This window comes from Nocardiopsis sp. CC223A (genome assembly GCF_030766825.1).
GTDB lineage: Bacteria > Actinomycetota > Actinomycetes > Streptosporangiales > Streptosporangiaceae > Nocardiopsis.
Map to the genome: position 1 here is coordinate 1 of NZ_JASFDV010000012.1, position 56,746 is coordinate 56,746.

The following is a 56,746-nucleotide window of genomic DNA, read 5'->3' on the forward strand; positions in this document are numbered from 1 at the left end:
GCGCCCGGCCAGCGAGGCGAGCAGCCCCGCCTTGCCGCCGGGGCCCGCGCACATGTCCAGCCACAGTTCGTCGCGGCCCTGGACGTCGACCCGGGTCAGGGCGAGCGCCACCAGCTGGCTGGCCTCGTCCTGGACGGCGGCGCGGCCCTGGCGGACCTCGCGGATCGCCGCCGGGTCGCCCTCGGGCAGCCGCGCGCCGAACGGCGAGTACGGGGTGGGCTCGGCCCCGGCCGCGACCAGGTCGTCGACGGTGGCGCGGCCCGGCTTGGCCACCAGGGTCACCTTGGGGCGCTCGTTGTGGGCGACGAGCAGGCGCTCGGTCTCCACCAGGCCGGTCTTGGACCGCTCCCCCAGGGCGCGGGCCAGCTCCTTGACGATCCAGCGCGGGTGGCTGTGCACCACCGACAGGTACCCGCTGGGGTCGACGGCGCGGTCCGGGGCGATGACGGCGGTCCACTCGTCCAGGTCGCGGGCCGAGACCTTGCGCAGGATCGCGTTGGCGAACCGGGCCCGGTGCTGGCCGACCACCCGGCGGGCCAGGTCCACGGTGGCGCTGACGGCGGCGTGCGGCGGGATCTTGGTGGACAGCAGCTGGTGGGCGCCCAGCCGCAGCAGCGGCAGCACCTCGGCGTCCACGGAGGCCAGCGTGCGGTCCACGCACGTCTCCATGATCGCGTCATAGGTGCCCTGGCGGCGCAGGGTGCCGTAGGTCAGCTCGGTGGCCAGGGCCGCGTCGCGCCCGGCGATGCCGCGTTCGCCGAGCAGGGAGGGCAGCAGCAGGTTGGCGTAGGCCTCGCGGTCCTGGACCGCGCGCAGGACGTCGTAGGCGACCCGGCGGGCCGGGTCGCGGGGCGCGCCGGACTTCGCGGCAGCGCCCTGGGTCCCGCCGGACCGTGCCCCGCCGGAGTGGGGCCCGCGGCGCGGACGGCGGTACGGGGATCGGGACTGCTCGCTCAACGTGTGCTGCTCCTGGACCTGAAAGCCGGATCTGGAAGGACGTGACCGGGCGGGGCGCGGCCCCACCCGGTCACGAGCCTACGGCAGCTCAGTCGCCCAGGCGGTCATCCGCGGTGGGACGCACGCCACGGGCCCAGTCCACGGCGTTCATCGCGCGCTTGCCCTGGGGCTGCACCTCGCCCAGCCGGACCGGGTGGGTGGCGGTGCCGACCAGCACCCGCTTCTTGTCGGCGTGCAGGCGGCCCGGGTCCAGCACCGGGGTGTCGGCGTCGGTGACGGGGACGAGGGGTCCGAGCTTGAGCCGGGCGCCGCGGAAGGTCGTCCAGGCTCCGGGGGCGGGCGTGCAGGCGCGCACCAGCCGGTCGACGCGCTGGGCCGGGGCGGTGAAGTCGACCTCGGCGTCGGCGGGCTCCAGCTTGGAGGCGTAGGAGACCTCGGCGTCGGGCTGCGGGACCGGGGACAGCTCGCCCGAGGCGATGCCGTCGAGGGTGCGGACCAGCAGCCCCGCGCCCGCGTCGGCCAGCCGGTCCAGGAGTTCGCCGCTGGTGTCGGTGGGGCGGACGGCCTCGGTGAGGGTGCCGTAGACGGGGCCGGCGTCCAGTTCCTTGACGATCCGGAACGTGGAGGCCCCGGTGACGTCGTCGCCGTGCAGGACGGCGTGCTGGACGGGGGCGGCGCCGCGCCAGGCGGGCAGCAGGGAGAAGTGCAGGTTGACCCAGCCGTGGCGGGGGATGTCCAGGGCGGCCTGGGGCAGCAGCGCGCCGTAGGCGACCACCGGGCAGCAGTCGGGGGCGATCTCGGCCAGGCGGGCCAGGAAGGCCGGGTCGCCCGCCTTGAGGGGCTTGAGGACCTCGATGCCCGCCTTCTCGGCGAGTTCGGCGACCGGGCTGGGGGCCACCTTGCGCCCGCGCCCGGAGCGGGCGTCGGGTCGGGTGACGACGGCGGCGACCTCGTGGTCGGAGTCGATCAGGGCCTGTAGGGACGCGACCGCGACCTGCGGTGTTCCGGCGAAGACGAGTTTCATGCGGGTCCCCCCTGGCTGTGCGGTCCGCGGCCCACCGCCGCGGTTCCCAGTTCTACCAGCCGTCCAGGGCGTCCCACGGCCGGTGTCGCCGGCTTCTGGTACACCAGAGGGTGATGACATCCCAGCCCACCGGACCCGACGGGGTCCTCTTCGAGCTTGCCGCCGCCCCGGTGGAGAAGAAACAGGGGAGGAAGCCGGAGAAGAAGCGGTCCGGCCGCCCGGCCCCGCGCACGCCCGCCGAGCGGCTGCCGGTCGCGCGCGTGGTGGTGGACACCCCGCTGCCGCACCTGGACCGGTACTTCGACTACCGGGTGCCCGCCGACATGGACGAGGCGGCGGTGCCGGGCTGCCGGGTGCGGGTGCGGTTCAACAACCGGAAGCTGGCCGGGTTCCTGGCCGAGCGGGTGGAGGCGTCGGAGTTCGCCGGGCGGCTGGCCTACCTGGACTCGGTGGTCTCCCCCGAGCCGGTGCTCACCCCCGAGGTCCTGGGGCTGTCCCGCGCGGTCGCGGACCGGTACGCGGGCACCCTGAGCGACGTGCTGCGGCTGGCGGTGCCGCCCCGGCACGCCCGGGCCGAGAAGGAGGAGTCGGCCGGGTGCGCCGAGGGGGACCTCGCCGCGCCGGAGGCGGGGCCGTGGCGGGACTACCCCGACGGCCCGGCGTTCCTGGCGGAGCTGGCCGCGGGGAGGGCGCCCCGGGCGGTGTGGAACGCGCTGCCGGGCCCGGACTGGCCCGAGGCGATCGCCGTGGCGGCGGGCACCGCGCTGGCCGCCGGGCGGGGCACCGTGGTCGTGGTGCCCGACGGCCGGGACGTGGAGCGGGTGGACGCGGCGCTGACCGCGGTGCTGGGCCCGGACCGGCACGTGGCACTGACCGCCGGACTGGGCCCGGCCGAGCGGTACCGGCGGTGGCTGGCGGTGCTGCGCGACCGGGTGCGGGTGGTGGTCGGCACCCGGGCGGCGGCGTTCGCCCCGGTGCGCGACGTGGGCCTGGTGGTGCTGTGGGACGACGGGGACGACGTGCACGCCGACCCGCACGCCCCCTACCCGCACGCGCGCACGGTGCTGTCGATGCGCGCCCACCGGGCGCAGGCCGGGGCGCTGATCGGCGGGCACACCCGGACCACCGACGCCCAGATGCTGGTGGACTCGGGCTGGGCGGGGCAGCTGGTCGCCGACCGGGCGGTGCTGCGGCGGCGCGCCCCGGTGGTGCGGGCCGCCGGTGACGACCGGGAGCTGGAGCGGGACGGGGCCGCGCGCTCGGCGCGGCTGCCCGGTCTGGCCCTGCGGGTGGCCAGGCAGGCCTCGCGGGAGGGCGCGGTGCTGTTCCAGGTGCCGCGGCGCGGCTACCTGGCGACGCTGGCCTGTGCGGGCTGCCGGGAGCCCGCGCGCTGCGACGCCTGCCATGGTCCGCTGGCGGTGCGCGGTTCGCACGCCCTGCCCTCCTGCGGGTGGTGCGGGCGGGTGGCGGGCGCGTGGGCGTGCCCCGAGTGCGGGGTGACCCGGATGCGCGCGGTGGTGGTGGGCGACCGGCGCACCGCGGAGGAGCTGGGGCGGGCCTTCCCGTCGGTGACGGTGCGCACCTCGGGCCGCGACGAGGTGCTGGCCGCGGTACCGGGGTCGCCGTCGCTGGTGGTGGCCACCCCGGGCGCCGAACCGGTGGCCGAGGGCGGTTACGCGGCGGCGGTGCTGCTGGACGGCTGGGCGCTGCTCAACCGGCTGGACCTGCGGGCGACCGAGGAGACGCTGCGGCGCTGGCTGAGTGCGGCGGCCCTGGTGCGCCCGGGCGGCACGGTGGTGGTGTGCGCCGACGCGTCCTCGCCGGTGGTGCAGTCGCTGGTGCGCTGGGACCCGGCGGGGTTCGCCGAACGCGAGCTGGCCGACCGCCGCGAGCTGGCCTTCCCCCCGGCGGTGTCGATGGCGTCGGTGACCGGCGGCCCCGAGCACGTGCGCGAACTCCTGGACCAGGTGGAGCTGCCCGAGGGGGTGGAGCTCCTGGGCCCGGTGCCCGTCGGGCCCGACCGCGAGGGCCCGACCGGCCCGGGCGGGACGAACACGACCGAGCGCGCCCTGCTCCGGGTGCCCCGCGCCGGTGTGGGCGCCCTGGCCCGCGCCCTCAAGGTCGCGGCGGCCGCCCGCAGCGCCCGCCGCGAGGAGCACCTGGCCCAGATCCGCGTCGACCCCCTCCAGGTCGTCTAGCGCACGAGGTCACCGGGAGCCCGCGCGGTAGAGGTCGCGGAGCAGGGCGACCTCGGCGTTGTGGTGGATGACCTCGCGCTGGACGTGCAGGACGAGGGCGACCATGGGGAAGTCGGCCCACTCGGGTGACTCGGTGCCGCCGACCGGGGCGGCCAGGCCCTCCTCGTCCAGGGAGCGGACGTGGTCGGACCAGGAGAGGTACGCCAGGCGCAGGCGTTCGCGGGCGCCGTCGGCGGTGCCGGGCCATTCGACGCCGTGCAGGGCGCCGTGGCCGAAGTGGCGGTCGTCGCGCAGTTCCAGGACCTCGACGACGATGTGGCCCAGCCGCCAGGCGATGGTGGTGACCGGCGGCGGGTCGGGCTCGGGGGTGACACGGTCGGGGCGGAAGCGGCCGTCGGGGCCGGGGCGCACGCCCCAGGCGCCGGGGGCGGGCTCCCAGTGGAACTCGGCGTCGGTGAGCCCCTCCAGCCGGGGCCACAGCGAGAAGTCCCAGTAGAACTGGAGCTGCGCCAGGATCTCCCCGGTCCAGTTCAGCGCCGCCATCGTCCCGTGCCCCCGCCTCGTGCGGGCGCGCGGCCGAGCGCGCCCAGGATTCCGCTGCCGCGGTCCGCCACGTCCTCGTCCGGGTAGGGCCACCACGTCAGGTCGGCGGCCCCGGGTTCGACGGGGTGGAAGGGGGCCAGGGCGCGCAGCAGCACCTGGTGGGGCGCGGTGGAGGCCAGGGCGAGGTGGCCGCCGCCGCGCAGCAGGCCGTACAGGTCGGCGACGCCCTCGGGAGGGGTGTCCGCGGTGAAGGGCCGGGTCATGAGAACGGCGACGGGCTCGTCGAGGTCGACGAGCCCGGAGGTGGTGAGGCGGTGCAGGGCGGCGGAGGGGCCGCCGTCGCCGGAGACGACGGCTCCGTCCGAGGAGGCGAGGGTCCCGGCGACCCCGGACGGGGCGATGTGGACGACGCGGGCCCCGGGCCGGTGGGCGCGGACCACGTCGGCCAGGCCGGGCACCGGACAGCCCCAGTCGACGAACTGGGTGGTCCGGGCGTCGGCGCACAGGTAGGCGGTCACCCGGTTCAGGAACGCGGTGTGGCGGCGGACGGCCTCGTCGGGTTCCGGGCTCGGGCGCGGGGGCCGGCCGCGCAGGTCGACGACGCCGGAGCCGCGGCCGCGGCGGCGCACCGGTTCCCGATGGGCGCCCGTGAGCGGTCCCGCCCCGTTGCCTCGGACGTCCGTCACGATCACGCTCCCCCAGCCGGTCCGCTCGTGGGAGGCAGGGTGCGCCGTCGACAGGACCGATCGGGTCCGCGGCACCGCGCCATGCCATCAGGGCCTGATGCTACCCCCTGGAAAAGTGATTCCCGGCACATCCTCCTGTGTTATGTGCCCTATTTCGTCGTTTGTCGTGCCTTGTGCCCTCAAGGTTTCCGAGGCGTAGGTCCCGAAACGCACATCGGGGGCGCCGCCCGCAGGCGACGCCCCCGATCGGGGACCCCCGTCCCGGGGGACGGCGGGGGCCGCCCCGCCGCAGGGGCCCGGCGGGGTGACCGTCAACGGGGGTCGGGCACCGGGACCAGGCGCCCGTCGGCGTCCGCGTACTCCCAGCGCGGGCCGCGCTCGACCAGGTCGGCGACCGCGCCGACGAGCCGGTCCACGTGCTCCCAGGTGGTGCCGATGCCCAGGCTGGCCCGGACCGCCTGGCCGTGCCCCCGCGGCAGCAGGTGGCGGGTGAGCGGGTGGGCGCAGAACAGGCCGTCGCGGACGCCGATCCCGTACTCGGCCGACAGCGCCGCCGCCAGCAGGTCGGCGGGGATCCCGTCCACGACGAACGACACGATGCCCACCCGCGGATGGTCCTCGCCCCACAGGGACAGCTCGTGCACGCCCCCGATCTCGGCCAGCCCCGCGCGCAACCGCTCCACCAGCGCGGTCTCGCGGATGTGCAGCAGTTCCTGCACCCGCGGGGTCAGGGTGTCGCAGGCCGCGGCCAGGGCGACCGCGCCCAGCACGTTGGGGCTGCCCGCCTCGTGCCGGGCGGGCAGGTCGTTCCACACCACGTCGTGCTCGGTGACCAGCCGTGTGGCACCACCGCCGGCCAGGTAGGGCGCGGCCTCCTGCAACCAGTCGGCGCGCCCGGCCAGCACGCCCGACCCGAACGGGGCGTAGAGCTTGTGGGCGGACAGGGCGACGTAGTCGGCGCCGGTGTCCCTCAGGCTGAACGGCAGGTGCGGGGCGTACTGGGCGGCGTCCACCACCACGCGGGCGCCCTCGGCGTGGGCGACCGCCACCAGCTCCTCGACCGGCCAGATCTCGCCGGTGACGTTGGAGGCGGCGGTGACGCAGAGCAGGCGCGGCCCCCGCGGGGCGGCGGCCAGGGCGGCGCGGGCCGCGTCGATCGCCGCCCGCGGGGACTCCGGCAGCGGCAGGCGCACGACCGACCCGGCTCGGGAGGCCGGGTGCTCCCAGGGCAGCAGGCTCGCGTGGTGCTCGGACTCGAACACGACCACCGTGCAGCCCTGTGGCACCGCGCGGGCCAGCAGGTTGAGGGCGTCGGTGGTGCCGCGCACGAACACCACGGCGTCGGCGGGCTCGGTGCGCGCCCCCAGGAAGCGGGACACCGAGCGGCGGGCCCGCTCGTAGGCGTCGGTGCTGACCTGGGAGTGGTGCCCGGCGCCGCGGTGCACGCTGGCGTAGTGGGGAAGGGCCGCCGACAGGGCCTCGGCGACCGGGGTCAGACAGGGGGCGCTGGCCGCGTAGTCCAGGTTGGCGTACTCGACCCGCCCGCCGAAGACCAGGGGGACGCCCTCCTCGGCGGTGACGATCGTGCACCGGCCCAGGTCGGGCTGGGCGGACCGGGCGGAGCCGATGGGAGTGACGACGGTCATGGCACACCTCTTCAGTGGGTCGTGGGACCCACGGGTGCCGATCAGGCAGCGCCAAGGGTCCGCGCTTGTCCGACACGGTCGTGTCGGGACCTGGTCCTCACCCGGGGCACCCCACCGCGGATGGAGGGTTGCCGACCAGCAAGCCGGGGCTTCGCGCTGGTACTCGTGACCTGCGACGCAGATTAACACAGCGCTCGCGGGGCGCAACAGGGCGATTCGGGTGTGGTCCGGGACACGCTTCGTGCCGCCCCCGCTCGACAGCCGGGGAACGGGCGCGCCATACTGGCCCTTGCCTGCCCTCACGTCGCGGGTGTCCGGTTCCCCCCGGACGCCTCCCAGGCGCGAGACTCCAGAGCGTTGGAGTTCTCGCATGCCCGCGATCGAAGAGGTGACGTACGTGCACGACCGTATGCGGCAGGTCTTCCGCAATCCCCGGGTCGTCCTGATCTCCGGCTACGCCCGGCTGCCCGACTCCGTGGCCAGCCATTCCCAGTACCAGCGCCTGGGCGTCGTCCTGGCCGTGGACACCGCCGACGGCCGGATCGTCGCAGCCGACACCACGCTCCTCACCGACCTGGCCAAGGACTTCTTCCGGGCCCTGGTCGAGGGCGAGTCGGTCACCGAGGACATCGCCGAACTGGTGCGCCGGGTGCAGACCCGTTACGCGGGCCAGTCCGGGGCCGCCCTCACCACCGCGCTGCGCCGCTGCCTGGAGAGCTACCACCAGCTCAGGGACGACCACCAGTTGCCCAGCGGCGAGGAGTGAATCCGTGTCCGAACCCCTACCCCTGGCCGGGGTGCGCGTCGCCGACCTGTCCCGGGTCCTGGCCGGCCCCTACGCCACCATGCTCCTGGCGGACATGGGAGCCGAAGTGATCAAGGTCGAACAGCCCGGCCGGGGCGACGACACCCGCGCCTGGGGCCCGCCCTGGGCGGGCGGGGAGGCCGCCTACTTCCTGTCGGTGAACCGCAACAAGCGCAGCCTGGCCGTCGACCTGAAGGACCCCGACGGGCGGGCCGCCGTGCAGGAGCTGTGCGCGGGCTCCGACGTGGTGGTGCAGAACTTCCGGCCCGGCGTCATCGACCGCCTGGGCCTGGGCTACGCCGACGTCAGCGCCCGCAATCCGGCGGTCGTGTACTGCTCGGTGAGCGGGTTCGGGCCCGAGCACGAACCCGCGGGCCGACCCGGGTTCGACATCGTGGTGCAGGCCGAGAGCGGCCTGATGGGCACCACCGGCCCCGCCGAGGGCCCGGCCAGCAAGGTGGGGGTGGCCCTCACCGACGTGCTCACCGGGCTCAACGCCGCGGTGGGCATCCTGGGCGCCCTGCTGCGGGCCCGCGCCACCGGCCGGGGCGAGGAGATCAGCGCGTCCCTGATCAACTCCACCCTGTCCGGCCTGGTCAACCTCACCCAGCAGGCGCTGGTCACCGGGGTCGAGCCCGCCCGGGTCGGCAACGCCCACACCACGATCGTCCCCTACCAGGCGTTCCCCACCGCCGACGCCGACCTCGTCATCGCCGCCGGCAACGACGCGCTGTACCGGCGCATGTGCGAGGCCCTGGACCGCCCCGACCTGGCGAAGGACCCCCGCTACGCCACCAACCCGGACCGGGTGGCGCACCGCGGGGAGCTGGTCGGGGAGATCAGCGCGACCCTGCGCTCCCGGCCCGCCGACCACTGGGCCGAACGCCTGCTGGCGGCGGGCGTGCCCGTGGGCCGGGTCCGCGGGGTGCTGGACGCGCTGCGCACCGCCGACGCCCACGGCGACGACGTGCTGCGCACCGTCGACCACCCCACCGCCGGTCTCCTGGAGCAGGTCCGCGCCGGGTTCCGGCTGGAGAACACGCCTCCCCCGCTGACCGCGCCGCCCCTGCTGGGGCAGCACTCCCGGGAGATCCTCACCGAACTGGGCCTGGCCGCCGACCGGATCGACGCGATGGTCGAACGCGGCGCCGTCCAGCAGCACCCGAAAGGAAACACATGAGCGACCGCAAGGCACCCGCCCCGGACCCCCGCGACTTCCTGGCCGTGGACGCCGGCCTGGACGACACCGAGCGCGACGTGCGCGACGCGGTCCGGGCGTTCGCCACCCGCGAACTGCTGCCGAACGTGGCGGACTGGTTCGAGGCGGGCACCCTGCCCGACCCGCGCGGGCTGGCCAAGGCGTTCGGCGACCTGGGCGTGCTGGGCATGCACCTGGAGGGGTACGGCTGCGGCGGCTCCAGCGCCGTCGCCTACGGCGTGGCCTGCCGCGAGCTGGAGGCGGTGGACTCGGGGCTGCGCAGCTTCGTGTCCGTGCAGGGCTCCCTCGCCATGGCCGCGATCCACAAGTACGGCTCCGAGGAGCAGAAGGAGCACTGGCTGCCCCGCATGGCCGCGGGCGAGGCCATCGGCTGCTTCGGCCTGACCGAGCCCGACTCCGGCTCCGACCCGGGCTCGATGCGCACGCGCGCCCGCCGGGACGGCTCCGACTGGGTGCTCGACGGCACCAAGATGTGGATCACCAACGGGTCCGTCGCCGACGTCGCCGTGGTGTGGGCCGCCACCGACGACGGCATCCGCGGGTTCGCGGTGCCCACCGACACCCCCGGGTTCACCGCCAACGTCATCCACAGGAAGCTGTCGCTGCGCGCCTCCATCACCTCCGAGCTGGTGCTGGAGGGGGTCCGGCTGCCCGCCGACGCGGTCCTGCCGGGCTCGCGCGGGCTGGGTTCCCCGCTGTCCTGCCTCAACGAGGCCCGCTACGGGATCGTGTGGGGCGCGGCCGGCGCGGCCCGCGCCTGCTACGAGGCGGCGCTGGAGTACGCGGGCACCCGCGAGCAGTTCGGCAGGCCGATCGCCGGGTTCCAGCTGACCCAGCGCAAGCTCGCCGACATGGTCGTGGACGTCAACCACGCCGGCCTGACCGCCCTTCAGATCGGGCGGCTCAAGGACCGGGGGCTGGCCCACCACAACCACGTCAGCTTCGGCAAGTTCGCCAACGTCGCCGCGGCCCAGCGGGTGGCCGCCGCGGCCCGGTCGGTGCACGGGGCCAACGGGATCACCCTGGAGTACCCGGTGATGCGGCACATGGTGAACCTGGAGACGGTGGCCACCTACGAGGGCACCGAGGAGATCCACGCGCTGAGCATCGGACAGGCGGTGACCGGCGTCTCCGCGTTCCGGTGACCTCCGGCCTGCCGTTCCCCGCCCGCAACCACCACAATGGGGGACAAGCGATCGAGGGAGTTGTCAGATGGTGGACGAACCGGCGAAGCGGTTCGAGATGACGCGTGGCCGACGGGTGCTCAACGCGGCGCTCGGCGGCTTCGTCAAATACGGGGTGTGCCCGCCCGACACGTACCTGCTCACGACGCGGGGGCGTAAGACGGGCTTCCTGCGCACCGTCCCGATCAACCTCGTGGACAGCAACGAGGGCCGGTTCCTGGTCGCCCCCTACGGGGAGGTCGACTGGGTGCGCAACATCCGCGCGGACGGGTTCGCGACGCTGCGCAAGGGCGGCTGGATCGAACTGGTCAGCGTGCGCGAACTGGGCGCCGCGGAGGCGGCCCCGGTGCTGCGCGAGTACGTGGACCACCCGCGCGCGCTGGTGGTGGCACCGTACTTCGAGGCCCCGCCGGACGCCCCGGCCGAGGCATTCGAGCCGGAGGCGCACCGGCACCCGGTGTTCGAGATCGTGCGGTCCACGACGATCCGTATCTGAGTGAGCGGCCCCGGCCCCCGGCCGGGGCCGCCCGCCGTCCTGGTCCCGCTCGCCCGGGGCGAGGGGGGCGGGGCCGTCCGACTCCAGGAGTACGGGACGGCGCGCCTGCTCTCCTCCGGGGCGGTGCCGGTACGGATCGCCGCCTTCCGGCCTCCTGTGGATCCCGTCCCGAGCGATCCGGCGTTTGACAGGGGCCGGTCATGAGTGTGTACTCACTTACATGAGTGTCACCGAAGCGGGCCGTTCCACGGCCGAGGCGCGCAGGGCGGCGATCCTGCGGCACGCGGTGCCCGTCTTCGCCCGGAGCGGCTACCACGCCACCCCGGTGACGGAGATCGCCGACGCGGCCGGGATCTCACAGGCCTACGTCTTCCGGCTGTTCGGCAGCAAGCTGGGCCTGTTCACGGCCACACTGGACCGCTGCTTCGGGCTCATCGAGCAGGCGCTGCGCGAGGGCGCCGAGCAGGCGCTCGACGCCCCCGCACCCCAGGTGCTGGCCGCGATGGGCGACTCCTACGCGGAGCTGATCGCCGACCGCGACCTGCTCATGCTCCAGGTGCACGCCCAGAGCGCGGCCGACGTCCCCGAGATCCGGGAGGCGATGCGGCGCGGGTACGCCTCGACGGTCACCCTGGTGCACGAGCTGTCCGGGGGCACCCGGGACCAGGTCCGGTACTTCATGGCCATGGGCCTGATGTGCCACCTGATCACCGCCCTGGACCTGGACGAGGTCGACGCCCCCTGGGCGCTGACCCTGATGAACGGCATGACCGTCCACGGGCGGCGCGCCGACGGGTGAGGGCGGACGTGCGCGACCACCCGCGGGCGGTCAGTTGCGAACGCGGTACACGTCGTACACACCGTCCACGTTGCGCACCGCACGCAGCACACTGCCCAGATGGGCGGGATCGGCCATCTCGAACGTGAACCGGCCCTGGGCGACCCGGTCCCGGCCGGTCCGCACCGTCACCGGCCAGTGAGGGCGGACATCCGCGACCACCCCCGGGCGGTCAATTGCGAACGCGGTACACGTCGTACACACCGTCCACGTTGCGCACCGCACGCAGCACACTGCCCAGATGGGCGGGATCGGCCATCTCGAACGTGAACCGGCTCTGGGCGACCCGGTCCCGGCTGGTCTGCACCGTCGCCGACAGGATGTTGACGTGCTGGTCCGAGAGCACCCGGGTGATGTCCGACAGCAGCCGGGACCGGTCCAGCGCCTCCACCTGCAAGGCCACCAGGAACAGCGAGTCCTCCGTCGGCGACCAGTCCACCCGCACCTTGCGCTCGGGGTCCAGGGTGGCGATGTTCACGCAGTCGGCGCGGTGCACCGACACCCCGTTGCCGCGGGTCACGAAGCCGACGATGTCGTCCCCGGGCACCGGCGTACAGCACTTGGACAGGCGCGCCCACACGTCGGCGTCGCCCTCCACGACCACGCCCGGATTGCCGGGCTGGCGCTGGCGGGGCGCCTTGGCGGGCAGCGCCGGCTCGGCGATGTCCTCGGTGTGGTCGTCGGCCCCGCCCATGGCGTCGACCAGTTTGGCGACCACGTTCTGGGCGCTGACCTGCCGCTCCCCCACCGCCGCGTACAGGGCGTCCACGTCGGGATAGCGCAGCTCGTCGGCCAGGGCCATGATGGCCTCTCCGCTGAACATGCGCTTGACAGGGAGTTCCTGCTTGCGCATGACCTTCGCGATCTCCTCCTTGCCCTGCTCGATCGCGGCCTCGCGGCGCTCCTTCGTGAACCAGTGCCGGATCTTGTTGCGGGCGCGGGCGCTCTTGACGAAGTCGAGCCAGTCGCGGTTGGGCCCGGCGTCGGGGTCCTTGGAGGTGATGATCTCGACGGTCTCGCCGTTGTGCAGCTCGGTCTCCAGCGACACCAGGCGGCCGTTGACCCGGGCGCCGACCGTGCGGTGGCCGACCTCGGTGTGCACGGCGTAGGCGAAGTCGACGGCGGTGGCGCCCTGCGGCAGCGAGATGACGTCGCCCTGCGGGGTGAAGACGAACACCTCCTGCACCGACAGGTCGAAGCGCAGCGACTCCAGGAACTCGCCCGGGTCCTTGGTCTCCTGCTGCCAGTCGATGAGTTGGCGCAGCCACGCCATGTCGGAGCCGCCCTTGGGCGTGGCCGCGGCGCCGCCGCTGTTGCGGTCCTCCTTGTACTTCCAGTGGGCGGCGATGCCGTACTCGGCGCGCCGGTGCATGGCGCGGGTGCGGATCTGGAGTTCCACCGGGTTGCCCGAGGGCCCGATGACCGTCGTGTGCAGCGACTGGTACATGTTGAACTTGGGCATGGCGATGTAGTCCTTGAACCGCCCGGGCACGGGGTTCCATCTGGCGTGGATGGTCCCCAGGGCCGCGTAGCAGTCACGGACGCTGTCCACCAGGACCCGCACGGCGATGAGGTCGTAGATCTCGTCGAAGCCGACGTTGCGGGCGATCATCTTCTGGTAGATCGAGTAGTAGTGCTTGGGGCGGCCCTTGACGGTGGCCTTGATCTTGGACTCGCGCAGGTCGCCGGAGACCGCCTCGATGACCTCCTGGAGGTACACGTCGCGGCGGGGGGCCCGTTCGGACACCAGGCGGGCGATCTCGTCGAACCGCTTGGGGTAGAGGGTGGCGAAGGCCAGGTCCTCCAGCTCCCACTTGATGGTGTTCATGCCCAGGCGGTGGGCGAGCGGGGCGAAGATCTCCAGGGTCTCGCGGGCCTTCTTCTCCCGTTTGGCCACCGAGGGCAGGTAGCGCAGGGTGCGCATGTTGTGCAGCCGGTCGCAGAGCTTGATGACCAGGACGCGGATGTCGCGGGCCATGGCCACGACCATCTTGCGGACGGTCTCGGCCTGGGTGGCCTCGCCGTACTTGACCTTGTCGAGCTTGGTGACGCCGTCGACGAGCTCGGCGATCTCGTCACCGAAGTCCGCGCGCAGCTCGCCCAGCGTGTACTCGGTGTCCTCGACGGTGTCGTGCAGCAGGGCGGCGGCCAGGGTGGCCTCCTGCATGCCGAGCTCGGCGAGGATGGTGGCGACGGCGAGCGGGTGGGTGATGTAGGGGTCGCCGCTCTTGCGTTTCTGGTCCCGGTGGTGATGGGCGGCCACTTCGTAGGCGCGCTCGATGAGCCGCACGTCCACCTTGGGGTGGGTGGCGCGCACGGTCTTGATCAGTGGTTCCAGCACCGGGTTCATCGTTACTCCCCGCTGGGCGCCGAGTCGGGCGAGTCTCCTGCGGACTCGCACGGTGGAGGGCGTGGATGCGGTGGAGGGCGCCGCCGTGGCGGCGCCCTCCTGGCGGTCTTCGGTCGTGGGGCGGTCGCGATCGGCCGGCGAGCGCTCGTCTGCCGGGGGGGTGCTCCCGTCGGCCCCGGGGCGGGCGGCGTCCCGTCGCGTCCCGTTCCCGGGTACCGTCCCGGTCGAGACCACTTCGCCTGGCATGCCTACCTCCCGCGGTTCCGCCCGGATCGTACGGGCGGTCGGCGTCGCCCGGATGCTCCGGTGCACGTGCGTATCTTCAAGGCCGGTCGCCGATCACGGCCGCGGTGCCGCTCCCCGTCCAGTCTAGTGGCCCCCGCCCGCCTCCCACCGGCACTGACGTGCGATCGCGCGGTCGACGGCCCCGGTCCCCTCGGGGGGTTCCCGGTACGCCGAACGTCGGGTCGGTGAAGGGCGTGAGCGGATTTCTCAGACCGAGAGGAGGGCGTGCGGCTCCACGTCGGACAGCTTCTCCCGTCCGTGGAGAGCCGTGAGCTCCATCAGGACGGAGAATCCCACGACCGTACCACCCGCCTTGCGGACCAGGTCCACCGCGGCCCGCCCGGTGCCCCCGGTGGCCAGCACGTCGTCGACGATGAGCACACGGGAGCCCTCGGTGATGGCGTCGGCGTGGATCTCCACGGTCGCGGTGCCGTACTCCAGATCATAGGGCTGGTCGATCACGGAAGCGGGCAGTTTCCCGGCTTTGCGCGCGGGGACGAACCCGGCTCCGAGCTCCAGGGCCACCGGGGCGCCGAAGATGAAGCCGCGGGCCTCCAGCCCGACCACGTGGTCCACACCGGCGTCCCGGAAGGGCGCGGCGAGTCCGGCGACGGTCGCGGCCAGCGCCGTGCGGTCGTTGAGCAGCGGCGTGATGTCCTTGAACAGGATGCCGGGCCGGGGGAAGTCCGGGATGTCGCGGATACGGCCCAGGAGGAGGTCCGGGGCGGCGGTGTCCGCGTGGGTGTCGTCGTGGGCCATGGTGCGGTGTGGACCTTACTGGTGTTCCGATGCGGTCGGTGTTCCGGTGCGGCCGTGCCGCGGCGGCCGGACACGACGGTACCGGCCCCGGTGGGGGCCGGTACCGGAGGATCCGCGTGTCGGCGCGCCGGACTGCCCGCCCCGGGGCGGTGTCGCCACGGGGCCGGGGCGGCGGCCGTCAGTTGTTGGGCTTGGGGTCGTCGTCGCCGAAGTCGGGGCGGTCCTCGACCGGCGTGTCGTCGGCCTGGGGCGTGAGGATCTCGCCGATGCCCGGCTTGAGCATGCGGATCCGGGTGCCCGGCGAGATCTCAAGGATCACGTCGTTGTCCTGGACCTCGACGACGGTGCCGTAGATACCCGCCTTGGTCATGACCTCGACCCCGGGGACGAGGGCGCTCTGCATCTGCGTCTCCTGCTGGCGCCGCTTCTGGTTGGGCCGCCAGATGAGCAGCCAGAACACCAGGAGGATGAGGGCGATCATGGGGAGCGAGGAGAGGAGTCCTCCGCCCGCGGGCGCTGCTCCGTCGGCGAGTTGGTAAAGGCCCTGCACGGGGCGTCCTTCCTGAAGTCTTCGTCGTGTGGCCGGCGGCGCGGTCAACGCGACGACCACCTTGTTCGTGCCGGTCCGGACGTGTTCGGCCCGCTCGGCACCCGGTGACTACAACGCTCCGGGCGGTCGATGCGTTCCTTCGGTGTCGGACGACACTCCCGGGTCGGGGTGTCACCCCGCTCTCGGTCGGTTCGTCACAGCTTACGTGGCGCCGGTCACCGTTCCCCCTCCGGTGCGGATCAGAGTGTTAACGGTTGTGCCTCGGGTCCGGGGCGGCCGCGGCCGGTGCCGGGACGGTTCAGGGGGCGCCCGAGGACCCGTTGCCGTTGGCTCCGCCGGAGCTCGTGGTGCCGCCGGCACCGCCGGGGCTCGCGGTGCCGTTGCCCTGGGCCGCGGCGGCCGCCCCGAAGGCGGCGTCCGGCGGGGGCGTGAGCCCCAGGTGGGCCCAGGCGAGCGGGGTGGCGACCCGGCCGCGCGGGGTGCGGGCCAGGAACCCGGAGCGGACCAGGAACGGCTCGGCGACCACCTCCACGGTCTCGGCCTCCTCCCCCACCGATACGGCCAGGGTGGACAGGCCCACCGGGCCGCCGCGGAAGCGGCGGAGCAGCACGTCCAGGATGGCGCGGTCGAGGCGGTCCAGGCCCAGGGCGTCCACCTCGTACAGTTCCAGGGTGGCGCGGGCGGTGTCCAGGGACATGACCCCGTCGCCGCGCACCTCGGCGTAGTCGCGGACCCGGCGCAGCAGCCGGTTGGCGATGCGGGGCGTGCCGCGCGAGCGCCCGGCGATCTCGCGGGCGGCGTCCCCGGCCAGCGGAACGCCGAGCAGCCCGGCCGAGCGGTGCAGGATGCGCTCCAGTTCCTCGGCCGAGTAGAAGTCCATGTGGGCGGTGAACCCGAACCGGTCGCGCAGCGGGGCGGGCAGCATCCCGGCCCGGGTGGTGGCGCCGACCAGGGTGAACGGGGCGATGTCCAGGGGGATGGCGGTGGCGCCGGGGCCCTTGCCCACGACCACGTCGACCCGGAAGTCCTCCATGGCGACGTAGAGCATCTCCTCGGCGGGGCGGGCCATCCGGTGGATCTCGTCCAGGAACAGCACCTCGCCCTCCTGGAGGGTGGACAGCACCGCGGCCAGGTCGCCGGAGCGTTCGATGGCGGGGCCGGAGGTGATGCGCAGGGGCGCGCCGAGTTCGGCGGCGATGATCATGGCCAGGGTGGTCTTGCCCAGCCCCGGGCCGCCGGACATGAGGACGTGGTCGGGGGCGCGGTTGCGTTTGCGGGCGCTGTCCAGGACCAGGGAGAGCTGTTCGCGCACCCGTTCCTGGCCGACGAACTCGTCGAGCGCGCGCGGGCGCAGGGCGCCTTCCAACCGTTGCTCGTCGGCCCCGGCCTCGGGCGACACGGCGTCGCGGGTGTAGGGGTCAGCCGGGCCTGTCGGCCGGTCGTGGTCGTCGTACACGGTGAGCCCTCCTAGGCTGTGTCTTTTTGAACCTCCGCTCCGCTTCGGTTCGTGCGATGCGCCCTTCAAGGGCGGGAACGGGTTTCAGGAAGGCACGGTGCCCCTTCCGTCGACATCCCCGCCCGCCCGTCGCCCACCACCGCCCTCAACGGATGGCCTTCGGCCACGGGCTTCTCCTCGAAGACGCCTCCTCCGAGCCTCCAGAACCCCGCCGGCGCATCGCGAACACCCTCCGTGAACAGGCCCTAGGCGCGGCTGAGGGTGCGCAGGGCGCTGCGCAGCAGGACGGCGACGTCGGTGGTCTCCTCGGCCTGGGGCGCGACGGCGGCGGCCGCGGCCTCGGCGTCCTTGGCGGACCAGCCCAGGTTGACCAGGCCGGACACCACCTGGGTACGCCAGGCACCGTTGGGTCCGGCCGCGGCGTTGCCCGGGACCGGCGGCAGCGTGCCGTCGGTGAAGACCGGCGGGTCGATCTTGCCGCGCAGTTCCAGGACGATGCGCTGGGCGCCCTTCTTGCCGATGCCGGGGACCCGGGTCAGGGCGTTGGTGTCCTCGGTGGCCACGGCGTGGCGCAGGGCGTCGGGGCTGAGCACCGAGAGCATGGCCAGGGCCAGCCGGGGTCCGACCCCGGAGGCGGTCTGGAGCTGCTCGAACAGGTGCTTCTCGTCGTCGTCGGCGAACCCGAAGAGGGTGAGGGAGTCCTCGCGCACGACGAGGCTGGTGGCGACGGTGCCGGTCTCCCCCACGTGCAGGCGGGACAGGGCGCTCGGGGTGCACTGCACGGACATGCCGACCCCGCCGACGTCGATGACGGCGCTGCCGGCGCCACGTGCGGCCACCCGGCCGGTGAGGAACGCGATCATGTCATGGGGGCACCGGGTGCCCTTCTCCTTCCCTAGGGGCGGGCGCCGCGGGCGCGGCGGGCCAGTTCGACCTTGCGGGCGAAGTCCTGCTGTGCCTGGGCCACCCGGGCCTGGGCGCCGCCGCGCCAGATGTGGCAGATGGCCAGGGCGACCGCGTCGGCCGCGTCGGCGGGGCGGGGCGGGCCGTCGAGTCCGAGGATACGCGCGACCATGGTGCCGACCTGCGCCTTGTCGGCGCGGCCGCTGCCGGTGATGGCGGCCTTGGCCTCGCTGGGGGTGTGCAGTGCCACGGGCAGCCCGCGGCGGGCGGCGCAGACCAGGGCGATGCCGCTGGCCTGGGCGGTGCCCATGACGGTGCTGAGGTTGTGCTGGGCGAAGACCCGCTCGACGGCGACGGCGTCGGGGCGTACCTCGTCGAGCCACTTCTCGATGCCGCGCTCGACGTCCAGCAGGCGCTGGGCCAGCTCCTCGTCGGGGCCGGTGCGGATGGCGTCGGCGCCGATGAGGCTCAGGGGACGGCCGATGGCGCCCTCGACGGCACCGATGCCGCACCGGGTGAGCCCCGGGTCGATTCCCAGCACGCGCACGCGCCCCACACCTTTCTCGAACGTCCGTTCGCACCATGCTAGTACCGCGGGGCGACAGGAGCCCCGTGCCCGGTCCGGCGTGTCGCCGGGGCCCGCCGGTCGAGCGTATCGGTGCGCGGGGACGGTGCGGGGCGTTCAGGGGCGCCCGGTGCCCCACAGGTCGGCCAGGGCGGCGCGGCGCTCGGCGCGGGAGAGTCCGCGCAGGTCGGCGACGCCGCGTTCGGTGACCACGACCTCCACGTCCTGGGAGGGGGTGGTCACCGGCCGGGAGAGGCGTTCGACCAGGGTGGGGCGGCCGCGGTGGCGGGTGGGGATGGCGATGACGCTGAGCCCGCCGATGGAGCGGGTGGCGGCCGCGGCGTAGTCGGAGTGGCCGCCGATGCCGCCGAGCACGCCCTGGGCGGTGCCCTCGACGTTGACCTGGCCGTCGTGGTCGATCTCCACCGCGGTGTTGACGGCGACGAAGGGGTCGGCGGACAGGCGGCCGGGGTCCAGGACGTGTTCGACCGGGTGCAGCAGGGGACGGCCGTCGGCCCAGGCGTGCAGGCGGGGGCCGCCGACGAGGTACATGCCGACGGGGTCGCCCAGCAGCAGGCCGCGCTCGTCGAGGTCGACGACGGCCTCGGGCAGCGGGCCGGAGTCGATGCGCACGGGGACCCGCAGTTCGGCGGCCAGGGCGGCGGGCACGGGGCCGAAGCCGAGCTGGAGGCGGGCCCCCTCGGGGATGAGGGGCGCCAGGTGGCGGGCGATGGCGGCCTGGTCGGGGCCGGTGGGCGAGGGGCGCAGGGTCCCGGCGGTGCGGTCGTTCGAGCCGATGACGACGACGCGGTCGGCGGGCAGCGGCGGCCCTGCGTCGGCACGGGGCAGATTCGGGGAGACCACCCCCGCGACCAGGGCGCCGGCCTCGACGGCGGTGCGCAGCCAGCCCACCTCGCTGCCGAAGGCGTACCCGCCGGGCACCGGGACCACGGAGGCGACGAGCAGGTCGGGGCGCCAGAGGCCGTGCAGCAGGGCGGGGACGGCGGACATGCGCACCGGCGGGTGGGCGACGAGACCGCGGTCGACGTGGTCGCGCAGGCCCCAGCCGGGCATGACGGTGCGGGCGTCGGCGAACGCGGTGGGGTCGAGTCCGGGGTCGGCCTCGGGGACCCAGCCCAGGACGAGGCGGACACCGCCGGCGCGCGCGGCGGCCGCGCACAGGTCGGCGGTGACGCTCCGCGGCGCGCCGAATCCGTCGCCCAGGGCGACGGTCGCACCCGGCCCCACCAGGTCGGTCAGACTCTCCACACGCTCCCCTTCCGCCGGACCGACCGTACCGGACGGCGCGGTCCGGCCGGGCACCGGCCGGGGCCGGCGGAGAAACGGGTGGACTCGGGATCGAGGCCGTGTTAAGTTCTTCTCGAACAGAGAAAAACTCACTCCGAGAAGAACTGGACCGACCATGGTGGACGACGGGATGCGGCGGGACGCGGCCGAGCGGGAGTTCCTGGCCGCCTACGACCCGCACGCCTACGCCCCCGTCGCGGTGACCGTCGACGTCGTGGCGATGACCATCCGCGCCGGGGAGCCGCTCGTGCTGCTGGTCCGCCGGGGCGCCAGCCCGCAGCAGGGCCGGTGGGCGCTGCCCGGCGGCTTCGTCCGGGCCGAGGACGGCCCCGCCGGACCCGCCGACCCCGACCTGCCCGACGCGGCGCTGCGCGTCCTGGCCGAGAAGACCGCCCTGCCCACCACCCTGCACCTGGAGCAGCTGGGCACCTACGGCGCCCGCGACCGCGACCCCCGCATGCGGGTCTTCTCGGTGGCGTACATGCTGCTCGCCCCCGACCTGCCCGACCCCGAGCAGGGCCGCGACACCGCGGAGGCGGCCTGGGTGCCCTGGCGCGACCTCGGCCACGGCGGCACCGCGCGGTACGAGCCCGCCTTCGACCACACGCGCATCATCGCCGACGCCGTCGAACGGGCCCGCGCCAAGCTGGAGTACACCTCCCTGGCCACCGCGTTCCTGCCACCGGTGTTCACCATCACCGACCTGCGCGAGGTGTACGAGGCGGTGTGGGGCCGGCCCCTGCACGCCGCCAACTTCCACCGCAAGATCCTCGCCGCCCCCGGGTTCGTCCGGGACACCGGAGAACTCGCCGACCGCGGCGGCGCCGGCGGCGGCCGCCGCCCCCGCCTGTACCGGGCGGGCGGCACCGCCGCCCTGCACCCGCCGCTGCTCAGGAGCGCCCCATGACCCCCGTGGAGGTCCCGATGACCGTCGAGGAGGCCACCCGCGCCGTCCTCACCGCCCATGACCCCTCCGACCTGTTCGGGCCGCTCCCCGCCGACGACGCCGTGCCCGCGGCGGCCGCGGCCGCGCACCGGCGGCTCGCCCGGCTGCTGCACCCCGACACCCCCGCCGGCGACGCCGCGCTCTTCACCCGGCTGACCGAGATGTGGACGCGCTACCGGGAGGCCGTCCGGGGGCGGATCGGGTTCGACGACCACGTGGTCGTCACCGCCTCCCGGAGCTACCACGTGGGGTCCTCCCCGCTGGCCTCGGGCGACATCGCCGACCTGTACCCCGTCCGCTACCGGGACGGCCACTGGCGCGGCGCCGTGCTCAAGGTGCCCCGGGCCCCGCGCGACAACGACCTGCTGGAGGCCGAGGCCACCGCCCTGGAGCGGATCCGCGGGCACGGTCCGCGCGAGGCCCGGGCGTTCTTCCCCCGGCTGCTGGAGTCGATCCGCCACCGCGACGCCACGACCGGCGTCGAGCGCAGGGCCAACGTGCTGGCCCGGCTGGACGGCTTCCACAGCCTGGCCGACGTGCGCCGCGCGTACCCCGACGGCATCGACCCGCGCGACGCCGCGTGGATGTGGCGCCGCCTGCTGGTCGCGATCGACGCCGCCTCCCGGGCCGGGGTGGTGCACGGGGCGGTGGTGCCCGAACACGTGCTGATCCACCCCGGGGAGCACGGCCTGGTCCTGGTCGACTGGTGCTACTCGGTCACCGCGCACGCCGCGCGCACCGCCCCGCACATCCCCGCGATGGTCCCCCACCGCAAGGACCTCTACCCGCCCGAGGTGGCCGAGCGCCGCCCCGCCTCGGTGCGGACCGACATCTACATGGCGACCCGGTGCATCGAGTACGTCACCGCGGGCCGCCTGCCCCGGGAGCTGCGCTCGTTCGCCCGCGGCTGCGCCATGCCCGCGGCCGGGCAGCGCCCCTCCGACGGGTTCGCCCTGCTGGTCGAACTCGACGAGGTCCTGGAGCGGCTCTACGGGCCGCGCCGGTTCCGCCCCTTCACCATGCCGGCCTGACACCCCCGTCAGGCCGGCCCGACACCCCATCGACACGAGGAGAACCACCATGGGAAGCAGCAGCTGGTCCACCGACGCCTACCACGCCCGCAAGGCCTACAACGCCTCCGCCGGACGCAGCGACTTCGGCTACACCGACGACGTGCTGTCGTCCGTCCCCCGCAACAAGTGGAAGGTCCACGAGAAGCTCGACCCCAAGGGCGTCACGGTCCGCGAGAGCCGCGACTCCGACGAGCACCCCGAATCCCTGGCCATCTCGGTGCTGTTCGACGTCACCGGTTCGATGGGGCGCGTCCCCCGCGTGCTCCAGACCAAGCTGCCCGCCCTGTTCGGCCTGCTGCTGCGCAAGGGCTACGTGGAGCACCCGCAGATCCTGTTCGGCGGGATCGGCGACGCCACCTGCGACCGGGCCCCGCTCCAGGTCGGCCAGTTCGAGTCCGGCAACGAACTGGAGGAGGACCTGAACAACATCCTGCTGGAGGGCGGTGGCGGCGGGCAGGTCACCGAGTCCTACGAGCTGGCCATGTACTTCATGGCCCGGCACACCGCCATGGACTGCCTGGACGAGCGCGGACGCAAGGGCTACCTGTTCCTCATCGGCGACGAGAAGGCCTACGGCAAGGTCAAGGCCCGCGAGGTGCGCGAGGTCATCGGCGACGACCTGGCGGAGGACATCCCGTTCCCGCAGATCCTCGCCGAGCTGCGGCGCAGGTTCGAGGTGTACTTCATCATGCCGAGCGGCAGCAGCCACTTCACCAACAACGACGTCCGGTCCTTCTGGGACACCCACCTGGGCCAGAACGTCATCCACCTGGAGGACCTGGGCGCGGTGTCGGAGACCATCGCGGTGACGATCGGCCTGTCCGAGGAGGCCATCGACCTGGAGGAGGGCCTGTCCGACCTCGCCGACGCCGGGTCCGACGCCGGCGACGTCGTGGGCCGGGCGCTGGCGCCGCTGGCCGGGCCGCGCGGCTCCATCGTGCGCTCGACCGGCCTGCCCGGCGGCGACACCCCGGCCCCGGGGACGGACCGGCTGTGAACACCCCTGAGTGGGCCGACACCTCGGCCGTCGTCGTCGACCTGGGGTTCGGCGACGCGGGCAAGGGTGCGACGGTCGACCTGCTGTGCGCGCGGCGGCGCTACGGCGCCGTCGTGCGCGCCAACGGGGGCGCCCAGGCCGCCCACAACGTCGTGGCCCCGGACGGACGCCACCACACGTTCTCCCAGTTCGGCGCGGGAACCCTGGTGGGCGTGCCCACGCACCTGTCCCGGCTGATGGTGGTGGACCCCTTCGCGCTGGCCGCCGAGGGCGTCCACCTGGCGTCCCTCGGTGTTCCGGACCCGTTCGCCCTGGTCACGGTGGACGCCCGGGCGCTGGTCGCCACCCCCTGGCACCAGGAGGCCAACCGCGTCCGCGAACGCGCCCGGGGCGGCGGCCGCCACGGGTCGTGCGGGATGGGCGTGGGCGAGGCGATGGCCTACGCCCTGGCCCGCCCCGAGGACGCCCCCACGGTCGGCGACTGCCGCGAACCCGCCCGGCTGCGCCGCAAGCTGCACCGGCTGGCCGACCACCTGGACGGGCTCCGCCGCGAACTCGGCGCCACCGGCGACAGCCCGGACATCGAGGACTGCGTCGCCGCCTACCGCGACTTCGCCCACCGCATCCGCATCGTGGACGATGCCCACCTGCCCGGGCTGCTCTCCCGCGCCCCGGTCGTGTTCGAGGGCGCCCAGGGGGTGCTGCTGGACGAGTGGCACGGCTTCCACCCGCACACCACCTGGTCCACGACCACCACCGCCAACCCGCTGGCGCTGCTGGCCGAAGCGAACGCCGATGCCCGCCGCATCGGTGTCGTGCGCTCCTACACCACCCGGCACGGCGCGGGACCGTTCCCCACCGAGGCCCCCGAACTCGCCGCGCTGCTGCCCGAGGCGCACAACGGGACCCACCCCTGGCAGGGAGCGTTCCGGGTGGGCCACCTGGACCTGGTCGCCCACCGCTACGCGCTGGCCGCCACCGGCGGGGTGGACTCCCTGGTGGTCACGCACGCCGACCGGGCCGACCGGGTCCGCCGCTGCACGGGCTACACCGACCCGGCGGGACGCCCCCTCCGGATCACCCCGGGCGACGCCCCGGCGCCCAGCCACCCGCTGCACCCGGCCCCCGGCCGCCTCGACGCCCGCGCCGACGCCCACCTGCGCCGCCAGGCGGCCCTGGCGGACGCCCTCGCCACGGCCCGCCCCGTCCTGGCCGACGGCCCCACCACGCCCGAGGCGATCGCCGACGCCCTGGAGACCCCGCTGGAGGCGGTCTTCTCCGGCCCCACCCGCGCCGACGCCCGCCTCACCGCCCCGGCCTGATCGTCGCCCTGATACAGGAAGGCCCCCTCCGCAGGGGCTCAAGGCCGCACGAGGCCTCCCGCCCCGACCCCGGGGGAGTCCCCGGTCTGGAACCCTCACCACAGCCGGCGGGCACCGCGCACCCCCCACCGCAAGAGGTGGGGACGGCATGAGGCCTCCCGCCCCGACCCCAGGGGGTTGCCCACCTGCCCGGGAACCTGGCCGCAACCCGTCCCCTCCCGGAGCCCTGGCCCCGGCCGGAGGGCATCGTGTCCCCCCGCCGCCGGGGTGTGGCCGGGCTGGGACCGGTACCCCGGTCGGGTGGACGCCCCCGCGGCGAAGATCGAGAAGCGCCCTGCCCGAAGCCGCTGCGCCGACGCCTCCGCGCGGAGGCGTTCTCAGACGGCGGTGAGGTGGTAGGTGGTGTCCACCCAGAAGTCGTTACCGGTGTCGGCCTTGATCTCCAGGACGTAGCCGCCCGGGCTGAGCCCGGCGATCCCGCCCCACAGGCCCCACGTGCACCACCGGGTCCACAGCGGGGCACGGAACGTCCCCTGGAACTCCTGGAGGGGCAGCGGCACACCGTTGAGGTGCGCCGACGCCCGCTCCACCGGCATCGACCGGGGCCGTCGGGAGTACTCGGTGTCGTGGTACATGTTCAGCACCGGGAAGAACACCGGGCGCCCGGCGGGCACCTCGCAGCGGCGCGCCACCCGGCCGCCGTAGGTGCCGGCGAGGAACCACAGGTCATCGGGCTGGTTGACCGCCGCGTGGGCGCCGGTGTGGTCCTGCACGGGGTCGCGCCCCTCGGGGGCCGACCACACCCACTTCCACCAGCGGCCCGAGAGCGCGACGCCCTCGCGTTCGCCGATCCGCCACGTCCCGTCGGGCACGACCTCGCCCATGACACCTCGTTCCTCACGTCCGGCCGCCCGGGGGTGGACGGCACGGGGATGGTACCGATGGACCTTTTACCACGATCGCCCCGGGTCGACCGACAGCGCCCCGTCCCGGTGACCCCGACGAATCATCGCTCCGGCGGGTCGGGGGCACCGGTGGGGGCGGCGGCCCGGGGGCGGCAACGGGACCGTGGCGTTCCCGGCCGGGGCCGGGGCCTGCGCCTAGGCTCGCCGCATGACGACTTCACTCAGCGATCCCCGGGTCCGCGACTTCCTGGGCACCGGCACCCGTACCGGCAAGCTGGCCTACACCGCCTCCGACGGCAGGCCGCTCGTGGTGCCGGTGTGGTTCATCGTCGAGGGCGAGGAGGTCGTGTTCAACACCGGCGCGGCCTCGGCCAAGGGCCGGGCCGTCGGCCGCGACCCCCGGGTGTCGCTGTGCGTGGACCTGGAGGAGCCCCCGTACGGGTTCGTGCAGGTCCAGGGCGAGGCGCAGGTCTCACAGGACCCCGGCGAACTGCTGCGCACCGCCACCGCGATCGCCGCCCGGTACATGGGAGCGGACAAGGCGGAGGAGTACGGCCGCCGCAACGGCGTGCCCGGGGAGCTGGTCGTGCGCGTCCGCCCGACCAAGGTCATCGCCGGGTTCGACATGACCGGCTGAAGCACCCCGAACGCCGGTGGCCGCACTCCCGGGCGGGGGTGCGGCCACCGGCGTCGTGACGGGTCGGGTCAGCCGAGCTCGGCCATGACCTCGTCGGGGATGTCGGCGTTGGTGAAGACGTTCTGCACGTCGTCGGAGTCCTCCAGGACGTCCACCACGCGCAGGACCTTCTTGGCGGTCTCGGCGTCCACCGGGACCTCCATGGTCGGCAGGAAGCTGGACTCCGCCGACTCGTAGTCGATGCCCGCCTCCTGGAGCGCGGTGCGCACCGGGACCAGGTCGGTGGCCTCGCAGACGATCTCGAAGGCCTCGCCGATGTCCTCGACCTCCTCCGCGCCGGCGTCCAGGACCGCGAGGGTGACGTCGTCCTCGGTGGTGCCCTCCTTGGGCACGATCACGACGCCCTTGCGGTTGAACAGGTACGACACCGAACCGGCGTCGGCCATGTTGCCGCCGTTGCGGGTGACCGCCACGCGCACCTCGGAGGCGGCGCGGTTGCGGTTGTCGGTGAGGCACTCCACGAGCAGGGCGACACCGCCGGGGGCGTAGCCCTCGTACATGATGGTCTGCCACTCGGCGCCGCCGGCCTCCTCGCCGGAGCCGCGCTTGCGGGCGCGCTCGATGTTGTCCAGGGGGACCGAGTTCTTGCGGGCCTTCTGGATCGCGTCGTAGAGCGTGGGGTTCCCGTCGGGGTCACCGCCACCGGTGCGCGCCGCCACCTCGATGTTCTTGATCAGCTTGGCGAAGAGCTTGCCCCGCTTGGCATCGATGACGGCTTTCTTGTGCTTGGTGGTGGCCCACTTGGAGTGGCCGCTCATGCGTGTCCTTTCACGATGTCGACGAAGAGGCGGTGGATCCGCGCATCGCCGGTCAGTTCGGGATGGAAGGACGTGGCCATCAGGCCGCCCTGTCGTACGGCGACGATCCTACCGGCCTCGTCGGGGCCGGGTACGGTGCCGAGCACGGTGACGTCGGGGCCGACGGCCTCCACCCACGGCGCCCGGATGAACACCGCGTCGAACGGTCCGCCGTCCAGCGCGTCGATGCGGACGCCCGTCTCGAAGGACTCGGTCTGGCGGCCGAACGCGTTGCGGCGCACCGTCATGTCGATCCCGCCGATCGTCTCCTGGTCGGCGGTGCCCCCCAGGATACGGTCGGCGAGCATGATCATCCCGGCGCACGTCCCGTAGGCGGGCATCCCGGCGCGGACGCGCTTGCGCAGCGGTTCCAGCAGCCCGTACCGGACGGCCAGCTTGGACATCGTGGTGGATTCCCCGCCGGGGATCACCAGGCCGTCCACGGTGTCGAGGTGCTCGGGTGACAGGACCTTGGCGGTGTGCACGCCGAGGGTGTCGAGAACGCGCTGGTGTTCGGCGACGTCCCCTTGGAGGGCCAGGACGCCGATGGTGGGTCTGTGGGTCACGTACGTCCTCACTCTGTACCGTCTGAACGTGGAGGGGCGGACCGGGGCGGCGCGGGCCGCCCCGGTCCGGGGCCGTTACCAGCCGCGCCCGGCGTAGCGCTGGGAGTCGGACAGCTCGTCCAGGTTGATGCCGACCATGGCCTCGCCCAGGCCGCGCGAGACGCGCGCGATGACGGCGGGGTCCTCGTAGTGGAGGGTGGCCTGCACGATGGCGTCGGCGCGCTTGGCCGGGTCGCCGGACTTGAAGATGCCCGAGCCGACGAACACGCTCTCCGCGCCGAGCTGGCGCATGAGGGCGGCGTCGGCGGGGGTGGCCACACCGCCCGCGGAGAACAGCGGAACGGGGAGCTTGCCCAGCTCGGCCACCTCCTTGACGATGTCGTAGGGGGCGCGCAGCTCCTTGGCGGCGCCGAACAGCTCGGCCTCGTCCAGGGTGCCCAGGCGCTTGATCGCCGCGCGGATGGACCGCATGTGGCGGGTGGCCTCGACGACGTTGCCGGTGCCGGCCTCGCCCTTGGAGCGGATCATGGCCGCGCCCTCGGCGATGCGGCGCAGGGCCTCGCCCAGCTCGGTGGCGCCGCAGACGAACGGCACGGTGAACGCCCACTTGTCGATGTGGTGGGCCTCGTCGGCGGGGGTCAGGACCTCGGACTCGTCGATGAAGTCGACGCCCAGGCTCTGGAGGACCTGCGCCTCGACGAAGTGGCCGATGCGGACCTTGGCCATGACCGGGATCGAGACGGCCTCGATGATCCCGTCGATCATGTCGGGGTCGGACATGCGGGCCACCCCGCCGTCCTTGCGGATGTCGGCGGGGACGCGCTCCAGGGCCATGACCGCGACGGCACCGGCGTCTTCGGCGATCTTGGCCTGGTCCGGCGTGACGACGTCCATGATGACGCCGTTCTTGAGCTGCTCGGCCATGCCTCGCTTGACGCGCTGGGTACCGACGGCGTTGTCGGAGGTGGTCGCTGCGTTGTCAGCCACGGTGGTGGACTCCCGTCCCATCAAGTGTTTCCAGGGGAATGGGCGCGCCCGGACGGCGGCCGGCGTTCGCGCGTTGGGGGCGCGCCGACGCCTCGGCGCCGCGCACCCCGGGTCTCCCGGACCACCATGGTAGTTCCTCCCCCTCCGGGAGGCTTTGGCCAGATCGGTGTTTTCCCGGGCCCGGGCCTTACAGGGTGTCGGGTGCGGGCACCGGGGCCGGCCGTTCCGGCTGCCGGTCGTCGATCTCGAAGAAATCGGGCAGCGGTGCCCCACCGGCCAGGCGGAACAGTCGGACGACCCGGGAGCGGCGCGCCCGGCGGGTGTCGGTGACGGCGGCGTTGTAGAACACCCGGGCCAGCTGGACGCCCCTGGCGGCGACGGCCGCGTCGGGCAGCAGCCCCGAGGTGTCGGCGGCGCGCAGTACGGCGGGGTCGGCCAGGGTCCGGCGCAGGGAACGGGACAGGGCGCTCTCGGCGGGTTCGTCGCCGTCGGCCGCGGCGGCGGCCGCGGCCAGGTCGGCGCCGTGTTCGGGGCCGAGCGCGCGGGCCAGTCGGGCCGCGGTCTCCCGGCGCCGGTCCAGTGCGGTGCGCAGCCCGGTCCGGGCCCGGTCCACGCGCTGGTGGAGCCGGTGCAGCCGGGTGGCCCGCCAGGACAGGTAGAGGCCGCAGGCGATCACGGCGGCGAGCGCGCCGACCACCACGAGAACCGCCAGGGCCTGCTCGTTCACGGTGCGCACCCCCTCGTTCCCAGGTTACGGACCGGGGCGGCGTCAGTGGGCGCGGACACGCGACCGGTCCCCCACCAGGACGGTCTCGTAGACGTACACGATGTCGGCGGCGACGGTGTCCCAGTCGTAGGCCCGCACGGCCTCGCGGGCGGCCCGGGACAGGGCGGTCCGGCGGGCGGGGTCGTCGAGCAGGGCGTCGGCCCGGCGGGCCAGGTCCGCGGCGTCGCCGACGGCGAACAGCTCCCCGGCGCTGCCGCCGCCCAGGACGGCGGAGAACGCGGGGATGTCGCTGGCCAGGATCGCGGCACCGGCGGCCATGGCCTCGGTCAGGACGATGCCGAAGCTCTCCCCGCCCAGGTTGGGGGCGCAGAACAGGTCGGCGGAATGGTAGGCGCGGACCTTGTCCGTGTCGTCGAGGCGGCCGGTGAGGACGATGCGTTCGCGCAGCCGGTCGGGGACGGCGGCCAGCGCCGGGCCGGGGTCGCCGGGGCCGGCGACCAGCAGGCGCAGTCCGGGCCGGTGCGGGGCGAGCCGGGCGAACGCCGCCAGCAGCACGGCCAGCCCCTTGCGGGGTTCGTCCAGGCGGCCCAGGAAACCGATGGAGCCGCCCTCGCCGGGGAACCCGGGCAGCGGCGGGGCGTCGGCGAACCGGTGGACGGCCACCCCGTTGGGGATGAGCACGGCGTCGCCGCCGACGTGTTCGACCAGGGTCCGGCGGGCGGCCTCGGAGACCGCGATGCGGGCGTGGACCTTCTCCAGGGCCGAGCGCAGCGCGTGGGATCCGGCGGCCATCGCCCGTGAGCGCGGGTTGGCGGTGTGGAAGGTCCCCACCAGGGGTCCCTCGGCGGCCCAGCAGGCCAGCAGGGAGACGCTGGGCGCGGCGGGCTCGTGGATGTGCAGGACGTCGAAGTCGCCCCGGGTGATCCACCGGCGGACCCTGGCGGCCGTGCGCGGCCCGAAGCTCAGGCGGGCCACGGAACCGTTGTAGGGCACGGGCACGGGACGCCCGGCCGGGACGAGGTGGTCGGGCAGGGCTGCGGCGGCCCCGCCGACCGGGGCCAGGACCGAGACCTCGTGGCCGCGGGCGATGAGGGTGTCGGCGAGGTCGCCGACGTGCTGCTGCACCCCGCCGGGGACGTCCCAGGCGTAGGGGCAGACCAGACCGATCCGCATACCCATGGTCTACCCGGCCCGTCCGCCCGTACGGTCCAGGGCCTCCAGCAGGGCCGCCTCCTCCCGCCGGGAGCGGCGGGCGCGGTCCTCCTCCACGTCGCTCAGGAAGATCGGCTGGAGCATGTGCCAGTCCTCGGGGTGCTCGGCGATGGCGCCCTCGAACACCCGGATCAGGTCCTGGCTGGTGCCCCGGATCCGCTCGGAGCGGGTGGCGCCCCCGGCGACGGGGACCTCGTCGTGGATGCGGATGCACCAGTGCGGGCCGTCGTACCACAGGGAGACGGGCAGCAGGGCGGCGCCGGTGTTCATCGCCAGGGCGGCCGGTCCGGTGGGGACTCGGACGGCCTCCCCGAACAGCTCGACCTCCACACCGGTGCCGTTGATGTCGCGGTCGGCGAGCAGGCACACCAGGCCGCCGTCGCGCAGTCGGCGGGCGAGGGTGCCGACGGTGCTGGCGGCCCCGCCGGTCAGCGGCAGCACCTCCATGCCCAGGGACTCGCGGTGGGCGGTGAAGCGCCGGTACAGGCTCTCCGGGCGCACCCGCTGGGCGACGGTGGTGAGGGGGATGCCGCGCAGGGTGATCCAGGCGCCGGCGTGGTCCCAGTTGCCCATGTGGGGCAGGGCGACGACGGCACCGCGGCCGTCCGCGATGGCCTTCTCCAGGGTCTCGACGCCGGTGGCGCGCGTGTCGCCGAGGATGCGCTCGGGCGGCATCGCCGACAGCCGGAACATCTCGTAGAAGTAGCGCATGTAGGAGCGCATCCCCGCCCGGGACAGGGCGCGCAGCTGGGCGTCGGTGGCGTTCGGCCCGACCAGTCGGCGCAGGTTGCGCTCCAGGCCGCGGGTGCCCTCGTCGTGGGTCCGCCAGGAGCGGTCGGCGAGGCGGCGGAACACCGCCCGCCCCGCGTTCTCGGGGGCGCGGCCCACGGCCGCCCATGCCGCGGCGTAGGCCGCGGCGGCCACCCGTTCGTCCACGTCGTGCCCTCTTCCGGTGTCTAGCGCTGGTTGCCGGGTGCCGGTTCGGCGCCCTCGTCGGTGTCGTCGAGCAGGTCCGGGACGGTCCCCTGCGCGGTCTCCCCCGCGGTGCCGGCCCCGTCCTCCTGCCCGTCCGCCCGGTCCCGGGCGTCGATCTCGTTGAGCCGCGCCCGGGTCTCCAGCAGGCGCTGGAGGATGGTCAGCAGGCTCATCCCGGCCAGCACCCACAGGCCGCCCGCCAGGACGTAGGGGACGCCGAACTCGCTCAGGGCCACCGACACCAGGATGACGATGAGGCGCTCGGTGCGCTCGGCCACGCCGACGTCGCAGTTGACGCCCAGGCCTTCGGCGCGGGCCTTGATGTAGGACACCATGAACCCGCTGATCAGGCAGAACAGGGTGAGTCCGGCGAGCAGCGGGTCGTCCCCGCCGGCGATGAACCACCACAGCAGGCCCGCCAGGATGGCCGCGTCCGCGATGCGGTCGAGGCTGGAGTCGAGGAACGCGCCGAAGGCGCTCTCGGAGTCCTTGGCCCGGGCGACGGCACCGTCGAGCATGTCGAAGAGCACGAACACGGTGATGACCACGGAGCCCGCGTACAGCTCGCCGCGCGGGTAGAAGTAGAGGGCGCCGGCCACGACGCCGGCGGCACCGATGATGGTGACGATGTTGGGGGTCAGGCCGATCCGGGCCAGGCTGCGGCCGAGCGGAGCGGTGACCCTGGAGACCATGGGGCGAAGGATTCTCAGCATGTCGTCTAGTGCACCTCCCTCGGCGGAAGCCGGGGGATTTCCTGACGCACGCGACGCCCCGCCGGCCGACGGGCCTGCGGTCCGTGCGCGATCGACGCCAGCCGGGTCGGCACCGGCCCGGATGTCTGGGGTTCTGGGAGGTACCGCACGTGCGCGCACCGGGCGCGCACGGCGACGATCCTAACAGTCGGGTGCGGCGACGCGCCGCGAGCGGCGCGTCCTCGCACCGAACGAACGAATCCCGTCACCCCCGGGTTCCCCGGTCCCCTACCCGTACCCGTACCCGGGTCGGCCGGGATCAGTCGGAGGGCCAGTGCCCGGCGAGTGCGGCCCGGGTCTGCTCCAGGAGTTCGGGGAGCACCTTGGTGTGTCCGATGACCGGCATGAAGTTGGTGTCGCCGCCCCAGCGGGGGACGACGTGCTGGTGCAGGTGGGCGGCGATGCCCGCCCCGGCCGCCGCCCCCAGGTTCATGCCCACGTTGAACGCCTGGGGGCGGTAGGCGGCGGTGAGGGCCCGGATGCCCGCCTGGGTGAGGGTGGCGACCTCGGCGGTCTCCTGCTCGTTGAGGGCGGTGTACTCCGATACGTGGCGGTAGGGGCACACCAGCAGGTGGCCGCTGTTGTAGGGGTACAGGTTGAGGACGACGTAGGCGCTCTTGCCGCGGTGCACCACCAGGCCCTCGGGGTCGCCCAGGCCGGGGGCGCGGCAGAAGGGGCAGCCGTCCTCGGGGCGCGGGCCGACGGGCTTGTTCTCGCCCTTGATGTAGGCCATCCGGTGCGGGGTCCACAGCCGGTCCCAGCCGTCGGGTTCCCCGGTGCCCGCACCGGGGGCGCCGCCCCGCTCCTCGTAGCCGCTGCCGTCCGTCATCGCCGACCTCTCCGCGCCGTCGTGCCCTGTCGCGGACCCAGCATAGAAGCGCGGGGAGGGTGGCCGCGGCCGCAGGCCGGCCGGGGCGCTCAGAGGCCGAGCAGGGTGCGCAGGTGCCGGGGCGGCGGGGAGCCGTGCGCCAGCATCATGTCGTGCCGCTCGCGGTCGGACCGGCCGGGGTGGACGGCGGCCAGGTCGCGGGCGATGTCGGCGACCCCGGTGTGGCCCACGTAGTAGGTGGACAGCTGGGCGCTGGTGAGCAGGGCCCGGCGCCACTTCCCGGCGGCCTCGCCCTCCTCCTGGTGCCCGCGCTCGACGAGCAGCGCCATCGCCTCGGCCTCGGTGAGGTCGCCGGTGTGCAGGCGCACGTCCAAGACGGCGTTGAGGATCATCCGCAGCCGCATCTTGAGCTGCACCAGCCGCAGCACCGCGTTGTCGGCGGGGTCGTCGGACCAGCCGTGGCGGGCCATCAGCTCCTCGGCGTAGACCGCCCAGCCCTCGACGAAGGGGCCGCTCGACAGCACCCGGCCCACCCGCGTGCCGCCCCGGTGTCGGGAGGCGTGGGCGAGCTGGAGGGCGTGGCCGGGCATCGCCTCGTGGACCATGAGGTTGCGCAGCATCCCGGCGTTGTACTCGCGGAAGAACGATTCCCGGCGGGCGGCGGACCGGTCCTGCGGGGGCGGGGCCACCGCGACGAGCGTGGGGCTCTGCGCGGCCCGGGGGTCCAGCGGGCCGGGCGGGTCGCAGTACGCGACGGCGATCCCGCGCCGCGCCTCCGGCATGGGGACGACGCGGACGGGGTCGTCGTGCACGGTGACCAGGTCCAGTTCGCGCACCCGGCGGCCCAGGTGCGCCAGGGCGTCCTCGCACAGGGGCCGCACGGTGTCCGGGCCGCTCGCGTGCTCCGCGGCCACCCGGGCCAGCGCCTCGGCGGCCAGGCCGGCCGCGGGCGGGCGGCCGAGGTAGGCGGCCGACGCCTCGGCCAGGGCCTCCTCGGTGGCGATGAGGTCGCTCTCGGCGCGGACGAGCAACGCCTCGGGGGTCAGTTCGGAGTCGAGGGTGTACCAGAGCCGGGCGGCGTAGACCCGCTCGCCCAGGCGCGGGTCGGCGGTGGAGGTCTCCAGCCGCCCGGTCAGCCACTCCCCGTACTCCTCCACCGCCGCCAGGGCGGCCTCCAGGGCGTTCTCCAGGTCCGCGGGGGCGGCGCCGGGCTCCCGGGCGGCAAGGGCGGGCACGTCGTCGGAGAGGAGCGTGCGGGTGCCCTCCAGCCGGGCCAGGGCCGTCTCCACATGGACCCGGGACATGCCGGGGCCGGACCCCAGGCGCTCGCGGGCCACGGCCAGGTGGCCGGGCAGTGCGGAGCAGCGGGCGGCCAGTGCCGCCAGCCGGTCGGCCACGGGGAAGTGCTCGCGTTCCACCAGCGCGTACACGGCCTCGCCCGGGGAGTGCTCCAGGGGGTCCCGGGAGAGCGGGCGCAGCTCGGCGGTGTGCCACAGCTCGGAGCCGATCCGGGCGCGCAGGATCTCCAGGTCGACCCGGTCGCCCGGGGACAGCAGGTCGTCGTCGATGTCGTCGAGCGAACCGAGGGCGTCGGTGAGGAGCCGCGCCCGCCGCACGTCGGCCTCCTCGGAGCGGTCGGTGAGGCGGTCCGCGCCGCGCGGGTCGCCCAGGTCCAGGGCCCACTCCGGGTTCTCGTCGAGAAGGGCGTCGAGCACGCGCTCGGCGACCTCGCGGAAGCGGCCGGTCATCCCCGGCTCGGGATGGGAGGAAGAACTCATCCGCACATGATGCCAGGCAGCACGGACGCCCGGTTCCCGTCTGGCGGGAACCGGGCCGTGCACTGTGCGGGACCCCGGCCCGAATCGGTCTCCGCTAGCGCCAGGAGTTCTGGCCGCCGGTGGAGGTGGGCTGTCCTGCGGCGCCCTCGGGGTCCCCCACCGTGATGGCGTGCTCGACGAGGGTGATGAGCGTCGACTTGGTGGAGGCCCGGTCACGGGCGTCCACCTGGACGATCGGGATCTCCGGGCTGAGCGTGAGCGCATCCCGGACCTCGTCCGCGGCATGGGGGTAGTACCCGTCGAACCCGTTGATCGCCACGATGAAGGGCAGACGCGCCTCTTCGAAGTAGTCGATCGCGGGGAAGCAGTCCGCGAGGCGGCGGGTGTCCACCAGGACCACGGCGCCGATGGCGCCCTTGACGAGGTCGTCCCACATGAACCAGAACCGGTGCTGTCCGGGCGTGCCGAACAGGTACAGGATCAGGTCCGAATCGAGAGACACACGGCCGAAGTCCATGGCGACGGTCGTGGTCTGCTTGTCCGGCGTCTTGGCGAGGTCGTCGACCCCGACGCTGGCGCTGGTCATGACCGCTTCGGTGGTCAGCGGCACGATTTCGGAGACGGAGCCCACGAATGTCGTCTTCCCGACACCGAAGCCCCCGGCGACGACGATCTTGACCGACGTCATCGCGTTCCCCCCAGCACCGCCTTCCTCGGCCGGGCTAGAGCTTGCGAAGTCCACTGAGCACCCTTTCAAGCAGGTTGGTGTTCGGGCGGGCGTCGTTGTTGAGCGAAGACCTGATCTGGACCAGTCCCTGCTCGGACATGTCCGCCACAAGCACCCGCGCCACGCCGAGAGGCATCCGCAACAGCGCGGAGATCTCCGCCACGGAGCGCCACTCCCGGCACAGGTCGCTGATCGCCTGCCATTCGGGCGTCAGCGTGCCTGACTCGTTGAGGGCCGTCGTCGTCGTCGAGATCAGAGCTTCCAGGGGAAGCTGCGACTTCGGCTTGGTGCGGCCCTTGGTCACCGCGTAGGGGCGGACCAGAGAACTGGGCGCGCTTCCCGCTGCGGATCGTTGATCGTACGGTTGTTGGATAGGTCGAGGAACATCTCCGCCGCCCGGAACCGCCGGGATCCCCCCTGTGGGGGGACCGCTCGGCTGTTGTCCGAACCACGAGGCGCTCCCGGCATCTCTACTGTGAGGTGCCACCACTTCCTCCTGTCGGTGGTGGATCAGTGGATTCCCGAGGTGCGCGCCGCTGGTGTCAGCGCCCGCCCCGCCCGCTCGACGAGCAGGGTCATCTCGTACGCGACCAGACCGAGGTCGCTCTCCGCGGACGCCAGTACCGCCAGGCAGGAGCCGTCGCTGATGGCCATGATGAGCATCAGCCCCCGCTCCATCTCCACGACGGTCTGGGCGACCGCTCCACCCTCGAACACCCGGGCCGCGCCCTGGGTCAGGCTGGACAGGCCGGAGGCGATCGCCGCCAGCTGGTCCGCACGGTCGGCCGGGAATCCCGCGGACGACGCCAGCGGCAGACCGTCGGACGAGACGACGATCGCGTGGGCGACATCGGGTACCCGGTCGGCAAAGTCAGTGATCAACCAGTTGAGTTCATTCACCTGTCGACTCATCTGATCTCCTGTCCAAGTTCGCCGGCTGGTCTCTTCGGCACTGCTACCGCCGGCACGGCATGTGACAGCACTGCCTCTGCAACTGCCCGGACCCTCCCGTGGGGGTGGCCGGGAGCCTGGTGTTCGATTCTCTTCGAGCGACGGGTGTGACGCGTCCGAGAAGCTCGGTAGATGCTATTGCATCCTGCTTCCCTGGATAAGAGGGACCCTGCCCCGCCGTTGTCCACTCCGGTCACCCCTCCGACTGCCCGTCGCCCAGGCGGCTGCGGCCGTCGCGGACGCCCTTCTGGAAGCCCGAGAACCGGTTGCGGACGCGATCCGCGCTGCGGGTCGGCATCTGCTTGAAGTTCTCCGGCTTCGGTGCGGTCCCAGGGACAAGGTTTGCCTTGGGAACCCGTTTTGGCAACCCCGAGGTGGTCAGCCCGCCCGCGATGGGCTCGGCCGCCGACCTCGCGGCCTTCCAGCCGCGGTCGGCCGCGGAGTTCCACTCCTGCTCGGAACCGGTCTCCGGTTCCGCGGCCCGGGCGGCCTGCGGGGCCTGGGCCGGGGCCGCGGTCGCGGCGGGGGTCGCCGGAGCGGCCGGGGCCGCGGGCGCCGCCGGGACCTGGCGGATGGGGCCGGTCTCGGTCACGTCCACCGTGGGCCCGCCGCCGGTGCGGCGGCGGAACCAGTTGGACTCGATGGCGTCGAAGATCGGCAGCGAGTCGTTCTCCTCGCCGCCCGGCGTGGGCGGGACGACCGTGTTGCCGGCCGGGCCCTGGGCCGCGCCGTAGCGGCGGGAGAGGTAGGCCGTGGAGCCGTAGCCCTCGCGGTTGTCCCCGTTGCCGTTGCCCGAGCGCCACGATCCGGTGTCGTTCGCGGCCGGGGGCCGCTGCCCGCCGGTGGTCCAGTCCGTGGAGGACGGGGCCGCCGGGGCGGACGAGGCGGAGACGGCCGGGAAGGTCTCGGTGTCGGGCTCGTCCCGCCGGCGTCCGGTGTCGGCCGAGGAACCGTTGCCCGAGAGGGCGTCGGACGCGGGGCGCTCGGAGCGGCCGCCGCCGAAGGCGTCGTAGCTCTCGGGCTCGGGGCGGCGGAACGCACCGGTGTCGGACGGTCGGCGGAAGGCCCCGGTGTCGGTGGGGCGGTCGAACGCACCGGTCTCGGTCGGTCGGCTGAAGGCCCCGGTGTCGGTGGGGCGGCTGAACGAACCGGTGTCGGTGGCGCGGTCCACGGGGCGCTCGAAGAGCGACCCGCCGGTCTCCTCGCGCGGCGCCGGGTCGAAGAGGCTGTGGCCGGTGCTCTCGGGCGCCGGGGCGGCCTCCTCCGGGGTGTCGTAGGGGTCCACGACACGGCGGTGCGAGCCGGTCTCGCCGGAGAGCGCACCGGAGCCGCCGGTGGTGCCCCACACGTCGGAACCGGTGCTCTCGGTCCCGGCGGAGGAGTCCGTGTTCCACAGGTCCTGGCCGCTGGGCGGGTGCTCGTCGGCGCGCGACGACGTGCCGGGCTGGCGCTTGGGCAGTCCGGCGCCGAGGTCGGCGCCGGCGCCCTGGGACTGCCAGGCGTCGGTCGGCTCGGGTGCGGCCGGGCCGGAGGCGAAGGCCGCCTCGGCGTCGGCGTAGGTGTTCGGGGTGCCGGGGGAGAGCTCCAGGCGGCTGTCGGCGCCGCCCAGGGCGTGCTGACCCTCGACCGGGGTGATGAGCAGGTCCGGCGGGAGGACGACGACCGCGGTGGTACCGCCGCCGTGCGCCTCCTTGAGGTTCATCCGGATGCCGTGGCGGTGGGCCAGGCGCGAGACCACGAAGAGGCCCATGCGGCGCGAGACCGCGACGTCGATGACCGGCGGGGAGGCCAGGCGGGCGTTGATCGCCGCCAGGTCCTCGGCGGCCATGCCGATACCGCTGTCGGTGACGTCGACCTGGACGCCGCCGTTGTCGAGGGTCTTGGCGCTGACCAGGACCTCGGTGTCGTGCGGGGAGAACGAGGTCGCGTTCTCCACCAGCTCGGCGACGAGGTGGATGACGTCGTTGACCGGGCGGCCCAGCACCGAGATGTGGGAGGGGGCGCGGACGTTGACGCGCTCGTACTGCTCGACCTCGGAGACCGCGCCGCGCAGCACGTCGACCAGCGGGACCGGCTGGGCCCACTTGCGCGTGTTGTCCTGCCCGGAGAGGACCAGGAGGTTCTCGTTGTTACGGCGCATGCGCGTCGCGAGGTGGTCGAGCTGGAACAGGTCGGACAGGCGGTCGGAGTCCTGCTCGGACTGCTCCAGACCGTCGATCAGGCGCAGCTGCCGTTCCACCAGGGTCTGGCTTCGGCGTGAGAGGTTGACGAACATCGCGTTGACGTTGCTGCGCAGGGCGGCCTCGTCGGAGGCCAATGTCAGGGCCACGCGGTGGACGTCGTCGAAGGCCCGGGCCACCTCGCCGATCTCGTCGTGCGTGTCGACCTCGATCGGGGCGACCCTGACGTTCTCGGGGACCGCTCCGGCCTCCTGCATCCGGTTGATCGCGTCCGGCAGGTCGCGCTCGGCGACCCGGCGGGCGCCGTCCTCCAGGGTGCGCAGCGGGCGCACCAGGGAGCGGACCACCAGGGAGGTGAGGACGAACACGGCCAGGAGCACGCCCGCGACGACGACGAGGTCGATCAGGGCCCGGGTGAGCGCGGTGGCGCGCAGCTCGGCGGCGTCGTTCTGGATGCCCTCGGCGACCTGTTCCTCGACGTCCTGGAGCTTGCCCAGGGCGACCCCGGCGATCTCGATGTAGTCGTCGGGACCGTCGTTGGAGGTGACACCGCTCAGATCCGCGTTGCGCTCGGCGCGGTACATGACGCGCATGCGCATCGTCGAGACCTGGCTGACCTGGAGGCCGGTGAAGTTCTCGTCGAAGATGTCGCGCTGGGTGGGCGAGGCCGCCTGGACGAAGTTGGAGATCTCGTTGTCGTAGCGCGCGCGGCTGGAGTCGATCGCCTCGGCGATACCGCCGGTCATCGAGTTGCGGTAGAGCGAGTGCGCCATCAGCGCGGTCTCGTACGACAGCTGGTCGCGGGCGTTGGACAGGGCCGTCAGCGTGCGGACGCTCTCCCGCAGTTCGGTGTCGCCGGTCTCGTCGGCGATCGTCTGGTTGAACTCGGTGAGCGACCGCGTGATGGTGCGGTACTTGGTGACGACGGGCAGCACCGTGATGCGGGTGTCGTCGACCTCCTCGCGCAGCGAGTCCAGCGTGGTGAGCTGGGTCCGCATGTTGTTGAGGCGCGTGTTGGCGAGGCTGCCGTCGACCTCGCCGATGTCCTCCAGGCGCACGCTGAGCTTCTGCTGGAGATCACGGGTGGCGGCGCGCTCCTCCTCCAGGATCTGGCGCTTGTCGTCGGAGCGACGCTCCGGATCCGGGTCGTCGGAGATGTAGACCGAACTGGCGCTGCGTTCGCGACCGAGCTGGTTGGCCAGCTGCACGATCAGGACGCCGACCTCGGCGCGGTCCTCGATGTGCGCGTGGGTGACCGTGGAGACCGCGGCCTCGTAGACCCGCAGGCCGCCGAGGGCGAGAGCCACGGCGGTGGGAATGACGATGAGGGCCACCAGGCGGGAACGCACCCGCCAGTTACGTGGCCTCCACCAATCGGGTCTGCGCTGAGGCGCGGCATCGGCATGTTCGGCCTGCGCTGCCTCGCTCTGCGCGCTGGCCCCGTTCTTCGTCGCTCGTGTCGACACGGACCCTCGCAACCTTTCGTGTCACCGCCGTGAACGGCTGTCGGTACCCAGGGCCGACCGCTCCGGCCCGAGGAGCACTCGGGCGCATCGGCATGGACCACTGGTGGCCACCGAACCGGTAAGCGGTGGGGAATGTGGGGAGATGTGAAGACTGTCCGCCGGACTCGCCTGGGAGGAGAGGAGCCGCCCACCCGACCAAAGAGTTCCAGCGGGTGCGCGTGCGGTGGATAGCGTATCAATGGGGGCGAAGGGATCGCTGCGGTCGTTCAGGCGCCACCGAGCAAGATCATCTTCACCCACCGGACCCCATAATGCCGTCATTGTCGGCATTATTACCAATCTGCCTGGTCAGCCACGGGGACCGAAACCCGACCAGATGCTCGGGTAACTTTTTGGACACACCATCAGCTTCCCCATCAAGACCACCCTGACATGACATCGTGACATTACGTACACGCAGGTCCGGGGGAGGAAGCGGGCATGTGCGCAGCATTGCGCCCAAAATCGGGCACACTGAGTAATGACCGAAAAGCGGAACGTTCATGCAGCCCAGCACGGGTCCACTTCGGCGGGCCCGCATTTTCGGTCAGGCTCGCATTTCCCTGGTGCCTCGCCGTCCTCATGGCCTTCTCCTGCCCCTCCCCCGCCGCGGCAGAAGACCCCACGGTCGAACTGGCGGAACTGCGCGCGGAGCTGGAGGGGCTGCGCGCCGAGGCCGGGGAGAGGATCGAGGAGTACATCGCCGAACACGAACTCCTGGAGGAGCTCGCCGAGGAACGGGAGGCCGCCGAGGAGCGCGTCACCGAGGCCCGGGCCCGCGGGGAGTCCTCCCGGCTGGCCGTCGCCCGCCAGGCGGCCGCCGTCTACAAGGGCGCCGACCTGTCCCCCGCCCGCACCCTGTTCGGCGCGCAGGGGCCGGCGGGGATGCTCGGCCTGGCCGCCGACCTGACGCTGCTCGGCGACCACCGCTCCGCGGAGCTGGGCCGGGCCCGGGCGGCCGGGGTCGCCGCGGACACGCGCTCCGAGACGGCGCGGGCGGCCGAGCGGGAGCAGGAGGAGGCGACCGAGCGGGCCGACCGGGCGCGGGAGGAGGCCCAGGAGGCGATCCGGGTCCAGGAGGAGGCCCTGACCGGGCTGATCGCCGAACAGACCCGCTTGGAGGCCCGCCGGGAGGCCGAGCGGGGCGGCGACGCGCCGCGCGGGGCCCGGAACGCCCCGGAGTCCGGCGCCCTCCCCGGCCCCGAGCCGGGCGCCGGAACGGATTCCCGGCCGGACGGGTGGGTCTGCACCGGGGGCGACGTGTCGGCGCACCCCAACGGGCGCATCCCCGACTCGCTGCTGTGCCCGCTCCCCCAGCCAGGGGAGCGGCTGCGCGCCGACGCCGCCGCGGCCTTCGTCGACCTGGACGCCGCCTACCGCGAGAGGTTCGGGCGCGCGATGTGCGTGACCGACTCCTACCGCCCGTACCACGAGCAGGTCGCGCTGTTCGAGCAGATGCTGCCCGGTATGGCGGCCAGGCCGGGGACCAGCACGCACGGGATGGGGCTGGCCGTCGACCTGTGCGGGGGCGTGAACGTCCTGGGCAGCGCCGAACACGAGTGGATGCTCGCGCGGGCCCCGGGGTTCGGCTGGGACAACCCGCCCTGGGCGCGCGGCGGCTTCGAGCCCTGGCACTGGGAGTACACGCCGTGAGGGACCGCAAGGGGCCGCGGGCGCCCGGGGGCGGGATCAGACCCGGGAGCCGACCCTGACCTCGTAGGAGCCCAGCTCGCCCAGGTCCACGAAGACCTCGTCGCCCTCGGCCAGCGGACCCGCGTCCACCGGCAGCAGGGCGTTCACCCGGCCCGGCTCCCGGGACAGCCAGGGGTCCGCGGGGTCCAGCACGGCGCGTCCGCGCTCGGTGCCGTCGACCTCCACGGCCGCCTCCCAGCGGGTGATCGGCTCGTCGGAGGTGACCAGGACCGGGCCCAGGCCGAGCAGGACGGGCTCCCCCGCGGCGTCCAGCCACAGACAGGCGGGGGTGCGGGCGTCGATCCGACCCGGGGCCCCGGAGACCGCCGCCAGGCCCACACGGGCGCTGTGGGCGCTCGCCGGGACGGTGTCGTCGACGGCCCCGACCAGGCGCGGGGGGACCTCCCAGACGTCGCCGCCGGAGAGGACCGCCACCGGGGCGGCCGGGGCGAGCGGGGCGCACATGCGCGCCTCCCACTCGACGATGATCTCGATCGGCACCCGGCGGGCGCTGTCCAGCACCTCGGCCAGGGCGGGCACCCCGTCGGCCAGCAGCTCGTCCAGGCTCCGGGGGTCGGGCACGCCCAGCACGTCGCCGTCGTCCAGCACACCCACACGCTCGCCACCGCCGCTCGGCGACAGGTAGGTCACCCAGCGCACCGCATCCTCCTCGGTCCCCGACTCGTCCGGACCGCGGCGGCGGGGTTCTCAGATCGCCACGGTCGGGCTGTGCTCCTTGCCGGTGCCGGCGCATCCCCGGCACGGTTCGTCGACCCGGAGCCACACGATGATCCCACTGGCGTCCCGGTGCGGCCGCTCGGGCCGCCACCATCCGGTACCCGAGCAGAACCGGCAGTCGAGGCCGTCCCGATCGCACCATCCACACGCAGAGATCGCACACCGGGTGTGCGTCGGTTCCCGCATCGGGTTCATGCGCCCCCACCGTCTCCCGCGAAGTCGCGACCAGCCTTGCACATGCATCTGCACACGTCCACCCACCGTGGCGTCCCAACGCCCGCCCGGCCGGTGCCGACGCCCGGGAACGGCGTCCCGGCCGGTCAGGCCGATTCCCGGACCACCAGCCGGGTGTCCAGGATGACGGTCTCGGACTCCGCCGCCCGCGGGATGGCGACGTCCACCAGCAGACGGGCCATCTCACGGCCCATCTGGACCGTGGGCTGGTGCACCGTGGTGAGCCGCGGGTCGCTGTGCTGGGCCATGAGGGTGTCGTCGTACCCGACCAGGGCGATGTCGTCCGGCACCCGGAGGCCGTGCGAGCGCAGCACCCGCAGACCTCCGATCGCCATCATGTCGGAGGCGACGAAGATCGCGTCGGGATCGCCGCCCGCGGCCAGCAGCCGTTCCATGGCCAGGGCGCCGCCGTCCACGCTGAAGTCGCCCTGGACGACGAGCCGTTCGTCGATCTCCCGCCCGGCCTCGGCCATGACCTGCTGGTAACCGCGCAGCCGCTCCACGCCGGCGTTCATGTCCAGCGGGCCGGTGACGGTGGCGATCCGCCGGTACCCCTTCTCCAGGAGGTAGCGGACGGCCTCCTTCGCGCCGCCGACGTTGTCGATGTCCACGCAGAAGGGGGCGGGCTGCTCCGGGGAGTGGGGGCGGCCGCCGTGCACGACCGGCAGGCCCGCCGCCGACAGGCGCTCGGACAGGGGGTTGTCACGGTGCAGGGAGACCAGGAGCGCGCCGTCGACGTGGAAGCCGCCGAGGTAGTCCCCGACCCGCTGGTGCTCGCCCTCGGTGCGGGCGGTGGTCAGCACCAGTTGGAGGTCGCGCTCGTGCAGGACCGAGCTGACCCCGCGGATGATGTCGGCGAAGAACGGGTCGGAGAACAGCCGGTCGCGCGGTTCGGAGACCACCAGGGCGATCGTGTCCGTACGCCGGGTGACCAGGGTGCGCGCGGCCTGGTTGGGGCTGTAGCCCAGTTCGGCGATCGCGTTGTGGACCGCCTCCCGGGTGCGCGGGCTCACCTGCGCCGACCCGTTGATCACCCGGGAGACGGTCCCGCGGCCGACCCCGGCCCGCTCGGCCACCATCTCCAGGGTCGGACGCCGCCGACCGCCACCGTCACCGCTCTTGGCCACTTCGCGTGCTCCCTCTGGGAAAATCGTACGCCGCCGCGGCCGGTGGTGCCGGCCGCGGCGGCCCTGGTCGTCCGTGCCCGGGTCGGGGCCGGTCTGCCTGTTCTAGCGTTCCGGGAACCGTCCCGTGGCCGCCAGGCGGGAGTACCACTCGCCGCTGTCCTTGACCGTGCGCACCTGCGTGTCGTAGTCGACGTGCACGATCCCGAAACGGCGGGAGTATCCCCACGCCCACTCGAAATTATCCAGAAGCGACCAGGCGAAGTAGCCGCGCAGGGGCACCCCGGCGTGAATCGCCTCCTTCGCCGCTCGCAGGTGGCCCTCGTAGTAGTCGGTCCGGTCGGTGTCGTGGACCCGGCCGTCCTCGGTGACGGTGTCCTCGAAGGCGCAGCCGTTCTCGGTGACGTACAGGTCGATGCCGCCGGCCTCGCCGGACAGGCGCAGCAGCACGTCGTACAAACCGGTGGGGTCGATCTCCCAGCCCATGTGGGTGACGGGCAGGCCCTGGGAGACGTGCACCTCCTCGGGCTCGGCGCCGAGCCAGGCCCCGCCCTCGCCGCTGACCAGCGCCGGGTCCAGGCCCTTGGCGGAGGCGGCGACGAACTCGGGCGAGTAGTAGTTGATCCCGAGGAAGTCCAGCGGGGCCGAGGTGGTCTCCAGGTCGCCGTCGGCGATGAAGGAGAAGTCGCTGACGGACGCCAGGTCCTCCAGCACGTCGGCGGGGTAGACGCCCTTGAGCAGCGGGTCGGTGAAGATGCGGTTGCGCACCCCGTCGGCCCGGCGTGCGGAGCGGGCGTCGGCGGCGCTGGGCCCGTGGGGCCGGATGACCGCCTGGTTGTGGGCGAGGCCGACCCGGGAGGGGTGGCCGGTGGAGCGGATGGCCTCGGCGGCCAGGCCGTGCCCGAGCAGCAGGTGGTGGGCGGCGGCCAGGGCTGCCGCGGGGTCGCGGTGCCCGGGCGCGTGGTGGCCGTTCTCGTAGCCGAGGAAGGCCGAGCACCAGGGCTCGTTGATGGTCATCCAGTTGGACACGCGGTCGCCGAGCGAGTCGGCCACGATCTGCGCGTAGTCGCGGAACCGGTACGCGGTGTCGCGCGCGGGCCAGCCGCCGGCGTCCTCCAGGGTCTGGGGCAGGTCCCAGTGGTAGAGGGTGGCCCAGGGCTGGATCCCGGCCTCCAGGAGGGTGTCGACCAGGCGGTGGTAGAAGTCGAGCCCGGCCTGGTTGACCTTGCCGCTCCCCTCGGGGAGGATGCGCGGCCAGGCGATGGAGAACCGGTAGGCGCCCAGGTTCAGCCGGCTCATGAGCGCGACGTCCTCCGGGTAGCGGTGGTAGTGGTCGTCGGCCGGGTCGCCGGTGTCGCCGCCCAGGACCTTGCCGGGGGTCTCGGCGAAGGTGTCCCAGATGCTGCGGCCTCGGCCGTCGGCGGTGGTGGCGCCTTCGATCTGGAACGAGGCGGTGGCCGCCCCCCAGAGGAAGCCCTCAGGGAAATCGCTGCGGTTGCTCACTTGTTCGGTACGCACCTTCCATGACGAGGGGACATCGCGTATGGGAGCGCTCCCACAAAACAAGCAGACCGTACACCTTGTGTCAATCGACGAAAGTCACCCCGAAACACAACCGTTACGAGCGATCGGTGCGGGGCGCGGGGCCCGGCCCGCGCCCCGCACACACTACTCCGTCGCTTCCGAGGCGTCCGGGTCGGCCGGGTCGCCGCCGACCGGGATGACGATCCCCTGCCAGCGCTCCTCCATGAAGTCGCGGACCTCGGGGCTGTGCAGCAGCTCGTCCAGCCGCACGATGCCCTCGGCGTCCGCGTCCTCGGATCGCACGACCAGCCCGTTGGCGTACGGGTTGTTCTCGATGCCCTCCCAGGCCAGCGCGTTGGCCGTGGTCGGCAGGTCCGCCTCCAGGGCGTAGTTGCCGTTGACCACGGCCGCGTCCAGGTCCTGGAGCGAGCGCGGCAGTTGGGCCGCCTCCACCGGTGTGAGGGTGACGTTCAGCGGATCGTCCTCGATGTCGTCCACCGTGGGCGAGCCCCCGGCGTCGTCGGCCAGCGTGATCACGTCGGCGTCGGCCAGCAGGTGCAGCGCCCGGCCCATGTTCGAGGTGTCGTTGGGCACCCCGATCTCGGCGCCCTCGGGCAGGTCCGCCAGGTCGCCGACGTCCTCGGAGTAGACGCCGAACGCCTCCAGGTGCACGTCGGAGACGTAGCTCAGGTCGGCGTCGGCGTTCCCCGCCAGGTACTCCTGGAGGAACGGCACCGTCTGGTAGTAGTTGGCGTCCAGTTCGCCCTCGGCCAGGGCGGCGTTGGGCTGGTTGTAGTCGGTGTACTCGACGATCTCCAGGCGCAGCCCGGCGTCCGCGGCCAGGTTCTCGTCGATGAACTGCAGGATCTCGGCGTGCGGGGTCGGGGTCGCGCCGACGCGCAGGGTGGTGAGCCCCTCCGCGCCGGTCCCCTCCTCCGCCCGCTCGCTGGGGCTGCCGCAGGCCGTCAGCACGGCCGCGGCCAGCGCCGCCGCCCCGGCCCCGCGCAGCGCGCGCCCCCACGGCGCCCCTGCCCTGTCTCCGGTCATCGCATCTCCTATCCAGGAATCCAGACGGGTCGGACAAAGAACCGGGGGGTCGGGGCGGGGCGGGGGTCCGGGGCTCCGGGTCAGCGCCGGGTGAGCCTGCGCACCAGCAGGTCGCCCAGGCTCTGTGCCGCCTGCACGATGACGATGAGCAGGATGACGGTGGCCCACAGGTAGTGGTCGTTGAAGCGCTGGTAGCCCTCGCGGATGGCCAGGTCGCCCAGGCCGCCGCCGCCGATCGCCCCGGCCATCGCCGAGTAGGAGATGAGGGCGACCACGGTCATCACCAGGCCCGCGATGAGGCCGGGCAGGGCCTCGGGCAGCATCACCTTGCCGACGATCGTGAACCTGCGGGTGCCCATGGCGTGCGCGGCCTCGACGACCTCGCGGTCGACCTCGCGCAGGGAGGTCTCCACCAGCCGGGCGAAGAACGGGATGGCGCCGATGCTCAGGGGGACGATCGCCGCCGTGGGGCCCAGGGTGGTTCCGACCAGGAAGCGGGTCAGGGACAGCACCGCCACCATCAGGACGATGAACGGCAGCGAGCGGCCGATGTTGACGACGGCGCTGAGGACCGCGCGCACCACGGGCGCGGGGGTGAGGCCGCCCCGGTCGGTGGTGACCAGCAGCACGCCCAGCGGCAGGCCGACCAGGACGCTGAAGATCGTCGCCCACAGCACCATGTAGACGGTGTCCTGGGTGGCCAGCCACAGGTCGGGCCACATGTTCGGCCAGTCCCGGAGGAAGGCCACCACGGCCTCCCAGGGGCCGGCGGCGTCGGTGTTCGCGGCCAGGATGAGGGTGGCGGCGGTGTCGGCGGTCATTCTCCGGCCTCCTCGACCAGCAGGCCGTGTTCGGACAGGTAGGTCAGGGCCTGGGAGCGGCGGGCGCCGCGGACGTCCACGCCCAGACGGCCCACGGACTGGCCCGCGACCTGCTCCACACCGCCGCCGAGGATGTTGACGTCCACGTCGAAGCGGCGGGTGAGCTCGGACATGAGCGGCTCGTCGAACGAGCGGGGATAGGTCACGACGACCGTGTCGGGGCCCGCCAGGTCCGGCAGCGGGAAGAGGGACCGGGCCAGCAGCGACCCCGGGGTGCCGATGAGGTCGAGCACCCGGCCCGCCTCGCGGAACTCGCCGTTCTCCATGATCGCGGCGGAGTCGCAGATCTTCTTGATCACGTCCATCTCGTGGGTGATCAGCAGGATCGTCAGTCCCAGCTCGTCGCGCAGGCGGCGCAGCAGCGCCAGGATCGAGTCGGTGGTGGCCGGGTCCAGGGCCGAGGTGGCCTCGTCGCTCAGCAGCACCTTGGGGCGGGAGGCCAGGGCGCGGGCGATGCCCACGCGCTGTTTCTGGCCGCCGGACAGCTGGGACGGGTAGGCGCGCGCCTTGTCGCCCAGGCCGACCAGGTCCAGGAGCTCGCCCACGCGCTCGCGGCGCTCGGCGCGGCCGACCCCGGAGACCTCCAGGGGGAAGCCGACGTTGCCCGCGACGGTGCGCGAGGAGAGCAGTGCGAAGTGCTGGTGGACCATGCCGATGCCGCGGCGCGCGGTGCGCAGCCGCGCCCCGCGCAGGGAGGTCAGCTCCTCGCCGTCGACGGTGACGGTCCCGGCGTCGGGGCGCTCCAGGAGGTTGACGGAGCGGAGCAGGGTGCTCTTGCCCGCGCCGCTCTGGCCCACGACACCGTAGATCTCGCCGGGCTCCACGTGCAGGTCGACCCCGTTCAAGGCGGTCACCCGGTGTTTCTTCAACCTGTAGACCTTGTGCAGGCCCACTGCGTCAATCACGGTCTTCCCATCGGCGTTGATCGGGGCGCCCGAGGTCGGCGACGGGCGCAGAGAAGGAGACGGAGAACTCGACGTGGGATCGACGCCCACGTCAGAGCGTACGGAGCGGTCCCGGACCCGGTGGCGGCGACGCGCCGGGACGGGCGGTGCGGCGGTCGGGGCGCGGAAATCCCCGGAAATTACCGCCCGGCCGTTACCGGTCGGCCGCGGGTGCCGGGGAGGCGGGGGTCAGGCGGACGCGCGACAACAGCACCCATCACACCACAAGAGGGTGTTCGCCCAGGTGGCGGTGGGGTTCGCCGAGTGCCGTCCGGAAGCCTTCACGCTCACCACTCAACCACGGGAGGGCAGGTCGGTTCACCGAAATCACACCCGCAGACTGGGTTATCTGTGCCACATTGCACTGTTTGTCGGTTCGGAAACCATCCGATCCCTCCCGTATGTAGCCGGGAGTGCCTACACTCATGACCGTCCCGTTACCATCGCCCAGCGCCGATCGCCGCTCGCGATGCCACGGGCCCCGGTCCCCGGCGACGCACCGTCGCCCCCTCCCCGCGCTCGGGGAGCGGTCCCGTCCGGGAAATCGACGAGAAGCAGTGCCCGCCCCGCCCCGTGCCCGGGTGCGCGCGGGCCCGAGGAGCGACCACACCGTGCACCCCGATGACCAGAGCCGAGTGGACGAGTTCGCCGACTTCTGGGCTCCCGACCCACCGGCCGCGACCTGGCGCGAGACCCTGGCCGACGCCGTGTCCGCACCGCCCCGGCACCGCCGCGGTGGCCGGGCGCGTGTCATCGCCCCCGCCCGCCCCTTCTCCCTCACCCTCGCCCTCTCCCTGGTGGCGGCGCTCGTCGCACTGCCCCAGGCCCCGGCCCTGGCCCTGCCCATGGACCCGGAGAGCATGGACTCCCTGCGCGAGCGCGCGGAGACCCTGGGCGACGAGTACAACGGCGAGCTGCGCGACATGGAGGGCGTCATCCAGGAGGCAGAGCGCGCCACGGAACGGGCCGAGGAGACCGCCGAGGCGGCCCAGGCCTCCAAGGAGCAGGTCCGCACCCTGGCGTACGCCTCCTACACCGGCAACGGCATCGACCCGTCGATGTCCCTCTTCGTCGACGCCGACCCCGACCAGGTCATCGACCGCGCCGTGGTCATCGACTTCCTGGCGTCGAGCAACCAGGACAAGATCGCCGAGCTGGAGCAGGCGCTGGAGCGCGACGAGAAGGCCCAGGAGGCGGCCGAGGAGACCCTGGCCGAGGCCGAGGCCGACCTGGAGGAGCTGGAGGACCGGCGCGCGGAGATCCAGGAGCTGATCGCGGACCACCCGAACCAGCCGATGCAGGGACCGCTGAACATCACGCCGCGCACCGAGCAGATGCGCCAACTGGTCATCGACGAGTTCGGCGAGGGCAGGGACGTCGGCGGGGTCGGCTGCTACCGGGCCGTCGGCGGCTGGGTCGTCGGCGAGCACCCCCTGGGCCGGGCCTGCGACTTCATGGTGGACCCCAACGGGTCGATGCCCTCCCAGGCCCAGGTCGACCGCGGCTGGGCGATCGCCGAGTGGGCCCGCGAGAACGCCGACCGCCTGGGGATCATGTACGTGATCTACCGCCAGCAGATCTGGGACGTCCGGCGCGGCGACACCGGCTGGCGCGCGATGGCCGACCGCGGCAGCATCACCGAGAACCACTTCGACCACGTGCACATCTCGATGTTCTGATCCGCTCCGGGACGGCCCGCGCCCGCCCCCGCACCGGGCCGTCCCGGGGGTGGACCCCCGGAAACGAACGGTGCACGCGATCGACACGAAACAGTGACGATCCACCCCGGCACCCCCACCCCGGCCTGCCGTACCCCGGGGTCGGCCGACTAGGATGCTCACGTCCCCGGCCGGTGGCAGACCCGTCGGCCGCCCCGGAGCACCGGTCCGGGGCCACCTGGAGACACCAGGGCCCGCCCCGCCCCCACTCCCCCGTCCTCGCCCGCGGTTCGGTGGCCACGGGAGGAGCGCCCTGCCCGTGTGAACGTCACCGGCGTCCCTTTCGACCCGACTTCGGAAAGTCACACGAACCCACAGGCGCCGATACGCGTCCCAGACAACACGTCAACACATCATCCGGGCGAGGGGAGCCATGAGCGAAAACGGACCTTACAACCAGCCACCGCAGAACCCTTACGGCGGTGACGGCTCCGGAGGCCAGCCTCCCTACGGGCCACCGCCGGGCGGCCCCTACGGGGACCCCCACACCGGTGGGCAGCCGGGCTACGCCCCGCAGGGGGCGTACACGGGCGGCCAGCCCGCCTACGGACCCCCCGGGGGTTACCCGCCGCCGCAGCAGCCCAAGAGCGGCGGCAAGGCCGCCCTGTGGGTGGTCATCGGCGGTGGCGCGGTGATCGTGGTCCTCGTGGTCGCGCTCATCATCATGCTCGCCACCAACCGCGGGGAGCCGGAGGGCGGCACCGTCGCCTCTCCGCCGGAGAACAGCGCCGAGGCCAACGACCCCGGCACCGACGAGCCGGAGGAGCCGGTCGAGGAGCCCGAGGGCGGCGGCGGGGCGGCGGGCGAGCCCCCGTACGCGCTCCCCATCGAGCCCTGTGAGGCCCTGACCGACCGCGTGGCCGAGGGCCTGCTCATGGGCCAGGACGGCTCCAAGAGCAACAGCGACAACCGGTCCTCCTGCTCCGACATCAGCGGTGCCGCGCCCGAGGGCAACCCGGACACCATGTTCGGCACCTACGACGTGACGTACCAGACCCCCTACGCCGGCTCGGACTCCATCGAGGGCGCCAAGGACGAGTTCGAGGACGCCGTCGCCGACATCCGCGGCCAGAGCTCGTACTCCCTGTACGACTCCGAGCACCTGGACCAGGACAAGGAGGTCGCGCTGGGCGACGAGGCCGTCTTCGTCACCACCAAGTACGACTTCCTCGGCCAGAACGTCCCCCGGGCCGCCGTGCTGATCCGCTCGGGCAACGTCAACATCGAGGTCACGTACACGATGAGCCCGTCGTTCGACGCCTCGGACGAGGACGTCGCGAAGTTCACGCTCCCCGACGACATCGAGGCGACCATGACCATGGCCGGCGAGGACGCGCTCGCCCTGCTCGCCTCCGCCTGACCCGGAGGCCGGCCCGGTCGACCGGAGACGCCGGAACACGGGGAGGGGCCGCGGCGACCGCCGTGGCCCCTCCCCCTTTTCCTTCCCTCCGGATCAGCGCCTACAGGCCGGAGCGGACCCGGCGGGCGGCCTCGACCATGTTGCGCAGGGCCTGCTCGGCCTCCTCGTAGCCGCGCGTCTTCAGACCGCAGTCCGGGTTGACCCACAGCCCCCCGGCGTCGATGTGCGACACCGCCAGGCGCAGGGACGCCTCGATCTCCGCCACCGACGGCACCCGCGGGGAGTGGATGTCGTACACGCCCGGGCCGATGCCCCGCTTGTAGCCGCGGCGGCCCAGGTCCGCCACCAGCTCCATGCGCGAGCGGGCCGCCTCGACGCTGGTCACGTCGGCGTCCAGCGCCTCGATGCCATCGACGATCAGGCCGAACTCGGAGTAGCACATGTGGGTGTGGACGGTCGTCGACGGCGAGACGCCCGAGGTGGCCAGCCGGAAGGAGCCCACGGCCCAGTCCAGGTACTCCCGCCGCTTCTCCTGACGCAGCGGCAGCAGCTCGCGCAGCGCCGCCTCGTCGACCTGGATGTGGCGGATCCCGGCCCTCTCCAGGTCGGCGACCTCGTCGCGCAGGGCCAGGGCCACCTGGCGGGCGGTGTCGCCCAGCGGCTGGTCGGTGCGGACGAACGACCAGGCGAGCATGGTCACCGGACCGGTGAGCATGCCCTTGACCGGCTTCTCCGTACGCGACTGGGCGTAGGTGATCCACTCCACCGTCATCGGCTCCGGGCGCGAGACGTCGCCGAAGAGGATCGGCGGGCGCACGCACCGGGAGCCGTAGGACTGCACCCAGCCGTTCTCGGTGGTGGCGTACCCCCGGAGCTGCTCGGCGAAGTACTGGACCATGTCGTTGCGCTCGGGCTCGCCGTGGACGAGCACGTCCAGGCCGATGTCCTCCTGGAGCGCGATGACCCGGTCGATCTCGGCGCGCAGGACCGCCTTGTACTCCTCCTCGCCCAGTTCGCCGCGGCGGTGCGCGGCGCGGGCCCGGCGCAGCTCGCCGGTCTGCGGGAACGACCCGATGGTGGTCGTGGTCAGCGGCAGGTCGGTGGGGGCGCCGCGCTCCTGCGGGCGTTCGTAGGCGTCCGCACCCAGGGCCGCCAGGCGGGCGCGCACGCGCGCGTCCACGAACGCCGCGTCGGCCGGGGCCGCGGCGGCGTGGCCGGCCTCGGCCTCCCCGGACAGCACCCTGCCCAGCAGCGAGACCTCACGGGTCTTCTGCTCCGCGAAGGCCAGTGCCGCGCGCAGCTCGGGGGCCAGGGAGGTCTCGGCGTCCAGGTCGATGGGCACGTGCAGCAGCGAGCAGGAGGTGCTCACGGTGAGCTCGTCGGCCAGACCCAGCAGGGTGCCCAGGGTGGCGACGGCGGCCGGAACGTCGGTGCGCCAGACGTTGCGGCCCTCGACCACGCCGGCGACCAGGCGGGTGGAGCCGAGCCCGGAGACGGCGGTCAGGTCGGCGATGCCCTCGGTATCGGTGACGAAGTCCAGTCCGACGGCCTCGACCGGGGACTCCTTGAGGACGCGCAGGGCGTCGGCGCCGATGGAGCCGAAGTAGGTGGAGACCCAGATCTCCGGGCGGTCGGCCCGCCCGCCCAGGACACTGTAGGCGCGCTCCAGGTGGGCCAGGGCGGCGCGGCCCTCGTCGGTGGCCAGCACCGGCTCGTCCAGCTGCACCTGCTCGGCGCCGGCGGCGCGCAGGTCGGCCAGCACACGGGCGTAGGCGTCCAGCAGGTCGTCGAGCAGCTCGATGGGCGACCAGCCCTCAGGGGCGTCGTCGGCGGCCTTGGACAGCAGCAGGAAGGTCAGCGGGCCGACCAGCACCGGGCGGGTGCGGTACCCGGCCTCCAGTGCCTCGCGGAACTCGGCGACGGGTTTGTCACCGGCGACACGCGGCCGCACCCCCGGGGACAGCTCCGGGACCAGGTAGTGGTAGTTGGTGTCGAACCACTTGGTCATCTCCAGGGGCGGTGCCCCCTGGACGCCGCGGGCCAGTGCGAAGTAGCGGCGCAGCCGCCCGTCGGCGTCGGCGGCCGTGGACGGGTCCTCGAACCGGGCCGGGACCAGGCCGAACAGGACGGCGGTGTCCAGCACCTGGTCGTAGTAGGAGAACGTGTTGGAGGGGATGTCGTCGATCCCGGCGGCGCGCAGCCGGGCGTAGGTGTCCAGGCGCAGGTCGGCGGCGACCTTCTCCAGGTCCGCCGCGGAGGCGGCGCCCTTCCAGTAGGACTCCTCGGCGCGCTTGAGCTCGCGGTCGGGACCGATGCGCGGGTAGCCGTGCACCGTGGATCGCACGGCGGGGCCGGTGGTGGTCATGAAGCTTCTCTCCCTCGTCGAAAGCCGGGTACCGGCCGCGGGGGTCGACGAGGGGGCACGCCGGAACGGCGCCGTGCGACGGGCGCCCTCGGGTGCCGACCTCGGCCCTCCCTCGGGGCGCGGGACCACCGGCGGCACGGGTGCGCCGCCGGGTGGAGGCAGGTCTTCGGACTCACGGGCGCGATCGGTGGACCACCGATCTCCTAATGCCCGCCGCTTCCCGGTCTCCGACCTCTCAGGTCGGTTCGCCAGTGCTCAATGGCGGGGGTCGTTCCCGTACACCGCTGCGGGGCAGTCCCGGATTCGCACCGGGTTCCCTCTTGCGACGCGCGCCACCGGCCCGGGATCGCCCCGGACGAGGAGGTGGCGCGTGTACCTTCCACGCCTGCGAGTATAGGGAGGCCCCCTTCGCCCCTGACCCCCGGCATGCCCCCCTGTGCCCCTTCGCCGCCCCGGAGTCCGAACCCTCCGCCCGTGGGCGGCGTCACACCTGATGAAGACGTCGCACGAAGGTGTCCCCGCCGGCCCCGTGCACGTTCGTCTGCGAGATGGACGCGGAGAACCGTTGGTGAACAAGCTGCCCCGAACCGCCCTGACCCCCGATCACCCGATCATCACCGTGGGTGTCTCCCTCGTGGTCCTGGCCGGCATGGTGCTGTTGTCGGTGCGACCACCGGAATCGCTGGGGTCCGGTCCGGTCGGCGGTGTGGCGCACGGCCTCGCCGACGCCATGGAGCAGCGCCTCCCCGCCACCGGCGAACCCGACGCACTGACCGTGGTCGACACGGCCGCCCTGACCGGGGTGGAGGTGGAGGAGCTGGAGTACGGCGGGGTGGCCACCGAGGTGACCTTCCCGGTGCTGCCCAACGCCGAGCCGCTCACCGAGTTCCTCCGTGAGAAGCTGGCCGCCGAGGTGGAGGCGTTCGACGCCGCCAACCCGGGGGCCGAGTCCTACACCGCGCAGTGGAACGTCACCGCCGCCTCCGACGGCCTGGTCGGCGTACGCATGACCGGTGAGGAGACCGACTCCGAGGGGACCCGGGAGTTCCACGCCACCTACTGGTACGACACCGGCGACGGCGTCACCCGCGGGTCGCAGTCGCTGCTGGCCGGACAGAACGAGCTGGCCGCCCTCAACACCCTGGTGCGCGACCGGCTCGGCGACGCCGCCGAGTCGGGGACGGTGCTGCCGGTGGCGTCGCTGTACGACTCGGTCGGGTTCAACCCCGACGGTGACCTGGTGGTGGAGTTCGACGCCGGGCAGATCGCCCCGGCCGACGCCGGGCCCCTGACGGCGGTCGTCGAGCGCGCCGAGTCCGAGCCGCTGCTGTCGGACTTCGGGCTGCGGGTCCTGCGCGCGGCCACCACCGGGGTGGAGGAGTTCGCCATCTCCGCCGCTCCCCAGGAGGTCTCCGGCGGCGGGGACGAGCAGGTCCCGGGCGTCATCTCCCCCGTGGACGACTCCGTCGACTGCGCCGATCCCGAGGTCAAGTGCGTGGCCCTGACCTACGACGACGGCCCCGGCGGGGGCACCCCCGAACTGCTGGACACGCTCGCCGAATACGACGCCAAGGCGACCTTCTTCGTCACCGGCCTGCCGGTGATGGAGCACCCGCGCACGGTGCGGCGCACCTACGCCGAGGGGCACGAGATGGCCAACCACACCCTGGACCACCCCGACCTGGCGGGGCTGGGCGGCGACGGGGTGCACGACAGCCTGAACAGCGTGCAGGCCCTGGTGTACCGGGAGACCGGGTACACCATGAACCTCATGCGCCCCCCGTACGGGTCGACCAACGACGGCGTCGCCTCGGTGACCCGGGACATGGGCCTGGCCCAGGTCCTGTGGAGCATCGACACCAACGATTGGAAGGACCGGGACCCCTCGGTGGTCGCGGATCGGGCGATCGCGGGCGCCTCGGACGGGGCGATCATCCTCATGCACGACATCCACCCCACCACCATCGCGGCCTCGCACAGGATCATCCGCGAGCTGGACGCGCAGGGGTACACGATGGTGACCGTGTCGCAGCTGCTGGGCGACGCCGAGCCCGGCGAGCGGTACGTGGACGGCGTGCCCGACGAACAGCCCTCGGACGACCCCTCGGCCGGGGCCGGGACGGACTCCGAGGAGCGGGCGCACCGCCCCGAGGAGTGAGCCGCGTCTTTTCGGCCATGTCCCGTCGAGTGGTGTGAGAACACCGGCTGTTCGCACAAGGACGAGTCGCCGACCGGGGCGTTGTCGCCTTCGGTACCCGGGGGTCGAACGAAGTCACACCACTCGGCGGGACACCACCGTCTTTTCCGGACCCCGCTTCGCTTCGGGCCGTCCGTCGGCGGCGGGCGACCCGGCGGCCACGGTCCCGCCACCCGGTTCGGTGCCTCACCCGACCGCCGCGGTCGACAGGAACACGCGAGCTGACCACATGTGGTCAGCGTCACGGCGGGGCCACCGGATTCCCCTATGTTGCACCCAACAGCCCTGGTGCACACGTTCTGGATGAGGGAGTCCGGTGTTCTCGTCGAGCCGCACGCGTCCGAAGCAGACCCTCCCCCGCGGGGTGAGATCCGCGCGCTGGCACCCGTGGGCGGCGGGGGCCGCGGTGGTCCTGGTGCTTCCGCTGACGTCCTGTGAGAACTCGTCGGCGGTCGCCCCGGACGACATCGACGCCGGGCTCCTCACGGTGCTGGCCGACGGCCCCGGGGACGTGGTGACCGAGTGGAGCGGCGACGGGGACGACTTTCCCGACCACCCCTACATCCCCGAGGACGTGGAGATCTCCGTGGCCCACCCGGAGTTCCCGGGCGCCGAGGCGTTCTCCACCGCCCTGCGCGGGCACATCGACCGGGAGGTCATGGACTTCCGCGGGGCCAGCCGGGATCCGGTGGGCCTGGAGATCGCCTGGGAGGTCGTGGCCGCCGACGAGGACGTCCTGGGCGTGCGCCTGGTGCGCACCGAGGAGGACCTGCACGGGTTGCGCCAGGCGTACGCGACGTACTGGTACGACGTGCCGACCGGGCACACCGGGTTCTCCACCGAGCTGCTGGCCGACGACGCGGCGCTGGTGGAGCTGAACGGCCTGGTGGGCGAGGCCCTCGCGGACCACCCCGACGTGGACCCCCAGGGGTTGCTGCCGGTCATGCGCACCTACGACTCGATCGGGTTCAACGCCGCGGGCGACCTGGTGGTGGAGTTCGACGACGGCCACCTGTCGCCGGTCGTCGAGGGCCACCCGCCGGACTCGTCCCCGGGACGGATCACCGCGGTCATCGGCGCCGAGCAGGCCGAGCCGCTGCTGTCGGACCTGGGCGAGCGGGCCCGGAGCGCCTCGCTCACCGAGGAGCCGGTGCTGTCGGTGTCCGAGCCCGACACCGATGCGGAGGCCGCCCCGGCGCCCCCGGGTGTGGTGACCGAGCGCGG

Annotated in this window: 50 protein-coding genes, 1 pseudogene and 2 riboswitches (1 of these 53 cut by a window edge); of the genes and pseudogenes, 16 read left to right on the top strand and 35 right to left on the bottom strand. The window is 73.4% G+C overall.

Annotated features, from left to right (window positions below):
• Both QJS33_RS06890 and fmt read right to left on the bottom strand, forming a co-directional pair.
• Positions 1-957 (bottom strand): transcription antitermination factor NusB (locus tag QJS33_RS06890; protein WP_306367021.1); only part of this gene is annotated, 957 nt, incomplete at its 3' end.
• 88 nt (positions 958-1,045) lie between these two features.
• Complete coding sequence (fmt, locus tag QJS33_RS06895) at positions 1,046-1,981, bottom strand: methionyl-tRNA formyltransferase (protein ID WP_306367022.1); 936 nt, start codon at positions 1,979-1,981, stop codon at positions 1,046-1,048.
• 113 nt (positions 1,982-2,094) lie between these two features.
• On the opposite strand from fmt, the gene QJS33_RS06900 reads away from it, so the two are divergent.
• A complete protein-coding gene (locus tag QJS33_RS06900) occupies positions 2,095-4,179 on the top strand; it encodes a primosomal protein N' (RefSeq protein WP_306367023.1) in 2,085 nt (694 codons plus the stop codon).
• A gap of 9 nt (positions 4,180-4,188) precedes the next feature.
• Here the strand turns inward: QJS33_RS06900 and QJS33_RS06905 are convergent, their stop codons facing one another.
• The 3 genes from QJS33_RS06905 to QJS33_RS06915 all read right to left on the bottom strand — a co-directional run bounded on the left by QJS33_RS06905 (position 4,189) and on the right by QJS33_RS06915 (position 7,054).
• Complete coding sequence (locus tag QJS33_RS06905; RefSeq protein ID WP_306367024.1) at positions 4,189-4,722, bottom strand: DinB family protein; 534 nt, start codon at positions 4,720-4,722, stop codon at positions 4,189-4,191.
• A complete protein-coding gene (locus tag QJS33_RS06910) occupies positions 4,710-5,408 on the bottom strand; it encodes an SAM-dependent methyltransferase (protein WP_372339605.1) in 699 nt (232 codons plus the stop codon). The genes QJS33_RS06905 and QJS33_RS06910 overlap by 13 nt, the downstream gene beginning before the upstream one ends.
• Positions 5,409-5,719: 311 nt before the next feature.
• Positions 5,720-7,054, bottom strand: coding sequence for an aminotransferase class V-fold PLP-dependent enzyme (locus QJS33_RS06915; protein WP_306367026.1), 1,335 nt, complete (start codon positions 7,052-7,054; stop codon positions 5,720-5,722).
• Positions 7,055-7,110: 56 nt separating this feature from the next.
• A riboswitch (SAM riboswitch) is annotated at positions 7,111-7,225 on the bottom strand.
• Between the two features lie 238 nt (positions 7,226-7,463).
• On the opposite strand from QJS33_RS06915, the gene QJS33_RS06920 reads away from it, so the two are divergent.
• The 5 genes from QJS33_RS06920 to QJS33_RS06940 all read left to right on the top strand — a co-directional run bounded on the left by QJS33_RS06920 (position 7,464) and on the right by QJS33_RS06940 (position 11,557).
• On the top strand, positions 7,464-7,820 hold the full coding sequence (locus QJS33_RS06920) for a DUF3870 domain-containing protein (protein ID WP_306367101.1): 357 nt from the start codon (positions 7,464-7,466) through the stop codon (positions 7,818-7,820).
• Positions 7,821-7,824: 4 nt separating this feature from the next.
• Positions 7,825-9,039 carry a CaiB/BaiF CoA-transferase family protein gene (locus QJS33_RS06925; protein WP_306367027.1) on the top strand — a complete coding sequence of 405 codons (1,215 nt, stop codon included), beginning with the start codon at positions 7,825-7,827 and terminating at the stop codon, positions 9,037-9,039.
• Positions 9,036-10,223: an acyl-CoA dehydrogenase family protein gene (locus QJS33_RS06930; RefSeq protein WP_306367028.1), complete on the top strand. Its 1,188-nt coding sequence runs from the start codon at positions 9,036-9,038 to the stop codon at positions 10,221-10,223. The genes QJS33_RS06925 and QJS33_RS06930 overlap by 4 nt, the downstream gene beginning before the upstream one ends.
• Before the next feature lie 67 nt (positions 10,224-10,290).
• A complete protein-coding gene (locus QJS33_RS06935) occupies positions 10,291-10,758 on the top strand; it encodes a nitroreductase/quinone reductase family protein (RefSeq protein ID WP_306367029.1) in 468 nt (155 codons plus the stop codon).
• Between the two features lie 220 nt (positions 10,759-10,978).
• Positions 10,979-11,557: a TetR/AcrR family transcriptional regulator gene (locus QJS33_RS06940; RefSeq protein ID WP_306367030.1), complete on the top strand. Its 579-nt coding sequence runs from the start codon at positions 10,979-10,981 to the stop codon at positions 11,555-11,557.
• 30 nt (positions 11,558-11,587) lie between these two features.
• On the opposite strand, the pseudogene QJS33_RS06945 reads toward QJS33_RS06940, so the two are convergent.
• The 8 genes and pseudogenes from QJS33_RS06945 to QJS33_RS06980 all read right to left on the bottom strand — a co-directional run.
• A pseudogene (locus QJS33_RS06945) lies at positions 11,588-11,716 on the bottom strand (ACT domain-containing protein); the annotation flags it as partial.
• Positions 11,717-11,768: 52 nt separating this feature from the next.
• Positions 11,769-13,946, bottom strand: coding sequence for a bifunctional (p)ppGpp synthetase/guanosine-3',5'-bis(diphosphate) 3'-pyrophosphohydrolase (locus QJS33_RS06950; protein ID WP_306367032.1), 2,178 nt, complete (start codon positions 13,944-13,946; stop codon positions 11,769-11,771).
• 492 nt (positions 13,947-14,438) lie between these two features.
• Positions 14,439-14,990 carry an adenine phosphoribosyltransferase gene (locus tag QJS33_RS06955; RefSeq protein WP_306367033.1) on the bottom strand — a complete coding sequence of 184 codons (552 nt, stop codon included), beginning with the start codon at positions 14,988-14,990 and terminating at the stop codon, positions 14,439-14,441.
• A 178-nt stretch (positions 14,991-15,168) separates the two neighbouring features.
• Positions 15,169-15,540 (bottom strand): preprotein translocase subunit YajC, encoded by a 372-nt coding sequence (gene yajC / locus QJS33_RS06960; RefSeq protein ID WP_306367034.1) that lies wholly within the window; start codon positions 15,538-15,540, stop codon positions 15,169-15,171.
• 298 nt (positions 15,541-15,838) lie between these two features.
• Positions 15,839-16,996, bottom strand: coding sequence for a Holliday junction branch migration DNA helicase RuvB (ruvB, locus tag QJS33_RS06965; RefSeq protein WP_306367035.1), 1,158 nt, complete (start codon positions 16,994-16,996; stop codon positions 15,839-15,841).
• A 245-nt stretch (positions 16,997-17,241) separates the two neighbouring features.
• Complete coding sequence (ruvA, locus tag QJS33_RS06970; protein ID WP_306367036.1) at positions 17,242-17,859, bottom strand: Holliday junction branch migration protein RuvA; 618 nt, start codon at positions 17,857-17,859, stop codon at positions 17,242-17,244.
• A gap of 32 nt (positions 17,860-17,891) precedes the next feature.
• A complete protein-coding gene (gene ruvC / locus QJS33_RS06975; RefSeq protein ID WP_306367037.1) occupies positions 17,892-18,446 on the bottom strand; it encodes a crossover junction endodeoxyribonuclease RuvC in 555 nt (184 codons plus the stop codon).
• 135 nt (positions 18,447-18,581) lie between these two features.
• On the bottom strand, positions 18,582-19,733 hold the full coding sequence (locus QJS33_RS06980) for an acetyl-CoA hydrolase/transferase C-terminal domain-containing protein (protein ID WP_306367038.1): 1,152 nt from the start codon (positions 19,731-19,733) through the stop codon (positions 18,582-18,584).
• 154 nt (positions 19,734-19,887) lie between these two features.
• On the opposite strand from QJS33_RS06980, the gene QJS33_RS06985 reads away from it, so the two are divergent.
• The 4 genes from QJS33_RS06985 to QJS33_RS07000 are packed head-to-tail and all read left to right on the top strand — an operon-like array spanning position 19,888 to position 24,110.
• Entirely contained in the window at positions 19,888-20,679 is a 792-nt protein-coding gene (locus QJS33_RS06985) for an NUDIX domain-containing protein (RefSeq protein WP_306367039.1), read from the top strand.
• Positions 20,676-21,749: a molecular chaperone DnaJ gene (locus QJS33_RS06990; RefSeq protein ID WP_306367040.1), complete on the top strand. Its 1,074-nt coding sequence runs from the start codon at positions 20,676-20,678 to the stop codon at positions 21,747-21,749. The genes QJS33_RS06985 and QJS33_RS06990 overlap by 4 nt, the downstream gene beginning before the upstream one ends.
• 49 nt (positions 21,750-21,798) lie before the next feature.
• Complete coding sequence (locus QJS33_RS06995; RefSeq protein ID WP_306367041.1) at positions 21,799-22,788, top strand: hypothetical protein; 990 nt, start codon at positions 21,799-21,801, stop codon at positions 22,786-22,788.
• On the top strand, positions 22,785-24,110 hold the full coding sequence (locus tag QJS33_RS07000) for an adenylosuccinate synthetase (RefSeq protein ID WP_306367042.1): 1,326 nt from the start codon (positions 22,785-22,787) through the stop codon (positions 24,108-24,110). The genes QJS33_RS06995 and QJS33_RS07000 overlap by 4 nt, the downstream gene beginning before the upstream one ends.
• Before the next feature lie 377 nt (positions 24,111-24,487).
• Here QJS33_RS07000 and QJS33_RS07005 read toward each other — a convergent pair whose 3' ends face one another.
• Positions 24,488-24,994 (bottom strand): hypothetical protein, encoded by a 507-nt coding sequence (locus tag QJS33_RS07005; protein WP_306367043.1) that lies wholly within the window; start codon positions 24,992-24,994, stop codon positions 24,488-24,490.
• A gap of 229 nt (positions 24,995-25,223) precedes the next feature.
• Between QJS33_RS07005 and QJS33_RS07010 the strand changes: the two genes are divergently transcribed.
• Positions 25,224-25,652, top strand: coding sequence for a PPOX class F420-dependent oxidoreductase (locus QJS33_RS07010; protein ID WP_306367044.1), 429 nt, complete (start codon positions 25,224-25,226; stop codon positions 25,650-25,652).
• A gap of 68 nt (positions 25,653-25,720) precedes the next feature.
• Here the strand turns inward: QJS33_RS07010 and QJS33_RS07015 are convergent, their stop codons facing one another.
• The 13 genes from QJS33_RS07015 to QJS33_RS07075 form a co-directional block, all read right to left on the bottom strand.
• Positions 25,721-26,470, bottom strand: a complete 750-nt coding sequence (locus tag QJS33_RS07015) for a YebC/PmpR family DNA-binding transcriptional regulator (RefSeq protein WP_306367045.1) — start codon at positions 26,468-26,470, stop codon at positions 25,721-25,723.
• Positions 26,467-27,075, bottom strand: a complete 609-nt coding sequence (pdxT, locus tag QJS33_RS07020) for a pyridoxal 5'-phosphate synthase glutaminase subunit PdxT (RefSeq protein WP_306367046.1) — start codon at positions 27,073-27,075, stop codon at positions 26,467-26,469. The genes QJS33_RS07015 and pdxT overlap by 4 nt, the downstream gene beginning before the upstream one ends.
• A 75-nt stretch (positions 27,076-27,150) precedes the next feature.
• Positions 27,151-28,062, bottom strand: coding sequence for a pyridoxal 5'-phosphate synthase lyase subunit PdxS (gene pdxS, locus QJS33_RS07025; RefSeq protein WP_306367047.1), 912 nt, complete (start codon positions 28,060-28,062; stop codon positions 27,151-27,153).
• 187 nt (positions 28,063-28,249) lie between these two features.
• Positions 28,250-28,798: a hypothetical protein gene (locus QJS33_RS07030; RefSeq protein ID WP_372339606.1), complete on the bottom strand. Its 549-nt coding sequence runs from the start codon at positions 28,796-28,798 to the stop codon at positions 28,250-28,252.
• 33 nt (positions 28,799-28,831) lie between these two features.
• A complete protein-coding gene (locus tag QJS33_RS07035; RefSeq protein ID WP_306367048.1) occupies positions 28,832-29,962 on the bottom strand; it encodes a glycosyltransferase family 4 protein in 1,131 nt (376 codons plus the stop codon).
• Positions 29,963-29,971: 9 nt separating this feature from the next.
• Complete coding sequence (locus QJS33_RS07040; RefSeq protein ID WP_306367049.1) at positions 29,972-30,937, bottom strand: phosphatidylinositol mannoside acyltransferase; 966 nt, start codon at positions 30,935-30,937, stop codon at positions 29,972-29,974.
• A 20-nt stretch (positions 30,938-30,957) separates the two neighbouring features.
• On the bottom strand, positions 30,958-31,668 hold the full coding sequence (pgsA, locus tag QJS33_RS07045; RefSeq protein ID WP_306367103.1) for a phosphatidylinositol phosphate synthase: 711 nt from the start codon (positions 31,666-31,668) through the stop codon (positions 30,958-30,960).
• Positions 31,669-31,987: 319 nt separating this feature from the next.
• Positions 31,988-32,557, bottom strand: a complete 570-nt coding sequence (locus QJS33_RS07050) for an HIT domain-containing protein (protein WP_306367050.1) — start codon at positions 32,555-32,557, stop codon at positions 31,988-31,990.
• A gap of 89 nt (positions 32,558-32,646) precedes the next feature.
• Positions 32,647-34,305, bottom strand: a complete 1,659-nt coding sequence (locus QJS33_RS07055; protein ID WP_306367104.1) for a DUF885 domain-containing protein — start codon at positions 34,303-34,305, stop codon at positions 32,647-32,649.
• A gap of 124 nt (positions 34,306-34,429) precedes the next feature.
• Complete coding sequence (locus tag QJS33_RS07060; RefSeq protein WP_017572034.1) at positions 34,430-35,023, bottom strand: ATP/GTP-binding protein; 594 nt, start codon at positions 35,021-35,023, stop codon at positions 34,430-34,432.
• A 34-nt stretch (positions 35,024-35,057) separates the two neighbouring features.
• On the bottom strand, positions 35,058-35,474 hold the full coding sequence (locus QJS33_RS07065) for a DUF742 domain-containing protein (RefSeq protein WP_370634665.1): 417 nt from the start codon (positions 35,472-35,474) through the stop codon (positions 35,058-35,060).
• Positions 35,475-35,572: 98 nt separating this feature from the next.
• On the bottom strand, positions 35,573-35,974 hold the full coding sequence (locus QJS33_RS07070; protein ID WP_073376201.1) for a roadblock/LC7 domain-containing protein: 402 nt from the start codon (positions 35,972-35,974) through the stop codon (positions 35,573-35,575).
• 232 nt (positions 35,975-36,206) lie between these two features.
• The gene (locus QJS33_RS07075; protein ID WP_306367051.1) at positions 36,207-39,542 is read right to left on the bottom strand and encodes a nitrate- and nitrite sensing domain-containing protein; all 3,336 of its coding nucleotides are present in this window, start codon (positions 39,540-39,542) and stop codon (positions 36,207-36,209) included.
• A gap of 738 nt (positions 39,543-40,280) precedes the next feature.
• Here QJS33_RS07075 and QJS33_RS07080 point away from each other — a divergent pair.
• Complete coding sequence (locus QJS33_RS07080) at positions 40,281-41,351, top strand: D-alanyl-D-alanine carboxypeptidase family protein (RefSeq protein ID WP_306367052.1); 1,071 nt, start codon at positions 40,281-40,283, stop codon at positions 41,349-41,351.
• Positions 41,352-41,387: 36 nt separating this feature from the next.
• On the opposite strand, the gene QJS33_RS07085 is transcribed toward QJS33_RS07080, so the two are convergent.
• From QJS33_RS07085 to QJS33_RS07115, 7 genes are all read right to left on the bottom strand, one after another.
• On the bottom strand, positions 41,388-42,050 hold the full coding sequence (locus tag QJS33_RS07085) for a hypothetical protein (RefSeq protein WP_306367053.1): 663 nt from the start codon (positions 42,048-42,050) through the stop codon (positions 41,388-41,390).
• A gap of 48 nt (positions 42,051-42,098) precedes the next feature.
• On the bottom strand, positions 42,099-42,323 hold the full coding sequence (locus QJS33_RS07090) for a hypothetical protein (RefSeq protein WP_306367054.1): 225 nt from the start codon (positions 42,321-42,323) through the stop codon (positions 42,099-42,101).
• A gap of 125 nt (positions 42,324-42,448) precedes the next feature.
• Positions 42,449-43,441, bottom strand: coding sequence for a LacI family DNA-binding transcriptional regulator (locus QJS33_RS07095; RefSeq protein WP_372339611.1), 993 nt, complete (start codon positions 43,439-43,441; stop codon positions 42,449-42,451).
• A 150-nt stretch (positions 43,442-43,591) separates the two neighbouring features.
• Entirely contained in the window at positions 43,592-44,989 is a 1,398-nt protein-coding gene (locus QJS33_RS07100) for a GH1 family beta-glucosidase (RefSeq protein ID WP_306367056.1), read from the bottom strand.
• A 165-nt stretch (positions 44,990-45,154) separates the two neighbouring features.
• Positions 45,155-46,057: a MetQ/NlpA family ABC transporter substrate-binding protein gene (locus tag QJS33_RS07105; RefSeq protein WP_306367057.1), complete on the bottom strand. Its 903-nt coding sequence runs from the start codon at positions 46,055-46,057 to the stop codon at positions 45,155-45,157.
• 80 nt (positions 46,058-46,137) lie between these two features.
• Positions 46,138-46,878, bottom strand: coding sequence for a methionine ABC transporter permease (locus QJS33_RS07110; protein ID WP_306367058.1), 741 nt, complete (start codon positions 46,876-46,878; stop codon positions 46,138-46,140).
• Positions 46,875-47,831 carry a methionine ABC transporter ATP-binding protein gene (locus tag QJS33_RS07115; RefSeq protein ID WP_306367105.1) on the bottom strand — a complete coding sequence of 319 codons (957 nt, stop codon included), beginning with the start codon at positions 47,829-47,831 and terminating at the stop codon, positions 46,875-46,877. Before QJS33_RS07115 ends, QJS33_RS07110 begins: the two co-directional genes overlap by 4 nt.
• Positions 47,832-48,493: 662 nt before the next feature.
• On the opposite strand from QJS33_RS07115, the gene QJS33_RS07120 reads away from it, so the two are divergent.
• Entirely contained in the window at positions 48,494-49,561 is a 1,068-nt protein-coding gene (locus tag QJS33_RS07120) for a hypothetical protein (RefSeq protein WP_306367059.1), read from the top strand.
• Positions 49,562-49,973: 412 nt separating this feature from the next.
• On the top strand, positions 49,974-50,960 hold the full coding sequence (locus QJS33_RS07125) for a DUF3558 domain-containing protein (RefSeq protein ID WP_306367060.1): 987 nt from the start codon (positions 49,974-49,976) through the stop codon (positions 50,958-50,960).
• A 100-nt stretch (positions 50,961-51,060) separates the two neighbouring features.
• Here the strand turns inward: QJS33_RS07125 and metE are convergent, their stop codons facing one another.
• A complete protein-coding gene (gene metE, locus QJS33_RS07130) occupies positions 51,061-53,325 on the bottom strand; it encodes a 5-methyltetrahydropteroyltriglutamate--homocysteine S-methyltransferase (RefSeq protein ID WP_306367061.1) in 2,265 nt (754 codons plus the stop codon).
• A gap of 157 nt (positions 53,326-53,482) precedes the next feature.
• A riboswitch (cobalamin riboswitch) is annotated at positions 53,483-53,662 on the bottom strand.
• 231 nt (positions 53,663-53,893) lie between these two features.
• Here metE and QJS33_RS07135 point away from each other — a divergent pair.
• Together QJS33_RS07135 and QJS33_RS07140 are read left to right on the top strand one after the other, a co-directional pair.
• Entirely contained in the window at positions 53,894-55,483 is a 1,590-nt protein-coding gene (locus QJS33_RS07135) for a polysaccharide deacetylase family protein (protein WP_372339607.1), read from the top strand.
• 403 nt (positions 55,484-55,886) lie between these two features.
• Positions 55,887-56,746, top strand: the 5' portion of a protein-coding gene (locus tag QJS33_RS07140) for a polysaccharide deacetylase family protein (RefSeq protein ID WP_306367062.1). It continues 634 nt past the right edge of the window; only the first 860 of its 1,494 coding nucleotides appear in the window; it begins with the start codon at positions 55,887-55,889; its stop codon lies beyond the right edge, outside the window.

What these genes read in the sequence shown, in the direction of transcription:
- QJS33_RS06995 (WP_306367041.1), top strand. Translation starts at nt 21,799, where the DNA reads ATGGGAAGCAGCAGCTGGTCCACCGACGCCTACCACGCCCGCAAGGCC.
- QJS33_RS07090 (WP_306367054.1), bottom strand. Translation starts at nt 42,323, where the DNA reads ATGAACCCGATGCGGGAACCGACGCACACCCGGTGTGCGATCTCTGCG.
- metE (WP_306367061.1), bottom strand. Translation starts at nt 53,325, where the DNA reads ATGACCACCACCGGCCCCGCCGTGCGATCCACGGTGCACGGCTACCCG.
- QJS33_RS07105 (WP_306367057.1), bottom strand. Translation starts at nt 46,057, where the DNA reads ATGACCGGAGACAGGGCAGGGGCGCCGTGGGGGCGCGCGCTGCGCGGG.
- QJS33_RS07125 (WP_306367060.1), top strand. Translation starts at nt 49,974, where the DNA reads ATGAGCGAAAACGGACCTTACAACCAGCCACCGCAGAACCCTTACGGC.
- QJS33_RS07050 (WP_306367050.1), bottom strand. Translation starts at nt 32,557, where the DNA reads ATGACGGACGGCAGCGGCTACGAGGAGCGGGGCGGCGCCCCCGGTGCG.
- QJS33_RS06940 (WP_306367030.1), top strand. Translation starts at nt 10,979, where the DNA reads ATGAGTGTCACCGAAGCGGGCCGTTCCACGGCCGAGGCGCGCAGGGCG.
- QJS33_RS06950 (WP_306367032.1), bottom strand. Translation starts at nt 13,946, where the DNA reads ATGAACCCGGTGCTGGAACCACTGATCAAGACCGTGCGCGCCACCCAC.
- QJS33_RS06930 (WP_306367028.1), top strand. Translation starts at nt 9,036, where the DNA reads ATGAGCGACCGCAAGGCACCCGCCCCGGACCCCCGCGACTTCCTGGCC.
- fmt (WP_306367022.1), bottom strand. Translation starts at nt 1,981, where the DNA reads ATGAAACTCGTCTTCGCCGGAACACCGCAGGTCGCGGTCGCGTCCCTA.
- QJS33_RS07015 (WP_306367045.1), bottom strand. Translation starts at nt 26,470, where the DNA reads ATGAGCGGCCACTCCAAGTGGGCCACCACCAAGCACAAGAAAGCCGTC.
- QJS33_RS06935 (WP_306367029.1), top strand. Translation starts at nt 10,291, where the DNA reads ATGGTGGACGAACCGGCGAAGCGGTTCGAGATGACGCGTGGCCGACGG.
- QJS33_RS07035 (WP_306367048.1), bottom strand. Translation starts at nt 29,962, where the DNA reads ATGCGGATCGGTCTGGTCTGCCCCTACGCCTGGGACGTCCCCGGCGGG.
- QJS33_RS07095 (WP_372339611.1), bottom strand. Translation starts at nt 43,441, where the DNA reads ATGGTGGCCGAGCGGGCCGGGGTCGGCCGCGGGACCGTCTCCCGGGTG.
- QJS33_RS06915 (WP_306367026.1), bottom strand. Translation starts at nt 7,054, where the DNA reads ATGACCGTCGTCACTCCCATCGGCTCCGCCCGGTCCGCCCAGCCCGAC.
- QJS33_RS07060 (WP_017572034.1), bottom strand. Translation starts at nt 35,023, where the DNA reads ATGACGTCGGTCAAGATCGTCGTCGCCGGGGGCTTCGGTGTCGGGAAG.
- QJS33_RS07110 (WP_306367058.1), bottom strand. Translation starts at nt 46,878, where the DNA reads ATGACCGCCGACACCGCCGCCACCCTCATCCTGGCCGCGAACACCGAC.
- ruvA (WP_306367036.1), bottom strand. Translation starts at nt 17,859, where the DNA reads ATGATCGCGTTCCTCACCGGCCGGGTGGCCGCACGTGGCGCCGGCAGC.
- QJS33_RS06905 (WP_306367024.1), bottom strand. Translation starts at nt 4,722, where the DNA reads ATGGCGGCGCTGAACTGGACCGGGGAGATCCTGGCGCAGCTCCAGTTC.
- QJS33_RS07055 (WP_306367104.1), bottom strand. Translation starts at nt 34,305, where the DNA reads ATGACCGGCCGCTTCCGCGAGGTCGCCGAGCGCGTGCTCGACGCCCTT.
- QJS33_RS07070 (WP_073376201.1), bottom strand. Translation starts at nt 35,974, where the DNA reads ATGAGTCGACAGGTGAATGAACTCAACTGGTTGATCACTGACTTTGCC.
- QJS33_RS06990 (WP_306367040.1), top strand. Translation starts at nt 20,676, where the DNA reads ATGACCCCCGTGGAGGTCCCGATGACCGTCGAGGAGGCCACCCGCGCC.
- QJS33_RS07010 (WP_306367044.1), top strand. Translation starts at nt 25,224, where the DNA reads ATGACGACTTCACTCAGCGATCCCCGGGTCCGCGACTTCCTGGGCACC.
- QJS33_RS06900 (WP_306367023.1), top strand. Translation starts at nt 2,095, where the DNA reads ATGACATCCCAGCCCACCGGACCCGACGGGGTCCTCTTCGAGCTTGCC.
- QJS33_RS06985 (WP_306367039.1), top strand. Translation starts at nt 19,888, where the DNA reads ATGGTGGACGACGGGATGCGGCGGGACGCGGCCGAGCGGGAGTTCCTG.
- pgsA (WP_306367103.1), bottom strand. Translation starts at nt 31,668, where the DNA reads ATGGTCTCCAGGGTCACCGCTCCGCTCGGCCGCAGCCTGGCCCGGATC.
- QJS33_RS06955 (WP_306367033.1), bottom strand. Translation starts at nt 14,990, where the DNA reads ATGGCCCACGACGACACCCACGCGGACACCGCCGCCCCGGACCTCCTC.
- QJS33_RS07080 (WP_306367052.1), top strand. Translation starts at nt 40,281, where the DNA reads ATGGCCTTCTCCTGCCCCTCCCCCGCCGCGGCAGAAGACCCCACGGTC.
- QJS33_RS07005 (WP_306367043.1), bottom strand. Translation starts at nt 24,994, where the DNA reads ATGGGCGAGGTCGTGCCCGACGGGACGTGGCGGATCGGCGAACGCGAG.
- QJS33_RS06920 (WP_306367101.1), top strand. Translation starts at nt 7,464, where the DNA reads ATGCGGCAGGTCTTCCGCAATCCCCGGGTCGTCCTGATCTCCGGCTAC.